At 67.1% G+C, this 57,671-nt stretch carries 51 protein-coding genes (1 of these 51 running past the window's edge); 13 read left to right on the forward strand and 38 right to left on the reverse strand.

The genetic code is table 11. The features are described 5' to 3' along the window. Window positions 1–167: 167 nt before the first annotated feature. The 18 genes from HPY83_08490 to HPY83_08575 form a co-directional block, all read right to left on the reverse strand. Window positions 168–1,109, reverse strand: a complete 942-nt coding sequence (locus HPY83_08490) for a hypothetical protein (protein NPV07985.1) — start codon at window positions 1,107–1,109, stop codon at window positions 168–170. A gap of 256 nt (window positions 1,110–1,365) precedes the next feature. Continuing rightward, window positions 1,366–4,497 carry a hypothetical protein gene (locus HPY83_08495; protein ID NPV07986.1) on the reverse strand — a complete coding sequence of 1,044 codons (3,132 nt, stop codon included), beginning with the start codon at window positions 4,495–4,497 and terminating at the stop codon, window positions 1,366–1,368. A 142-nt stretch (window positions 4,498–4,639) separates the two neighbouring features. Then, a complete protein-coding gene (locus tag HPY83_08500) occupies window positions 4,640–5,752 on the reverse strand; it encodes a hypothetical protein (GenBank protein NPV07987.1) in 1,113 nt (370 codons plus the stop codon). A gap of 95 nt (window positions 5,753–5,847) precedes the next feature. Next, window positions 5,848–6,240: a hypothetical protein gene (locus HPY83_08505; GenBank protein NPV07988.1), complete on the reverse strand. Its 393-nt coding sequence runs from the start codon at window positions 6,238–6,240 to the stop codon at window positions 5,848–5,850. A gap of 26 nt (window positions 6,241–6,266) precedes the next feature. Then, the gene (locus HPY83_08510) at window positions 6,267–7,169 is read right to left on the reverse strand and encodes a carbohydrate ABC transporter permease (GenBank protein ID NPV07989.1); all 903 of its coding nucleotides are present in this window, start codon (window positions 7,167–7,169) and stop codon (window positions 6,267–6,269) included. 4 nt (window positions 7,170–7,173) lie between these two features. Beyond that, complete coding sequence (locus tag HPY83_08515) at window positions 7,174–8,103, reverse strand: sugar ABC transporter permease (GenBank protein ID NPV07990.1); 930 nt, start codon at window positions 8,101–8,103, stop codon at window positions 7,174–7,176. A 140-nt stretch (window positions 8,104–8,243) separates the two neighbouring features. Continuing rightward, on the reverse strand, window positions 8,244–9,647 hold the full coding sequence (locus HPY83_08520) for a sugar ABC transporter substrate-binding protein (protein NPV07991.1): 1,404 nt from the start codon (window positions 9,645–9,647) through the stop codon (window positions 8,244–8,246). 145 nt (window positions 9,648–9,792) lie between these two features. Next, entirely contained in the window at window positions 9,793–10,992 is a 1,200-nt protein-coding gene (locus HPY83_08525) for a hypothetical protein (protein ID NPV07992.1), read from the reverse strand. A 431-nt stretch (window positions 10,993–11,423) separates the two neighbouring features. Further along, complete coding sequence (locus HPY83_08530) at window positions 11,424–14,339, reverse strand: hypothetical protein (protein NPV07993.1); 2,916 nt, start codon at window positions 14,337–14,339, stop codon at window positions 11,424–11,426. A 48-nt stretch (window positions 14,340–14,387) separates the two neighbouring features. Further along, complete coding sequence (locus HPY83_08535) at window positions 14,388–15,533, reverse strand: hypothetical protein (GenBank protein NPV07994.1); 1,146 nt, start codon at window positions 15,531–15,533, stop codon at window positions 14,388–14,390. Window positions 15,534–15,561: 28 nt separating this feature from the next. Beyond that, a complete protein-coding gene (locus HPY83_08540) occupies window positions 15,562–16,677 on the reverse strand; it encodes a hypothetical protein (GenBank protein NPV07995.1) in 1,116 nt (371 codons plus the stop codon). Then, window positions 16,678–18,111, reverse strand: coding sequence for a hypothetical protein (locus tag HPY83_08545; protein ID NPV07996.1), 1,434 nt, complete (start codon window positions 18,109–18,111; stop codon window positions 16,678–16,680). 71 nt (window positions 18,112–18,182) lie between these two features. Beyond that, a complete protein-coding gene (locus tag HPY83_08550) occupies window positions 18,183–19,136 on the reverse strand; it encodes a winged helix-turn-helix transcriptional regulator (protein NPV07997.1) in 954 nt (317 codons plus the stop codon). Between the two features lie 281 nt (window positions 19,137–19,417). Next, entirely contained in the window at window positions 19,418–20,782 is a 1,365-nt protein-coding gene (locus tag HPY83_08555) for a hypothetical protein (protein NPV07998.1), read from the reverse strand. A gap of 5 nt (window positions 20,783–20,787) precedes the next feature. Further along, a complete protein-coding gene (locus tag HPY83_08560; protein NPV07999.1) occupies window positions 20,788–22,275 on the reverse strand; it encodes a protein kinase in 1,488 nt (495 codons plus the stop codon). Between the two features lie 4 nt (window positions 22,276–22,279). After that, window positions 22,280–24,484, reverse strand: coding sequence for a serine/threonine-protein kinase (locus HPY83_08565; protein NPV08000.1), 2,205 nt, complete (start codon window positions 24,482–24,484; stop codon window positions 22,280–22,282). 23 nt (window positions 24,485–24,507) lie between these two features. Next, on the reverse strand, window positions 24,508–24,813 hold the full coding sequence (locus tag HPY83_08570; GenBank protein NPV08001.1) for a hypothetical protein: 306 nt from the start codon (window positions 24,811–24,813) through the stop codon (window positions 24,508–24,510). A gap of 9 nt (window positions 24,814–24,822) precedes the next feature. Next, window positions 24,823–26,409, reverse strand: coding sequence for an FHA domain-containing protein (locus tag HPY83_08575; GenBank protein ID NPV08002.1), 1,587 nt, complete (start codon window positions 26,407–26,409; stop codon window positions 24,823–24,825). Between the two features lie 178 nt (window positions 26,410–26,587). Between HPY83_08575 and HPY83_08580 the strand changes: the two genes are divergently transcribed. Beyond that, entirely contained in the window at window positions 26,588–27,208 is a 621-nt protein-coding gene (locus HPY83_08580; GenBank protein NPV08003.1) for a hypothetical protein, read from the forward strand. On the opposite strand, the gene HPY83_08585 is transcribed toward HPY83_08580, so the two are convergent. The 9 genes from HPY83_08585 to HPY83_08625 all read right to left on the reverse strand — a co-directional run bounded on the left by HPY83_08585 (window position 27,205) and on the right by HPY83_08625 (window position 37,045). Continuing rightward, window positions 27,205–27,849: an L-ribulose-5-phosphate 4-epimerase gene (locus tag HPY83_08585; protein NPV08004.1), complete on the reverse strand. Its 645-nt coding sequence runs from the start codon at window positions 27,847–27,849 to the stop codon at window positions 27,205–27,207. The two genes, HPY83_08580 and HPY83_08585, sit on opposite strands and share 4 nt — an antisense overlap. Window positions 27,850–27,972: 123 nt before the next feature. After that, a complete protein-coding gene (locus HPY83_08590) occupies window positions 27,973–29,034 on the reverse strand; it encodes a hypothetical protein (protein ID NPV08005.1) in 1,062 nt (353 codons plus the stop codon). Window positions 29,035–29,100: 66 nt separating this feature from the next. Continuing rightward, window positions 29,101–29,748: a SagB/ThcOx family dehydrogenase gene (locus HPY83_08595; GenBank protein ID NPV08006.1), complete on the reverse strand. Its 648-nt coding sequence runs from the start codon at window positions 29,746–29,748 to the stop codon at window positions 29,101–29,103. Between the two features lie 136 nt (window positions 29,749–29,884). Next, on the reverse strand, window positions 29,885–30,703 hold the full coding sequence (mutM, locus tag HPY83_08600; protein ID NPV08007.1) for a bifunctional DNA-formamidopyrimidine glycosylase/DNA-(apurinic or apyrimidinic site) lyase: 819 nt from the start codon (window positions 30,701–30,703) through the stop codon (window positions 29,885–29,887). Window positions 30,704–30,738: 35 nt separating this feature from the next. Beyond that, window positions 30,739–31,884: an exo-alpha-sialidase gene (locus tag HPY83_08605; protein ID NPV08008.1), complete on the reverse strand. Its 1,146-nt coding sequence runs from the start codon at window positions 31,882–31,884 to the stop codon at window positions 30,739–30,741. 347 nt (window positions 31,885–32,231) lie between these two features. Beyond that, entirely contained in the window at window positions 32,232–35,150 is a 2,919-nt protein-coding gene (gene priA / locus HPY83_08610) for a primosomal protein N' (GenBank protein ID NPV08009.1), read from the reverse strand. A gap of 7 nt (window positions 35,151–35,157) precedes the next feature. After that, window positions 35,158–35,991 (reverse strand): AmmeMemoRadiSam system protein B, encoded by an 834-nt coding sequence (gene amrB / locus HPY83_08615; GenBank protein NPV08010.1) that lies wholly within the window; start codon window positions 35,989–35,991, stop codon window positions 35,158–35,160. Window positions 35,992–36,117: 126 nt separating this feature from the next. Then, window positions 36,118–36,786: a guanylate kinase gene (gene gmk / locus HPY83_08620; protein ID NPV08011.1), complete on the reverse strand. Its 669-nt coding sequence runs from the start codon at window positions 36,784–36,786 to the stop codon at window positions 36,118–36,120. Further along, window positions 36,779–37,045, reverse strand: a complete 267-nt coding sequence (locus HPY83_08625; protein ID NPV08012.1) for a DUF370 domain-containing protein — start codon at window positions 37,043–37,045, stop codon at window positions 36,779–36,781. The genes gmk and HPY83_08625 overlap by 8 nt, the downstream gene beginning before the upstream one ends. A 185-nt stretch (window positions 37,046–37,230) precedes the next feature. Here HPY83_08625 and HPY83_08630 point away from each other — a divergent pair, with 185 nt between their 5' ends. Both HPY83_08630 and HPY83_08635 read left to right on the forward strand, forming a co-directional pair. Then, on the forward strand, window positions 37,231–37,845 hold the full coding sequence (locus HPY83_08630; GenBank protein NPV08013.1) for a hypothetical protein: 615 nt from the start codon (window positions 37,231–37,233) through the stop codon (window positions 37,843–37,845). Between the two features lie 141 nt (window positions 37,846–37,986). Continuing rightward, on the forward strand, window positions 37,987–38,424 hold the full coding sequence (locus HPY83_08635; GenBank protein NPV08014.1) for a zinc ribbon domain-containing protein: 438 nt from the start codon (window positions 37,987–37,989) through the stop codon (window positions 38,422–38,424). Window positions 38,425–38,497: 73 nt separating this feature from the next. Here the strand turns inward: HPY83_08635 and HPY83_08640 are convergent, their stop codons facing one another. From HPY83_08640 to HPY83_08655, 4 genes are read right to left on the reverse strand one after another with little or no spacing between them, the layout of a single operon-like run. Beyond that, a complete protein-coding gene (locus HPY83_08640; protein ID NPV08015.1) occupies window positions 38,498–38,827 on the reverse strand; it encodes a hypothetical protein in 330 nt (109 codons plus the stop codon). Continuing rightward, on the reverse strand, window positions 38,799–39,494 hold the full coding sequence (locus tag HPY83_08645) for a dTMP kinase (GenBank protein ID NPV08016.1): 696 nt from the start codon (window positions 39,492–39,494) through the stop codon (window positions 38,799–38,801). Before HPY83_08645 ends, HPY83_08640 begins: the two co-directional genes overlap by 29 nt. Window positions 39,495–39,498: 4 nt before the next feature. Then, entirely contained in the window at window positions 39,499–41,031 is a 1,533-nt protein-coding gene (locus tag HPY83_08650) for a hypothetical protein (protein ID NPV08017.1), read from the reverse strand. Beyond that, complete coding sequence (locus tag HPY83_08655; protein NPV08018.1) at window positions 41,031–42,164, reverse strand: hypothetical protein; 1,134 nt, start codon at window positions 42,162–42,164, stop codon at window positions 41,031–41,033. The genes HPY83_08650 and HPY83_08655 overlap by 1 nt, the downstream gene beginning before the upstream one ends. A 388-nt stretch (window positions 42,165–42,552) precedes the next feature. Here HPY83_08655 and HPY83_08660 point away from each other — a divergent pair, with 388 nt between their 5' ends. The 9 genes from HPY83_08660 to HPY83_08700 all read left to right on the forward strand — a co-directional run bounded on the left by HPY83_08660 (window position 42,553) and on the right by HPY83_08700 (window position 50,048). Continuing rightward, window positions 42,553–43,023 (forward strand): hypothetical protein, encoded by a 471-nt coding sequence (locus tag HPY83_08660; GenBank protein NPV08019.1) that lies wholly within the window; start codon window positions 42,553–42,555, stop codon window positions 43,021–43,023. Between the two features lie 447 nt (window positions 43,024–43,470). Continuing rightward, window positions 43,471–44,421, forward strand: coding sequence for a MoxR family ATPase (locus HPY83_08665; protein NPV08020.1), 951 nt, complete (start codon window positions 43,471–43,473; stop codon window positions 44,419–44,421). A 110-nt stretch (window positions 44,422–44,531) separates the two neighbouring features. Beyond that, complete coding sequence (locus HPY83_08670) at window positions 44,532–45,713, forward strand: DUF58 domain-containing protein (GenBank protein ID NPV08021.1); 1,182 nt, start codon at window positions 44,532–44,534, stop codon at window positions 45,711–45,713. Next, window positions 45,710–47,320, forward strand: a complete 1,611-nt coding sequence (locus HPY83_08675) for a DUF4129 domain-containing protein (protein NPV08022.1) — start codon at window positions 45,710–45,712, stop codon at window positions 47,318–47,320. The genes HPY83_08670 and HPY83_08675 overlap by 4 nt, the downstream gene beginning before the upstream one ends. 55 nt (window positions 47,321–47,375) lie before the next feature. Beyond that, the gene (locus HPY83_08680) at window positions 47,376–47,987 is read left to right on the forward strand and encodes a DNA-3-methyladenine glycosylase (protein ID NPV08023.1); all 612 of its coding nucleotides are present in this window, start codon (window positions 47,376–47,378) and stop codon (window positions 47,985–47,987) included. A 41-nt stretch (window positions 47,988–48,028) separates the two neighbouring features. After that, the gene (locus HPY83_08685; GenBank protein ID NPV08024.1) at window positions 48,029–48,247 is read left to right on the forward strand and encodes a CopG family transcriptional regulator; all 219 of its coding nucleotides are present in this window, start codon (window positions 48,029–48,031) and stop codon (window positions 48,245–48,247) included. Beyond that, window positions 48,247–48,654 carry a PIN domain-containing protein gene (locus HPY83_08690; protein ID NPV08025.1) on the forward strand — a complete coding sequence of 136 codons (408 nt, stop codon included), beginning with the start codon at window positions 48,247–48,249 and terminating at the stop codon, window positions 48,652–48,654. Before HPY83_08685 ends, HPY83_08690 begins: the two co-directional genes overlap by 1 nt. 1 nt (window position 48,655) lies before the next feature. Further along, window positions 48,656–49,606 carry a hypothetical protein gene (locus HPY83_08695; GenBank protein NPV08026.1) on the forward strand — a complete coding sequence of 317 codons (951 nt, stop codon included), beginning with the start codon at window positions 48,656–48,658 and terminating at the stop codon, window positions 49,604–49,606. After that, window positions 49,563–50,048, forward strand: a complete 486-nt coding sequence (locus tag HPY83_08700) for a hypothetical protein (protein NPV08027.1) — start codon at window positions 49,563–49,565, stop codon at window positions 50,046–50,048. Before HPY83_08695 ends, HPY83_08700 begins: the two co-directional genes overlap by 44 nt. A gap of 46 nt (window positions 50,049–50,094) precedes the next feature. Here the strand turns inward: HPY83_08700 and HPY83_08705 are convergent, their stop codons facing one another. The 3 genes from HPY83_08705 to HPY83_08715 form a co-directional block, all read right to left on the reverse strand. Further along, window positions 50,095–50,463 (reverse strand): hypothetical protein, encoded by a 369-nt coding sequence (locus HPY83_08705; GenBank protein ID NPV08028.1) that lies wholly within the window; start codon window positions 50,461–50,463, stop codon window positions 50,095–50,097. 305 nt (window positions 50,464–50,768) lie between these two features. Beyond that, entirely contained in the window at window positions 50,769–51,638 is an 870-nt protein-coding gene (locus HPY83_08710) for a carbon-nitrogen hydrolase family protein (protein ID NPV08029.1), read from the reverse strand. A 40-nt stretch (window positions 51,639–51,678) separates the two neighbouring features. Continuing rightward, complete coding sequence (locus HPY83_08715; GenBank protein NPV08030.1) at window positions 51,679–51,972, reverse strand: hypothetical protein; 294 nt, start codon at window positions 51,970–51,972, stop codon at window positions 51,679–51,681. Window positions 51,973–52,440: 468 nt separating this feature from the next. Here HPY83_08715 and HPY83_08720 point away from each other — a divergent pair, with 468 nt between their 5' ends. Next, complete coding sequence (locus HPY83_08720) at window positions 52,441–53,406, forward strand: hypothetical protein (protein NPV08031.1); 966 nt, start codon at window positions 52,441–52,443, stop codon at window positions 53,404–53,406. Between the two features lie 121 nt (window positions 53,407–53,527). Here the strand turns inward: HPY83_08720 and HPY83_08725 are convergent, their stop codons facing one another. The 4 genes from HPY83_08725 to HPY83_08740 all read right to left on the reverse strand — a co-directional run. After that, window positions 53,528–55,156 carry a VCBS repeat-containing protein gene (locus tag HPY83_08725; protein ID NPV08032.1) on the reverse strand — a complete coding sequence of 543 codons (1,629 nt, stop codon included), beginning with the start codon at window positions 55,154–55,156 and terminating at the stop codon, window positions 53,528–53,530. 111 nt (window positions 55,157–55,267) lie between these two features. Continuing rightward, window positions 55,268–56,269, reverse strand: a complete 1,002-nt coding sequence (locus HPY83_08730; GenBank protein ID NPV08033.1) for a Gfo/Idh/MocA family oxidoreductase — start codon at window positions 56,267–56,269, stop codon at window positions 55,268–55,270. 60 nt (window positions 56,270–56,329) lie between these two features. After that, on the reverse strand, window positions 56,330–57,319 hold the full coding sequence (locus HPY83_08735) for a Gfo/Idh/MocA family oxidoreductase (GenBank protein NPV08034.1): 990 nt from the start codon (window positions 57,317–57,319) through the stop codon (window positions 56,330–56,332). Between the two features lie 11 nt (window positions 57,320–57,330). After that, window positions 57,331–57,671, reverse strand: the final stretch of a protein-coding gene (locus tag HPY83_08740) for a Gfo/Idh/MocA family oxidoreductase (GenBank protein ID NPV08035.1). Its footprint extends 652 nt past the window's final position; only the last 341 of its 993 coding nucleotides appear in the window; its start codon lies off the right edge, out of view; its stop codon occupies window positions 57,331–57,333.

A 57,671-nucleotide genomic window follows, 5' to 3' on the forward strand; every position in this document is an offset into this window, starting at 1 on the left:
CCCCCAGGTTGCGGACGAACCCCGCCAAGCCCATGCCTCGCTACGCAATGCCCCCCCTGACTCCAGACTCACCAGCTGTCCATGATGAGGAGTGCGCGCGTCCCTAAGTCGCGCCTGGGGGCGCGAACTCCTCTGTTCTGGGTTCACCAACACTGGATTCCCGGTCCTCACCGGGCGCGCCGACCGGGGGCCCAACGGAAGAGGATCCAGCGCATCCACCAGGTGGCCTCGCCACCCGGGGCGAGCACGTTACGGCAGTCTGTCAGGCTCTCGTGCGGCTCGGAACAGGGTTCGACACCGACGTTGTGGTGCGGAGCCTCGGCGGGCCAGCCGCGCACGTTATACCACAGTCCGATGCCGGTGAGAGTCTCCTGCGGGAACTGGATGCTGACGCCCTCGCCCATCTCGGTGTAGTGGAGCACGACGCGGCCTTCGCCCAGCCCGCTGAGGAACACCTTCTCCGCTGCCAGCTCTCGCTCTGCCGGCAAGGCCAGGTCCACCTCGCCGGCGTAGGGCCAGCGATGAAGGCTGCCGGGCGCCCCCAGGGCATCGCCCAGCGACTCATACACGGTCATGGCCGGGCGGCCCGGAACGTGCACCACCAGCCCCGGGGTGAGGTTGAACAGGGGGTGGGCGCTCCACAGCCACCGTAGCGGCTCCTCGCTCAGGTTGGTCAGGCGGTAGCGCAGCAGGACCTCTTCGCCCTCCACCTGGATAGCCTTCGCCAGCCGATAGGGCAGGCCTCTGCCGGCCACCGCCAGGGTTAGGGCTCCCTCCACCACACGCCACTCCCAGGGCAGGGCCCAGACCTCGCCGTGGTCAGGGATGGGCACGCCCTTCCAGGGCTCGGCTGGGTATTCGCAGGCCAGGAGCGTCGGGAAGCACTCGTCGAAACCGGTGGCGAACTCGGGGCCGTACTGCGCTCCGTACTCCGGTACAGGATATACCCCGTCAGGTGGCTGCCAGAGGTACTCGAAGCCCGAGCCCCGGCTGCGGAACGACGCCATCTTGCCCCCAACCCCCGGCAGAATGGTGACCGAAAGGGCCTCGGTCTCGGCGGTGAGACCCTGGTGCTCCCCTATCGTCACTTCGCGCCATGCTGACGGCATCTCACTCCCTCAGGCGTGTTGGCAGCCGCATTTCTCGGCGCGAGGCCCGAGAACACTCGAGGAGTTCGCGCGCCCACGTCGGACCGGCTCGCCGGAGCGAATGCGTGCCCCTGGGTGGACCCGCACCTGGGGGCGCGGACTCCTCGGTGGGGGTGTCGATCTGCCAGATGCAACTCCGCGACGGACGAATCTGCGCCCAACCCCCGCCAGGATTCCTCGGTGGGGGTGCCTGTCTTCCAGATGCAGCCGCCCTCTCTCAGGCATAGTAAGCCCGCACGCGTAGCTGCTTCCGCTCCGCCGGCAGCTCGATGGTCTCGCTCACGGGATCGAATTCGGCCCACTCGGACCCGTCCAGCGCCACTCGCCGGATCTCAGTCATCTCCGGGTGGCGCAGCCGCAGCCGAGCCCGGGCCGGAGGATGGCGTTGAGGGAGGTGCACCTCGGCTTCGATGAGGCCCTCCCCGGCACGGGAGGCGATGGTGTAGCTCACCTCCCCGAAGTAGGTGAGCACGCGCTCCACCCGGACGCCCTTGCCGTGCTCCAGCCACTCCCTGGGAATGGCCTTGCCCAAGGTGAGGGTGTCTCCCCAGTCCTCCACTAGCATCAGACGCAGGTAGCGGATGACGTTGGCCTCATCCGAGGTCTTGAAGTGGTCTCCGCGCCAGTCTGCCAAAGTGGGGAGGTTGTGCTCGGCCAGCATGCTGACGTCCTCGAAGTAGGTGGAGTAGAACCCATTGAAGAAGGCGCGCAGGAAGGGCTTGACCTGATCCCGCCGCAGGTACAGCAACGGGTGCAGGAGCAGGTTGGACTGCATGGAAAACCCGCCCCAGTCGAACCAGTGTCCGTCGAAATCGGGCATGGTCCCCGGGTAGCCGTATTCCTCTGACAGGTAGAGGTTGTCCTCGTAGTCGTCGAGGATCCAGCGGGCCGCCGGGTCGCCCGTGGAGATCATCTCGCTCAAGAGGAGGCCCATGGAGCCCTCGAGCACCTCCCGCAGCCAGCCGAAGTCGCGGCCGCGCCTCTCCAGCCGGGCCGGCCAGTAGGGCACCCAGCGCCCGTCCGCGAGCTTGACTATGGGCGAGCGGGCCCGGGACTCGTTGAAGCCGACCATGAGATCGGCCCGGAAGGCAGCCGCCTCCGCCTGGAGTCTCTCGCCTTCGGGATGCCCGGCCTCTGCCAGCACGTCAGCGATGGCCTGGAAGCCCCAGCAGGCATAGGCGTTGCTCGACAGCCAATGCCAGTAGTCGGTCACGTCCTCGAGCGAGCCCGCGGGCAGGAAGCCGAACTCGATGGGGCGGCTGCCGTCAGGGGCCAACTCCATGGTCCGCCGGCGCTCGTGGGTGACCCAGTCGCAGGCCTTCACCATCGCGGGAGCCACCCGCTCCAGCCATTCTCGGTCCCGGGTGATGCGGTAGTGGTCGGCCAGGCCCCACATGGCCCAGCCCTGTCCCCGATTGTACCCGCCCATCTCGTAGCCGTTGGAGCCGTACAGGACTCCGAAGTGAGTCTCGAAGTCGCCCGGCAGCGGCACGGTGCCCTGGTAGTGCACCATGATCTCCAGGCAGCGCTCAGCCTCCCTGGCATAGCCACGCCGGTCCAGGTCGGCGGTGCACATGATGCCCTCGTCGGGGAAGTTGCCATAGTGGAAGCCGCCGCAACGGGGAGCCAACCGCTCCGACCCCGGCTCGCGGTCGTTGACGATGAGCATGTGGGTCAGGTGAGCCTTGTAGAACCGGTTCAGGTCCGGATTGGGGGTCTCGATCTGGGCTCCTTGAGCCACCCGCCGCTGCCAGAAGGCGACGGCCTTGCGGCGCTGCTCCTCGAACTGGAGAGCGTCGAGCGCCGTCAACTCCTCCTCCTCCTCGGAGAGGGTGATGAGGGGCACCTTCACTACCACGCAATGGTAGTCGCCGGGGGCCAACGCCACTTCGTACGTGGCGCCCGCCTCCCCGGCCTTGAGGGCGCCGCGGCCGCGGATATCGAACTGGGCTCGCAGCCGTCTCTCCCCGTCGCGCATGGCGTACACGAGGCCGTCGCTGACCGCCAGGCGCTCTCCCTCAGCCTTCTTGTCAGCCGTACTCAGTGCCAAACGGCCCACCGCCGGCTCCGTCCCGGCGTTCATCAGGGTGAAGCGCAGCAGAGCCACCACCGGATCGTCACCCGGCTTGTCACTGTCGTCGCCGATGTCGGCCAGCAGCCAGGTGGCGAAGGCGTCCTGCTCGTAGGTGATGGGGCGAGCCACCCAGTCGGCCCGGACCACGGGAAGGTACCCCTCGGCCAGGCTACGGCCGGTGAACTGCCCCGGCAGACCGAATGAGTACCGCAGCGTTGGCCCCTCCCAGAGGAGCCGGTCGGAGTCCCGGCCCCTCACCCGCCGGATGTAGTTCTCAAAGAGCTCCAGGTCGCCGTTCGGGTGCAGGCGGGCTTTCTGCCGGCCGCCCTCACAGCCAAGCACGAAGTAGATGGGGGGCTCCGTCCGGGGTTGCTCTCGCCGCACCCGGTCCCAGGTTTGCTCCGGAAGCTCCTCCACCCGCTCGGTGATGGAGCGGCCGCGGCCGGCCTCCCAGCGGGCCGCTATGGCCGCCAGGCCGGGGTAGCCCTCGGCCTGGCCTACAGCTACACCGAAATCGGGCAGGTATAGCGTCCCCTCTGCCAGCACGTGGCGCATGTCCACAGAGAAGGAGAGAACCTCCGACCGCAGGGTAACGATGGTGCGGTCGTACGAGTTGCGGTCCTCGTTGTGAGCGTAGCGCACCCGCGCCCTGACACCGGCCAGGTTGCCGTTGACCGAGGAGCGCCAACTCCCGTCCGCACCCACTTCTGCCCCGCGGCCCCACGGCTGCACCGACAGCACATACCCGTTGAACGCCTCCAGCCGGCCGTCCCAGCGCTGTGCCTGGCTCGTCATGCCGCCCCACTGGAAGCAGATCTCCGTCTCCCGCCACTCCGAGTCGCTGTAAGCGGCCACGGCCCGGATCGCCCCGGCGCTGTTCCCCGCCAGGCGCACCCTGAGGGTGCGACGGAAGCGGACCGGAAACTCGTCTGCCGAGGGCACGTCCTCCTGGTCGAGAGGCAGGAAAGTGTACGTCCAGGTCCCACCTTCACCCTCGACGGAGCAGGCTGCCCGGCGCCACTGGCCGGTGATCCAGTCGTCAATGGGGAGCCAGCCCTGTTCGCCTGAGCCGACTACGGCGTTCTTGGCCAGGCGGACTCTGGGCCAGGTGTGTTGCCAGTAGTACAGCTCAGGCAGCTCCTCGCGGCCCACCGGCTCAGAGAACCGGACCTCCACCCGCTCGATCACGCGCGGGTCTTCCCACCAGAGGGAGTACTCACCGGGCTGATCAGTCACTACCTTGGCGGCGAACGGAGCGACGTTGACGCTATCCATCATGCCTCCAGTCAGGTTACAGGGAACAGGTTATAGGTTACAGGGAATAGGTTATGGGACATAGAGAGATATGTGCCCGGTACGTTCGGCTCTCGACAGCGCATACCCTGGTCCCTACAACCTATAACCTGTTCCCTGTAACCTATTCCTTATGTGCCGCCTCGATCAGGGCGTCTACGTTCTCCGGTGGAGTGCCCGGAGCCAGAGGGCTGCCGTTGGCTACCACGAAGGGCCCCTCCTCTGCCGCCGCCAACTGATGGCGGACGGCTGCCCTGACCTGGTTCGGGCTGCCCCGGAGCATCAGGCCGGTGGTATCTACGTTCCCGAAGAGACAGACCTTGCCCTCGAGTTCGCGGGCGATCTTCACCACGTCCAGGCTGAAGGTCTTGCGGCTGTCCTCGACGAGGAGAGCCTTGACCCCTGACTCGCGGATCAGCGGCACCAGGGGGTTCACGTCGCCGCAGAAGTACACCATTGGCACCAGGCCCAGCTCCTCCACCTGGGCGAAGAACCAGCAATCGGCCGGATAGAGGATCTCCTCGTACATGCGAGGCGACATGGTATCGGCGGCGGCCATGTCTTCCGAGATCAGCCAGCCGTGCACGCCCACGGCGGCGAAGGCCTTGGCCCACTCCAGGGCCTCTCGGTATCGGATCTGGACCAGACGCTTCACCCCTTCCGGGTAGTCGTGCAAAGCCATGAGACTGCGCTCGTAGCTGCCCAGGGTCTGGATGCCGGGAGCACCGACGTTGACGCAGACGAACGCCTCATCCCCATACCGGCGCACGATCTCGGCAGCGTGGTCGGTGTAGCCGGCCTCGATCAGATCCTCAGCCGTGGGCGGATCCCGATTCTCAAGCAGGCGGTCTATGGCTTGCGGTATGGTGAGGCCATCGTCCCAGGGGCGACCGCGGTGCTCGGAGGCCAGGCTCTCATCGGCCAGGATCTCGTCGCGAGAGCCGTCGGGAGCCACCAGGTACAGGCGCTCTCCCTCTCGGATGCCCCGGTACTCCCGGCTGGGGTGCCCTTTCCGCCGGCGCGGATAACCGCCGCTCAGGTGGAACCAGTCCGGTCGGAAGCGTTCGTAGAAGCGGGTGTATACGGGCACCATGCTGGCGCCGTCTCCCCAGCGATCCAGCATGTAGTCCTTGCCGGCGACCTCGAACTTGTAGTTGCCCCACCAATGAGGAGCGGCGGGGACCACGTCGGGCCGGGAGCCGCTCAGCACGGCCAGCAGGCGCTGCTTCGGGTTCATACGCGGGCGCCCCTCACTACCGATGTCGAATGCCTCCGCTCGGCACACGCCGAGGCGCCCATGGCCGCCCCTACGATGGTCTGGGGACAGGATCGTCATGAGCAGCACCGCCCATCCTCCAACGCCTCCTCCAGCATGGCCTTCAGCGCCGCATAGCCCAGTGGACCGCAGGCGGGCCCGGCGAGCAATGACCCGTCGGCCGCCAGTACTACCGTGCCCGGCGTGCAGCGTATGCCGTATTGCTGCCGAAGCTGGCGGCCCTGAGCTTCCTCCGCCAGGACGATGCCGCCTCCAACCCGACCGCCATGCTCCTCCTGAAGCCGGAGGACGAGGGGCTTGATGTAGCGGCACTGGGCGCAAGATGCGGAGTACACGACCCAGAGGCTGGCGCAAGGCGTGGCCTCGGCCGTGGTGGACGGTGCTTCGACCGGGGAGCACCCCGCGAGCGCCAGTCCGATGAGCCCCAGGAACGCCAGTCTCCGAAGCATGGTCAATCATCTGCCGATCGGCCCGCCTACGCTTTCAGCCCGGTGGTGACTATGCCCTGGACGAAGTACTTCTGTGCCAGGAAGAACAGGATGATGCAGGGCGCCGAGAACATCAGGCTGGCGGCCATCTGCGGCGCCAGGTCCCCGCCGCCGCGGAAGGAGCGCAGGTAGTTGATGCCCAACGCCAGAGTGAACTTGCGGGCATCGCTAAGGTAGATCAGCGGACCCATGAAGTCGTTCCAGTTCCAGGTGAACGAGAAGATGGCCACCGTCGTCAACGCCGGCTTCGATAGGGGCATGAGGATCTGGAAGAGGATGCGTAGCTCATTGCAGCCGTCTACCTTGGCTGCGTCGTCGAGCTCTCGGTTCACCGTCATGAAGAACTGCCGCAGCAGGAATACGGCGAAGGGAGGGGCGAACCAGGCCGGGATGATCAGTGGCAGGTAGGTATCCACCCACTTCAGCTCGTTGAACAGCAGGAATTGCGGCACCATGGTCACGGGGAAGGGGATCATCATGGTGGCCAGAAGCACCACGAAGGCTAGCCCCCGCCCCGGGTAGCGTAGCCGCGCGAAGGAGTAGCCCACGATGGAGGCGGACAGCAGCTCGCCGGCTATCACCCCGCCGGACACGATGGCGCTGTTGCGCAGGTAAGTGAAGAAGGGGATGGTGTCGAACACGAGGGGGTAATTCGACCACACCCACGTATCTGGGATGAACTGGGGCGGAAAGCGGATACCGGAGCCAATGGGCTTGAACGACGAGCCCAGCATCCACAGGAACGGCATGATGATGAAGCCAGCCAGGGGCAGGAGGGCGGCGAAGACTAGCACCCTGACCGCCACATGCTTGAACACCAGCCATCCCTGCCGCTTCCGCTTCACTGCTGCTGCTCTAGCGGGTCTGGCTCTGCCGGCCACGGTGGCCATAGAGCTATCCTCCCTCATAGTGCACCCAAGACCGGGATACGCGCAGGCTCAACAGGGTACATAGCAGGATGATGGCAAACAGAACCCAGGCCAGAGCGGAGGCATACCCCATCTCGAACCAGGTGAAGGCATTGCGGTACAGGTAGAGCACGTAGAACAGGGTGGCGTAGGCAGGGCCCCCACCCGTCATGATAAAGGCCTGGGTAAAGGTCTGGAAGCTGCCGATGATGCTCATGATACCGACGAACAGTATCGCTGGTGAGATCATGGGCAAGGTGATGCGCCAGAACCGACGCCAGGAGTTCGCGCCGTCTATCTCGGCCGCTTCGTGCAGAGCCGCCGGTACGCCCTGCAGTCCCGCCAGCAGGATGATCATGTTGCCGCCGATGCCCCACAGGCTCATGAGCACGAAAGCCGGCAGGGCCCACTGCCGCCACCCCAGCCAGTCCGGCCCCCGGATCCCTACCAGACCGATGATGTAGTTGAGGATGCCGAAGCGGTGGTTGAAGATCCAGGCGAAGACGAGCGACACCGCCACTCCCGATATCACGGAGGGCAGGTAGAAGATGGTGCGCATCACCCTGGCGCCCCAGATGTCCTGGTTGAGCAACACGGCCACTATCAGCGCCATGAAGATGCCCAGGGGAACGCTCGTCAGGCTGTACATCACGGTCACGGACAATGACTTGTAGAAGAGCGGGTCGTCAAGCATTCGCTGGTAGTTCGCCAGACCGACCCAGTTGGGCGCCTGGATGATCTTGTACTCGCTGAAGCTGAGGTAGAGCGAGGCGACCATGGGCCCCAACGTGAAGACGAGGAAGCCGACCGCCCAGGGCGACAGCGTGAGCCATCCAATGAGCATCTCGCGGCGCTCCATGCCCATCCGGCGGGCTGGTCCGCCTGCGTTCGGCATCGTTCCGCTGTACGACTGCATACGTTCCTTCCTTCGGGTGGCTCTCGCCCCCTGCCCCTTCTCCCACACGTGTGCGAGAGGGGCCCGGAGGCGAGAACCGTCTCTGTCCTTCTCCCCTCTCCCATGGCGATGGGAGAGGGGAGAGGGACATGGGCTGGCTCCTACGCCCGCGCCAGCTCCTCGTCCACCAACGGGCAAGCGGAAGCCATGGCATCAGCGGCGGTCTTCTCGCCCGTCCACACCAGGTCAATCTCGGCTTGGAAGATGGTGCTAATCTTGTCCCACTTGGCCCCGGCACCCGGCCAGCGGATCTTCGCCGGGTCGCCGACGATGTCTACCAGCCCGGCCCAACCGAGCGCCTCGGTCTCCGGAGTGAGGAAGGTGTACAGCATCCTCTTGACGCTGGGCATGGCCTTCTGGAAGGTGTTGAAGGCGGTCATCATCTCTTCTTCGGTCACGAAGTCCCGGCAGTACTCCCAGGCCAGGTTCGGCTTCTGGGAGCCGGTCCAGATGCCCCAGCACCAGGTGTGCTGGTAGAAGGTGCGGTTGCCGTCATTCGCCTTGGGGGCCAGGCAGGCGCCCCAGTCCAGGCCCTGCTCGCCGGCGTTCTTGATGTCGCCCAAGTTCCAGGCGTTGCCCAGGTACATGGCTACCTGGCCGGTCTGGAACATGTTCGGGGCGCCTTGCATGGTTGACTGCATAGAGACGGACGGCGCGATGTAGTCCTTGATCACCATATCGGCCCAGTACTGCAGCGCCTCGGCGGTCCTCGGGTCGGTCGCGGTGCACCGCGTCTCGTCGGCATTGAAGACGTCGCCGCGGTTCGACCAGATCCAGTACAGCCAGGGCACGAACCACAGATCGTAGACGATGCCGTACTGAGACGGGGCGCCCGTCTCAGCGCCTATCGTGAGCGCCAGGGCAGCTTCGCGGATCTGATCCCAAGTGTAGTCGTTGTTCGGGTAAGCCACGCCCGCGGCGTCCAGTAGAGCCTTGTTGTAGTACATCGCCACCGGGCCAGGGATGATGGCGATCAGCAGCGAGTAGATGCTATTCTGGTAGGTGACACTGCCCAGCGCGCCTTCCCACAGGTCCTCCTTCTTGAGGATGGGGTCCACCTCCATGAAGGGATCCAAGTTGACGAGAGCCCCGTTCTCGGCATAGGGTTGAACGTAGCCCTCCCACATGTCGTAGATGTCCGGCGCGGTCCCGGCCGCGATGACCGTCTGCAGCCTCTCGAAGTAGTTCTGGCCCGCGGGCATGGGGGTCATCGTGACCGTCACGCCCTCGCGGGCTTGGGCAAAGCGCTGGTTGAACGCCTCCTTGGCCGCGATCTCGTCCGGGCCCGAGCAGCACAGCAGGATGGTCAGCTCCCCCTGCTCGTAGGTCGGAGCCGGTGCGGCGATCACCGTCTCCTTGACGATCTTCTCGACCTCCACAGTCTCCTTTACCACTTTCTCGACCACTTGCGGGGTGGCGGCACCGCAGGCGGCCAGGGCCAGCCCGCCCGCTGCCATTCCACCAAGACGGAGAAACTCCCTGCGGCTAGACCTTCTCGCGGTCACGTCTCTGCCTCCTATTGGCCTTCGGTCCCCTCGGCGGCAACTCCCGGGTGTGCCCCCCGACCCTCTCCCTGTGGATGGTGGCCAGTGGATGGCGGATAGAGGGCAAGCAGGCGTCCGCTACCCTCTGGCCACCATCCGCCAGTCACTATCCACCGATCCAGTCCATGCTGCGCGCGTATCGGTCCGCCACCTCCACCACCTCCCAGTAGGCACGGGCGATTTGCTCGTCCGTGAGGGCGGCGCCGTCGAAGCTCAGGGCGGGGATGACCACGACGTCCGGAGCGAAGAGGCTGGCGATTCGCCGTAGACGAGCCACCGCTGCCTCCAGATCCTCATCGTAGTCGCGCCCGATCCCCCCGATCCCGGTGTAGATCACCCCCCGCCCGGCGAAAGCCTCCTTCAGCCGGGGGAAGTCGTCCTTGCTGTATTCATACGCCAGGGTGACTCCCCTGATGGGCGGGGTATGATCCAGGTACAGATGTGCCGAGGGGTTGGGGCCGCAGTTGTGCAGCAGCCCGCCGCCGAATTGGGCGTAGATGCGGCTGTTGTAGGGCCGGGAGAACTCGGTGAACGTCGCCGGACTGATGGTGGCGCAGACGTCGTCGGAGACGTAGCCCTTGTAGTCTTCTGGGGCCCAGAGATCGTCGAAGTCGGTAGTGGACATGTTCTCCCGTCCCCCGGCTGCGGCAACGATGGCGGTGTAGCAGGAGATCATGTCGTCGGTGACCCGGTCTAGCAGGGCGTGTAGCTCCTCCGGGTACTCGTAGAAGGCAGCGTAGTACAGATTGGTCTCCACCAGGTCCTTGCCTGTGTTTAGAGGGCCGCCCAGGTCTATCCCGGAGATGTAGATGCGGCCTTGGCCGCGCTCCGCGAAGAGCGATACGCGGTGCAGGCACTCGGGCATCAGGCCCTGCGTTGTGGGATCGAACTGGGGCAGCTCCTGCACCTGCTTCATGTCGTAGATCAAGTTGTGGCGGATGCCAGGCATCTGGTTAGGGTCGTCGGACCAGTGCACCGGAATGCCGTACACGGTGGCCATGGTCATGTAGCCCACGTCGGGCCGCATGGTAGGGATGTAATCATCCGGAAGGACGCGCAGGGCTCGCTCGATCCCGGCCAGACTGACGGCCCACTGCTTCTCGGCGTCCTCCAACTGCTCCCGCATGGAGAAGCCCCAGGGGTTCTCGTGCACGTTGATCTTGAGGGGCACGTGATCCACCCGTCGGTAGTCCCAGGCGCGACGCACCCTCTGCTTGCGCCGCTCGATCTCGGCGTCGTCGTACAGGTCCCAGATGCGCTCCAGGGCCTCGCCCGACTGCCGCTTGAGGCCGGCCTCACCCGGCATCAATGCCTCCCCGGGGGAAGGCGATGGCACCCTCCATGCACACTGTCATGCTGAGCTCCATACGCTGCGGGGCGGCGTGCCCTGCCGCAATGATGCCCATTCCCGTAGGGGCGAACCGCCATGGCAGGAGAGGCGGCGCCGGTCGGCAACGTCACGCCCATTCCCGTGGGGCGAACCTCTGTGGAAGGAGGCGCGGCGCTGGTCACCAACGTCACGTCCATTCCCGTGGGGCGAACCAAGGTTCGCCCGTGGCCTGACGTCTCGGCGGTAGCCCGGGCGAACACAGGTTCGCCCCTACGACGCAGACGCTTCGAGCATCGCGCCCAAGCCCAGAAAGCTCCTGTATCGTGTCCAGTTGCCGGGCCTCACTGCACATAACGCCTACCTCAAGACATCTGCCTACGACGACGGCTGCCGCCACCTCGCCCCACCTACTGCAGCCCTAGACGGACGGTCTCGATGCCGAACGCGGCTATCGGCACCTCGATGGCGCCGTCCCGGAGCGACAGGGCCCCTAGGTCGCGCTCCACGATGTCGGTCCGCCGGGCCGAGACTATGCGGGCTGCGGGCAGCCGTACCCAGGCCGTTGTATCTCGGCCCTCCAGTTCCATCAGCCGGACGATCAGCCCTTCACCGCCCTCGGCCCGCTTGAGAGTGAAGGCCATCACGTTCCCCGGTTCCACCTCCAGGAGGCTGCCCGCGCCGTCCGCCCGGCTCCCCGCCTGGCCGGCCGGCAGCACGATGGCCTGCATGTCGGTGCAGTAGCCCCAGCCGAAGCGGGCCCTCTCAGTGTGGCCCCAGTCGGGCCCGTGCCCGACGAGGGAGAAGCGGAAGGCAAAGTCTCCTCCCTGGCGCTCCTTGAAGTTGGTGGTCCAGTAGTTGTTCATGGCGTAGGCGAAGAAGTGGCCGCCGGCCAAATCCAGGTGACTCTGCCACTTGCCCGTGTTGATGTCGCCGATGGATACCACCGGCACCTCGCGAGACGACCAGGTGACGCCGTAGTCAGGCCCGGAGGCGTCGAGCCAGTAATCGAGGTTGTGCCAGTCGTGGCAGCTATCGGGAAGCTGGTCCACCCCGGGCTGCATGGCCGCTGCTCCCGCTACCTCGAGGGTGAATCGGGCTTGCGGGACCAGGAGAGGGAAGGCGAAGTAGAGCCCCTCTTTCTCCAGGGTCTCTTCCTTGTACAGGCGATTGACCAGGTCTATCCGCTTCAGGTCCTGGTAGAGGATGACCTCCTGCCGCAGCCAGGGAATCACGTAGGGCGCCAACCTGCCCTTGCCCCAGTGAGGGTCGGAGAGCCGGACGTGCTTGCCCATGGCGCACTTGCCCAGCGAGGCAATGCTGCCCCAGACCGGACCGGACTGACCGGCGTAGACGCCGCTGCACTCGGGGACGAACCGGCCGTGGATGGGCGGCTCGCCGCTGTCGTACACCAGTTGGTTAAGCTGGAAGGGGCTGTCGCCGTCCACCAGCTCCCGGCCCAGTTCCTTGTCGTAGATGCTGGCGACGGCACCGGTGGCAGGGTCGAGGGTGACCCGGTAGTACCGGTTCTCGATGGCGTTGCCCTGGACGGATACCGATGCCTGCCCCACCCGAGGGGCTGTGCCCGAGTCAATGGTGTAGAGGGAATACCCGTAGGACGGGACGTCCTGGGCCAGGAAGCCGATGGTCAGGCCTCCTCCCTGGTGCGACTCCAGCACCTGGTAGGCCACCTCGCGGCCGGTGGGATCGAGCAGCCGGAAGATTTCCCCGGCCTCAATCACGCTATCCAGCCGGGCCGTCACCGGGGCGCTGCGTCTCCATGACAGGGGGTTGAATACGGCGATGGCCGGCGACGTGCCGGTGCGGAAGTGGCCAGCGAAGCGCTGCAGCCCCTGTCTCAGGAGACCGTGCGTCAACTCCACGGCGTTGGTGGCGAAGGCCGCCTTCGTCTGCCACTCGCTGGTGGTCGTCTCCAGGTAGGGGTCGGAGACGTTGTTCCACATGCCCCAGGTGTGCTCGTCGTAGAGCATTAACTGGTCGTAGGCTTCCTCGATCTGGTCCTCCGGATAGCCTTCCGAGCCCATCGCCGCCGACAGGGACAGCAGCTTCTCCGCCGAAGCCAGCTCCTCGTGGGCCACGCGGGTGATGCCGGTCTCGTACGCTGAGGAGGCAGGGCCGTCCATCCACCAGTCGGTCCAATCGCCGGCATAGTGAGGGAACTCAGCGCCATAGGTTTGTTCCATGTAGCGGAAGAACTGGGTGCTGGTGGCGATGATGAGCTTGGGGAAGGCGTAGCGCTCGTTCCACTCCCGGACGATGCGGGAGAGGTACACGCACGGAGGAGCGTTGTCCGCCGTCTTGCAGGTAGTACGCAGGCTGATGGCGTCATACGGGTAGCCGCCCGCTTCCAGCGACTGCAGGTAGCCCGGCAGATTCCGGTGCGCGGCATCGAAGGAAGTGGTCAGGCCGAGCTCTCGCCCCTCTACGTAGATGTGCTCTGGGTCGGTGTTCCAGACCAGCACCTCACTGCCGTCGGGACCGGCCCAGTAGAAGGGGCGGGAGATACGGGGCACCTTGGCTCGGTCCACGCCGTCTTGCGCCCATCTCCGATTGACGGCGGTGGAGAGGTAGCGAACGCCGCTCCTGGCCAGCACCTGAGCGAACCCCCAGGGGTTCCCGGGGATGTCGGTGGTCATGGCACTGGTGATCTCCAGGTTGTGCTCGCGGGCCAGCTCGAAGGCGTAGTAGATGGAGCGAATGAGCTCCTCGTGAGTGAGGAGGGCGGAGTTGAAGGCGGCGTACTGAGCCGTGATCTCGATCCGCCCGTCGCGGACGAAGTCAAGGAAATCGGCTCTGTCCCTATCGCTGGCGTCCTCCAGGAAGAACTTGACCGCCCAGGTGGTGTCCGCCGTCCAGCGGAAGCGGGCTTCCTCGGGGAAGTCGTCCGTCTGGCGGCAGTAGTCAATGATGCGCCGGAAGTAGTCCCTGTGCTGCTGGATGCACACCTCGGGGAGATCGGTGTAGCCCAAGTCGTGGTGAGAGAAGGGCACGAGGTACACCTTCCAGTGGCGGACCGGCAGGAGCAAGGTCTGGTGAGTGGCCTCAACCCCGCCAACGCGCAGAACGAAGGCCGCCTGGGTGGCCGAGCTGACTTCGGGCACGGTGATCTCGTAGTGGCCCAGCCCGCGCTCGATAATTCCCAGTTCCACTGTCTCGACTTGCCCCGCCACATCCACCGACAGGACGCCTTCCGCCGGGGCGCTGCTGTTATCCACCTGCACCTTGACAACCTGGCGCAGGCCCCGGTCGGTCTGCGTCACGAAGCCCGTCCTGATGATGGCGAAGCTGGTCAAGTGCCCCGACATGTGGCTCTCTCCTTGGCGACGATGCGCCCGGCTAAGGCCGATCGCGACTCAGGCGGAGTAGCTTCCGTACTTGTGGCCCGCCTCCACGAAGGCGGCAATGTTCTCCAAAGGCGTCCCCACCACAGTGGAATCGGCGGTGCCGAGCACGAAGCCACCTCCAGGGGCAGCGTCTCGGATGCAGTCGGCCACCGCGCGTTCGACCTGCTCCGGCGTGCCCTGGAGGAGCACCTCCACCGGGTCCACGTTGCCTTTCAGCGCGATGCGCCCGGCGGCAGCCCGCTTGAGCTCCCCCAGATCCTCCACGTCTCCCTGCGGGGGTGGCAGCAAAGGGCAAACTATGCTCACCCCGGCCTGGACCAGGTCCTCCAGCAGCACCCGGACGTGTCCGTGCTGGTGCAAGTGCAAGGGCACGTCGAACTCCCGGCACACCTGGCTCACGGCCGCCAGCACCGGCCGGTCCCACTCCCGATACAGCCGGGGGCTGACGATGGGTGGGCCGCTATAGCCGCTGTTGACGAAGATGGCCTGGGTGGCGGTGTTCTGCAGGACGTGCCGGGTGACCTCAGCGATGTGCTCCAGGTAGCGCCGGTGCAGATGCCGGCAGTAGTCCGGGTGGTCCTGGAGGTCATAGAGGGTGGCCACCATGCCGCCCTCGCGGGCGCTGCCCAAGAAGCTGGTGAACAGCTCGCCGACACCCGGCGTCACCAGCCCGGCCTCTCCCACCCCGGCCAGGGCCTCGCAGATGCCGCTCAGGTCGGACGCTCGAGGATCGTCGAAGTAGTAGGCCTCGTAGGCGGGCATGTCTCGGACGAAGTCCTTCACCGGGTGCTCGATCAGCCAGCCAGCGTACACGGGAGTGGTGCGGGCTACGGCGTGAAGCCTGCCCTTCGGCGTCCGATACTCGATCTCCGTTTCGATTTCCTCGGGATCGAGGAATCGCGATCGCTCGGTCACCATCTCTGCCTGTCTCGGCGAGGCACCGATCCCGGGCACGATCCAGGCATCGGCGCCGAAGTACTGGAAGGCCGCCAGATGCGTCTGCCACCAGGGCGTCTCGGCGAACGGCCCCACCAACTCGTGGAACGGCCGCCCGCTCACCGCCAGGGCGGTGGCGTCCCAGATCTCGGGCGAGACGGGCACGCGATCGGGAACCTGATTGCGATAGGCGGCCAGCATCCGCTCTCTGGAGGTCACGCCAGCAACCTCGGGGCCAGCCCCGGCATCATGGTACCGGCCCCCGGGCGGCCCGCATGAAGGTGTGGACGTTCTCCACCGGCGTGTCCACGGTCAGGGGGCTGCCCGTGCTCATGATGAAGCCCCCATTCTTGGCTGCCGGCAGCTGGGCCCTCACGGCCTGCTCCACGTCGGCCGGCCGGCCCCGGAGCATGACCTCGACGCTGTCCACGTTGCCTACCAGGCAGAGGCTGTCCCCCACCTGGCGCTTGATCTCGACCACATCCACATTGAAGCCCTTCTTGGGCTCCTCCACCATCAGGGCCTTGATGTTGACATCCTTCAGGTAGGGCACGAGCGGGCCGATGTTGCCCATGAAGTAGATGAAGGGGATGATCCCGAAGTCGGCCACCCGGCGGTTGAAGTCCTTGTAGATGGGGTAGATGAGAGAGCCGAACATGTCCGGGGATACCGTGTCCGCAGCCACGTAGGCCTCGGAGCTCATCAAAGCGTGGCAGCCGATGGCAGCCAGGGCCTTGGCCTGCTCCAGGTAGCCCTCGTAGCTGCGGCCGATGAGGTACTCCATCAGGGCGGGCTTCTCCACCAGGGCGATCAGGGCCTCGGTGTAGCCCAGGGGACCGTCGGGGTCGAAGGTGGTGCAGACGGGAGAGCCCAGATTCATGGCCACGAAGGCCTCGTCGCCGAAGCGGCGCAGGATCTCCACCACGTGGTCGTAAGTGCCTGACTCGAGGATTTGGTCTTTGGTCGGGTAGTGGCCGGCCACATAGTCGTCTACCTCCGCCTTGGAGGTCAACCCGATCCTTCTGGCCTTGCGACGGCCCCAGTCCACCGTCCAGTTGGGCAACAGGCGGTTGCGCTCGCCGGTGTCCGGGTTCAACAGGTAGAGATCCTGGCCCTCCTGCACCACCGGCCGGTCCCGGACGTCGCGAGAAGCGCCCCCGCCCAGGTGGATGATGTCGGGCTTGAAGGTCTGGTAGAAGTTGGCGTCTATCTCGGCTAGCCGAGGTCCGCCCAGGGTGGGGAAGAGCCGAGGATCGAGGCCGAGGATGTCCAGCTTGTACACCCCCCACCAGTGGGGGAAAGCGGGCACCACATCGGTCTTCTCGCCGGCCAGCGCCTTCAGGACTCTCTCTTTGCCGGTCACCTACCGCACCTCCAGTTGCACGAATTCGATGCCGCTCAACTGGCACCACTTCTCCAGCACGCTAGCGACGCGGCCTGGCGCTATGGCGAAGTGCTGGGTGAGCCCCAGAGAGAGGAGCTCCGGGAGGAGCAGGCTGACGTCGCGGTCGGGCCTGACTAGGGCATGGGCAAAGCCCTGCAGGCGCTTGGGGCCGCCGAGGGACTCGCCTTCGAAGGCGGTCAGACGATACCCGGCGCGGGTGTCGTAGAGGCTAAGGCAGGTCACCGGGCCCGGTCTGAGGACGAACTCCTGCCAGGCGCCCTCGAGGGCGTCGGCGTGGCGGTACTCGTAGTCGGGAACGATGGTCACGCCTTCGTCAGAGGCTAGACGGGGATCGTGGAGGCCGGCGTGACCCATCAGGAGGAGGTTGTCGCTCGGGTCGAAGGTGAAGAGCTCGGTGTACATGCAGGGAGACCCAGTGCACTCCATGGCCGCCAGCAGTCCGAGCGTGGCGTTGACGTCGCTTTCCATCCCGAACGCGACCCCGAGGGAAGCAGCTTCCGGAGGATAGAGACAGGGCCTGACCCCTGACAGTCGGTGAAGGTCCTCATCCAGGTCCTGGATGGCCACCAGGCCCAGGCCGTGCTGGGCTATCAGGTCGTCAAGCGCCAGCGTATTGCGGCAAGCTACGAACAGGCTCTCCTGCGAGACGCCAACTACCGGATATCGCCTTCTGATCTCGTCGGCGAAAGCCTGGGCCCGCTCGTCCTCGACTGAGGCACAGGCCTGGGCGTACTGCGAGGCACTGATCTCCTGGAGCCGCACGCCGAAGCACTGCGCGAGGGCCCGCTCGTCCACGCGAGTCCCGGTCATGATCTCGCAGGTGCCGGCGATGCGGCCGGCGGTCAGGCCCCGCAGGCGGCGTCGCAGGCGCAGAGCGATGTCGTACTGGCGGAGTTGACCGACCAGGTCCGGATCCTCAGGGAAGCCCGAGACGATCGGCACCCGCAGCCCCCGCTCTTGAAGCACGGCGCTCCCCTGGAGGGCTCCCACAGTGCCACTGAAGCGGAACAGGTCATCGGTGGTTAGATAGGATGGCAGGGATCCGGTAGGGTGGCGGTTCCAGAGCAGAAGGGGCAGACCGGCGATCGATTCGAGAAGGGCGATGAGGGGCTGGTCCTCACTCCAGACCAGATGGACCAGCACGACAGCATCCACTCCGGCCTGGCGGAATGCCGCACCCGCCTGCTCGGCCTGGCCTATGGTGCTGATGAGCCCCGGGTCAACCACCTTGCCGAAGCAGGTCCGCAGCAAAGAGGCGGTGCGTTGGTGATCTTGGGCCAGCATCGCCGCCAGACGCCCATCCTCTTCCTGCTGCAGTCCGACTTCACTGAACCACTGGGCACACAGAGAGGCCAGGCCGATCCCGGCGCTGCCTGTGAAGCTGGCACTCACTGTAGCCTCCCCGGCGCGCAGTGGGTAGTGGCTAGTGGATGGTGAAAGGACTGCTCCCTGTCTACTGGCCACTAGCCACTACCCACCACCTCGCTGACGTGTCTGCGAACGTACTCCGCTACCCGACCGCGCAGGAAGTCGGTGGAAGTGGGGTCTATGGTGAACGACAAGGTGATGATGGGAGCGGAACAACCGGCGGCCACGACTGCCTGGTGGGAGGTGTGGGTGTCCACCACAAGGTCAGCCGATCGCAGGTCCCGCTCCAGAGCCTGAGGATCTCCCACCAGATGAGTGCTGAGCTGGAGAGAGGGATTGTGGGCTCGCACCTGGTGGACGATAGTATTCAGGGTGGTCTTCTCGGTGCACACCGCCAGAACCCGGCTGCCCTGCGGTGCCCGTGAGATTCTCAGCAGAGCGTCGGTCTCCGGAGGAGCATGCACGCCCACTACTTCGGTTCCGACCCCGGCCTCGGCTACGGCCTCCCGCACCACTGCCAAGTGGTAGAAGGTAGTGACCGCCAGGTCTGCCCCACTGCAGAGGCTCTCCGTGTCAGCCACGAAGTCGCTCAGGAGCACCAGCTTCATGGGGGCACCCAGGCCCTGCTCCAGCTTCGCGCCCAGGGTCCGGGCGTCGTAATCGTTGCACTCGATGAACAGAACCTCAACCTGGTCGCTGGCGTAGACGGTGCCCATGAGTCGGTGGAATAGGGAGGCGACCTCCTCCATGCGGAGGCCCAGCAACCTGGCCTGACGCAGGGTCGAAGCCAGGTCCTCGCCCAGGGTCTCGCGAGCTGCCTCCAGCCCGGGCCCATCCAAGGGTATGCCGGCCACGAAGGCACCGACGCCAGCCTCGATCCTGAGGTAACCCTTTCCCGCCAGAGACCGGAAAGCACGACTGACGGTGTTCTTGTTGGCGCCGAACTCCTCTGCCAGCTCCCGCACCGAGGGCAGCCTGGAACCAGGCGGATACCGGCCGGAGGTGATTCGAGCCAGCAGAATGCGTTCGATGTCGGCGGTGACCGCCACAGGGCCTCCCCAGACGAGGTGTCCCTAGTCATAGGACAGTAGGACAGCACCAGTCTACAACATGGGAGAAGCCCATGTCAATAGTGTCTTTCTCTTTGGGCTGGGCGCGAGTGGGGAGACAGGCCAATGGGCGACTGAGGCACGCCCTTCGGAAGTCACCGGAGCGTGCACAGGCATAGCCGCCATGGTCCCGGGCGCCGATGTCCACCACCGGGAGCGTTCTGGTCCTGCCCCGTCCCTCGCGCGCGGCGAGTCCAGGAGGGCAGGAACGATAGGGTGCCCTACGGGTCGGGCGACGCCGTTTCGCCGGGGCCGACGAGAGCGGCCAAGGCCAGCAGGGCCAGCAGGAAGCCGGCGTAGTTCTCGTTGAAGAAGCGGGAGGTGAAGGAGTAGACCCCGAAGAGCGCCGCCGTCCCGTACAGCACGTTCGCCAGCGTCTGTCGGTGCCACTGCCGGCGCAGCAGCAGGACGAGCAAGGGGAGGCACAGCGCTAGCTGCAACACCCAGAAGGGGAAGTAAGCCTGGTCGTCCGGAACCAGGGCCAGCGCCAGGACCAGGTTGCTCAGGCCCCAGCCCCTGATCTGGTAGGGAGTGGAGGACGTCCCCGCGCTCCACGCCCACACGTCGTCGTAGAAGGCGCCGGGATGCCAGAGGACGAAGGGGAGCACCAACAGACCGAACACCAAGAGAGTCGGCCATCCCCGAGAGAAGATGCGGCGGAGTGCGGGGCCCGCTCCGGCCGATCCCCGTGCTAGGTAGACGAGGTAGAAGGGTGCCAGGAACCACGCGGTGGGCTTGCTGGCCAGGGTCAGCCCCAGCACGGCGGAGGCAAAGCGATACTTCCCCCGCGCCAGCAGCCACAGAGAAAGCACCATCCAGGCCAGCACGAAGGAATCGTTCATGCCGAAGATGACGTCGCTGCCCATGATGGGGTTCAGCCCAACCACCATGACCAGGAGCAGCGCCGCCGACCGGTCGCGGGCCAGGCCAGGGAGCAGGGCGAGCGCAGCCACGAACAAGGCCAGGTAGAGGAAGCGCTGGTCGTACCAGCCGATCATGCCTTCGAAGGCCAGCTTGATCGGTGCGCTGGCGATAAGGGTCCAGGGCAGGTAGGGGTAGTGATACAGCGCAGTCCGCTTCTCCAGGCCCCACTCGGCCAGCGGCGTGTCCAGGTAGTCCTCGACGTAAGGATTGCGGCCCTGAAGCAGCATGTCCACCGCGGCTTCGGTTTGGATGACGCCGCCGTCGTGAGTGAAGGAGGCCGGTCCGGTAGCGCGGCGCAAGGCGATGAGGTAGAGGCTCTGGGCCACTACGGTAGTCCCTACCAGCGCCAGCACCAGCCCCAGCTTGGCCCGGTAGACCAGCGTGGGAGACAGACGCTCGCGCACCGCGTCGGCGACCAGGTATAGCCCCAGCAGCAGGAAGGTCGCGGTCACCAGGAGGAGCGAGAGGGGATCGGTCAGCCACTGGCGCATGAGGTCCCAGGCCCGGTCGGAGAGCAGGCCTCCCACAAGGGGCAGGCTACGGATAGTCTCCTCCGGTCGGGGAGCCACTAGGTCGGCCAGAGTGTCTATGCGGACGCGGGCCACCACGAGCACGGTGAGCAAGAGGGCATCCATGGAAAGCGGCTGAGACCGCTCGGACAAGAGGATCAGTCCCAGAAGAGGCGGCGAGTGGCGCTGCGCCTGCTGGTCTCGATGACCTTGCCGGTCGTCGGGTCGTCGCGCACCACCACCACCTGCCAGGAGTACTCGCCGGGGCCGTCGGGGGCTCCTCGCTGCCGGTAACGGGTCTCGGTGGTGCGGGCGATGCCCCAGGCCGGTGCTCCCTGGCGCCACACCCTCAGGTCGAACGTCTCGCCGGCCTGCAACTGGCCGCCATACTGCCACACGAACTCGACGGTGGCGTCTCCGGGGAAGTGGGTGACGTCAGCCGGCTCGACCAAGACGGGCGCGGCGTGCAACGACCCAGGCGCGGATGCCGGCACCGCCGTCGGGGTGGGGGGCTGCTCCTCTGGAGTGGATGTCGGCGAGACGGCGGTGGTGGGCGTGGCGGTGGGGTGCGACGCCGGCGTGGCTGTGGGAAGCCGGCTCGGGTCCTGGGTGGACACGGGCCGGGCGGTCCATACGCTCACCGGCGTCAGGAGGGCGGCCTCGAAGCGGGCAGTAGCGGTTCTGGGGTCCTCAGGCGGGGCATCCTCGCGCGGCAGGCCGGCCAGGACTATGCCTCCGGCGGCCGCGGACGCCACCAGCACTAGGAAGACGATCTTGAGGGCCCGAGGCACGCGGGTGGTGACCCAGCCCAAAGCGTGGCCCAGATCTGATAGGCGGTGCTGAAGAGCCATCGAGGTGGGCTCGCGTTCGCGCAGGGCCTCTATGAAAGCCGAGGCGGAATGAAACCGATCTGCTGGCTCCTTGGCCAGCGCCCTCAACAGGGCCCGGCTGGCATCGCGGCCCAAGCTGCGCCTGAGGGAGCGGGGCAGGCTGGGAGTGAGGACGGCATGGTCGCGGCGCAGCTGCTCGTCCGAGCTCCGGGGGAAGGGCAGCCTGCCAGCGAGCATCTCGTAGGCGATGACCCCCAGGGAGTAGATGTCAGACCAAGGGCCGGTGGGCTGGGCGGTATTGCGCTCGGGCGCGGTGTAGCGGGCATCGCCAGGGGCCGGGTGTTGCCCTCGGCGGCGCGCCTGCGCTGCTCCCGCCAGCAGGACGCGGCCGTCTTCCGTCAGAAGGATGTGGTCAGGAGTGAGGTTACAGTGGATGTACTGGCGGGCATGCATCTCATCCAGCGTCTCGGCTACGGGGGTCAGAATCTTGAGGACAGCGCTGCGAGAGAAGCGACGGCGACGGTTCATCTCGTCGCGCAGAGTGCGCTCGGCCCAGTCCATCACTGAATAGATGTGACCGTCGGCGCTCTGGCCTACGTGCCGGACGGCGCGCAAGCCGGGCAGGTAGAGGTGGCGCACCACTTCCCGCTCCCGGCGGAGGTGGGCCAGGTCTCGGGCTGAACGGTTCAACGCCGCCTTCACAGTTACGCTGGCGCCGTCGCGGTCGGTCGCCTGGTAGACGGTGAAGGCCTTGCTGCCTCCTACCGGCCTGACGATGGTGTACTCATCTATCTCTTGGGGGCTTCGGAGAATCACGATCTCATGGTCCCCAGCTCATTCTCTCATCGGTCCACTGCGGCCCTGGGGTGCCGTTGAGGTCGAACAGCTTGTGCTGCTGGCTGCCGTCGGGCCGCATCGCCCAGACGGCCCACTGACCGTCGCGGTCGGACAGGAAAGCTACGGCCTTACCATCGGGCGACCACGTGGGAAGCCCGCTGTTTCCGCTACCCTGAGTGAGCCGGGTAAGGTCGGAGCCGTCCAGACGAATGCGGTAGACGTCCCAGGCGCCGTTCATGGTGGACATGAACACCAGGTTGCCCCCATGCTCGTCTGCAGCGCGGTCGCTGGCGTCGCCGGTCAGGCGTCGCGGAAGGCCTCCCTGACTGCTCACCACCCAAAGGCCGCAGTTCCCGCCCGAGCCGAAGCCGTAGTCGCATCCATTGTACGCGATCTCGCCATTGCTCAGCCAGACCGGTGAGCGACCCAGGATGCCACTGGAGCCCAGGGGCAGGAAGGGTGGCCCCTCCGGAATCTCGCCCAGCACGGAGTGGGCGTAGAGTCGCCACTGGCCGTCTCCTTGCTGCGAGGAGGAGTAGACAACGGAGCTCCCATCGGGCGACCAGGTGGGGTGGCTATCCTCCGGGTGCCGGCTAATCTCCCGCCGTTCGCTGCCGTCGGCGCTCATGAGCCAGAGGCTGTCGGTGCCGCAGCCCTCGCCGTTCATCGCCAGTACCCCGTCGCCGCGGAAGTCGGGCTGTCGCATGCAGGGCGCCAGCTGGTAGCGGTGCGAACCATCGGCCTGGGCCACCCAGACATCCGTTCGGCCTGTATGCGGGTCGTACAGGGGATAGGCGATGCGCCCGCTGAACCCCGCCGGCAGCGGCGGCTCGGTAGCAGTCGCTTCCGCGGTGGGGGTATCGGTCGGGGCCGGAGTCGCCGTGAAGGTGGGAGTGGGCGTGTCCACGACGGCGGTAGGCGTGTCGGATGGTGCGGCCGTTACGGTCTCGGCGGGAGTGGCTGTGACGGCCGACTTCACCTCGCCGCCGAACCCTCCACCGGCGGGCCGGGGGGTGGGCGTGGCCGTGGGCATGGGGCTGGGCGTCACGGTGTGCGTGGGGGTAGGGCTGGAGGTCGCCGTGGGCAGCGCCGTGGGCGGTGCAGTAGGCGTAGGGGGAGCCGGGGTAGAGGTGGGAACAGCGGTGGCGGTATCGGCCGCCGCGACAGCTACAGCCGTCGCCGGCACTGGTGTCTCGTCCCCGCGCCCGCCCAGGAGCTGCCCGGCCACCAGGACCAGCACCGCCACGGCGGCGAACAACCCGACCGCGCCCAGCGCGGCCACGGCCACCCAGGGGGTTCGGGATGCCGGCCGGGCCGCAGGGGCGAAGCCGGTGCGGGGCCGGGAGGGAGCCGGCTTCGGGAAGGTAGGCTCCGGCGGTGCCGCGGTCTGCGCAGCGGCATGACGGAGCGCCCGGGCCATGTCCATCCCCGAGGGGAAACGGTGCCTCGGGGACTTGGCCAGCGCCGTGTCCACCAACTCCTGCACCGCCGGAGGCTGGACGCCGAAGGATGTCAGCCTGGGCGGGGGCTCGTTCACCTGCTGATAGAGTACGCTCAGAGGTGTGTCCCCTCGGAAAGGGGGTCTGCCAGTTATGGCCTCGAACAGGATCAGCCCCAGGGCGTACAGGTCGGTGTGGGGGCCCGTCTCCAGCCCCTGGGCCTGCTCTGGAGTCATGTACTCAGGAAGGATGGTCTGCGACCCCGGCCGAGCCAAGGCTCTATCCAAGCCGAAGTCGGCCACCAAGGGATGGCCGGCATCGTCGAGGAGCACGTCGTTGGGGTCGAGAGCCGCGTGGGTGACGCCGTGGGCGTGGGCGTAGGCCAGGGCGTCGGCCACTGCTGCGGCCAGCTCGAGCGCCTCCGGCAGAGGCAGTGGCCCCTGAGCGAGGCGGCTCCGGAGGCTGCCACCGGGGGCCAGGTCCATCACCACGTAGTGCACCTCGCCGTCGTGACGCAGGTCATAGAGGCGCAGGATGTTGGGGTGGATGAGCCGAGCGGAAGCGAGCACGGCCTCGCGGTACCGCTCCAGGAAGCCGGGGTCGGCTGCCAGGGCTGGATCGAGCACCCGAACGGCGACGAAACGGTCCAGAGAGAGCTGCCGTGCCCGGTACACCGCTCCCGCGGCGCCCTGGCCCAGGAGCTCGACGATCTCATAGTCCCCCAGCCGCCGGCCGACCAGATCGCCCACGTATCACCTCCGAGAAGCGGGGCTCAGCCCCGACCGAGAGCGTACTCCAGGTGCGCGGCGCTGAGGAGCGCCAGCACTCCCTTCACCAGCCAGGGGACCCAGATGGCGTACATGTCTCCCACCAAGCGGGGGGTGAAGTCCAACGGCACGATGAGCAGTAGGCTGGCGATGAGGAAGATGCGAGCTTCCTTGAACCGGCCGGCGAGCAGCCGACCGATGCCGTAGATGCCGAGCAAGCCTACCAGGAACTCCACCGCCACGGTGAAGCGAAGTCGTCGCTTCGTGCCCTGCCGCCGCCTCTTCACCGTCTTGCCCTTTGTTGCCGCCAAGTCACCTCCTCAGGGTAGCCACGAGAGACGCTCGACCAGCTCATCCCCGGCCTGTATGGGGGCATCGAGGAGCCGCAGCAGTGGGCCGCCACTCGATGGCACCACCCAGAGGCCCCAGTCGCCGCCCCGGTCGCTGCGGAATGCCAGATAGCGCCCGTCGGGAGACCATTGGGGCACGCAGTCCGTGGCCTGGGCATCGGTGAGTTGCACTAGCCCGGTGCCATCACTGCCCATGACGTAGAGGTTCCAGTTGTCGTCTCGATAAGAGTGAAAGGCGATGTACCGGCCATCGGGTGACCACGCCGGGGCTCCATCGGTGGCATCGGTGGTGAGGAACTCCTGCCCGCTGCCATCGGGATAGGCGAGCATGATCCCGCAGGAGCCACCGATGCAGCTCTTCACCGCCAACCTGTCGCCCTTGGGGGACCAGTCGGCATATTCCCCGTAGGCGATGCCGGTGGCGGTGCCACCGTGCGCCGGGACAGTGTAAATCCTGCTCATGCCGTCTCCAAAACGGAGGCTGGCAAAGGCCAGGAGCGATCCATCGGGAGACCAGGCAGGCCAGCCGTCTTCGGGGTGAGCGTCGCTGGTGAGTAGCCAGCGCTGGGATCCGTCCCCGGTGGCAGCAAAGAGGCCGAGAGCGTTAGGCTGCCAGGAATGATAGGCGAGCATGCGGCCATCGGGGCTGAAGGCTGGCTGGCTAGCCTGGGGCAGCAAGATGGTCTCGGCACCGGTGGCCAGGTCTAGCAGGATCACGTCGTAGCGGTTGGAGTCGCTGGAGTAGCGCCCGAAAGCAATGCGTCCCTGCGGGGGGACGGGGGTGGGCGTCCCCAGGACTGAATCCAGCCAGCGGTCGAGCTCCGGAGCCACCTGCAGCTCCGCGAGGACTCGCCTCTGCTCGGCAGGGGGCAATTGAGCCACTGCCGTCATGGCGGCCACCGCCCGCTCCAGTGGCGCGGCAGCCAGGCCGGCCTCCAGCGTGGCGCGAAGAGGATCCCGGGTCGGAGCGGCGGTTCGAGTAGGGCGGACCGTGGCCGTGGGCGTCAGGGTGGGATCGGGGGTGGCCGTGTCTGTTGGTGCTGCAGTTGGCGACTGGATCGGAGTAGGGACGGCGGTGGAAGTAACAGAGCTGACCGCGGTGCTGCTGGGCGCAAGGGCATGCTCCACGGCCTGAAGGGGCTGCAGGGGCACCAGCTGGGCCTGCAGAGCCGCCACCGACGCCACGAGGGCGAGAAGCAGGCCAGCCGAGGCTAGCAGCCAGGTGCGGGGGTTGGCATCCGGACGCCGCCGTGGTCGGCCGGCCTCGCGAGTCTCCGGCAAGACGGCCAGCAACGCCGGGCCGAACGATATCGCGTCGCCCGGTCGTAGGGCATGACGCCCAATCACCCGGATTCCGTTCAGGTAGACCGGGCGCCTGGCATCGAGGGGTTCGAGCATCCACTGCGCCCCGTGTCGAGCCAGACGCAGGTGATGTCGGGCCACCGCCGGATGCTCCACCTGTATGCTGTTGCTGGAGGCGGCGCCCGCCGTCACGGGTCCCTGCTCCAGGGGCAGATCCACCCCGGATACCGCCTCCGACCTTCCAACCAGACGCAAACCCTACCTCTTCTTGGGCGGGGGACAGAGCAGCACTACGAGCGGCGCCTCACCGCTAACCGTGGGCCTGGCCACAGGATCGGGGGCCGGGAAACGATTTCGATCGCCTCGAGGGCACAGGTCGGCCCGTGGCCCTGATGCTGGACTTCCCCCCGATTGTGCCCGAGTATAGCACATCATGAAGGGCCTAACAGCTATCGTGCTTGCCATAGCGGAATGGGGTCGCCGCCTGGCCCGGAGATGGGGCTGGTCCCGGGGCGGCGCGACGAGAGAAGGGGGACAGGACTGGACGGGGCGGTTTCTGAGCCAGGTGCTGGCGCAGTATCACTTCACAAGCGAAGCGTCCGATTGGCTGCGGAGGGAGATCACGGTACGAGTGGACGACCCCCACAGCACTCGCGGTGGCGGCTATTGGATCCCGGAGGAGCGTCGCGTCCGACTCTTGACGGCGCAGCATGAAGCGGCCGTACACGAGCTTGCTCACGCCTGGTGGCACGATCGGCGGCGCGGTCAGGAACGAGCGCTCATGGAGGCGGTGACGCGGGCGGCGCACGAGCCGGACCCTCGCTACCAGCAGGTGCGGAGGCTGGCTGAGGGCTACGTGTACGGCACCGCCCACGACGGCTGGCCCGGCCTGCTGGTGGACAGCAACGACTGGGAGATGTTCGCTGGCCTTGCTAGCGGCACCATGGGGGACCTCCGGCTCATGCCCGCCTACCTACGAGCCTTCTACCGCGGGCTGTTTCAGGAACCGGAGGAGACACCCGACGGCTCCGATCGGCCAGTGCTACCGTCCTAGCGCTGACCGTAGCCCTCGGTGTAGGCCCGGTGGAGGCGGTCCACCTCCTCCGGAGGGAGGGACTGAGGGTCGCCTATCTGCATGGCGATCCACAGGGTCCGGGCGGCGTCCTCGACCATCACGGCCGCCTTGACGGCCGCTTCAGGGTCCGGCCCGAGGGCAAAGACGCCATGGTGACGCATGAGGATGGCGGGGGCGGGACCTATGGAGCGTACGATCTCTCGCCCGATCTCCTCCCCGCCGATGGGAGCGTAGGCGCCCAGCGGGATGGTGCAGCCGAACTCGTCGGCCAGGGCGGTTAGGCAGGGCTCGATCGGCCTGCCCACGGCGGCGAAGGCCGTAGCGTAGGGCGAGTGGGTGTGAACCACACCGCCTACGTCCGGCCGGTGGCGATAGACGTAGAGGTGGGTGGCGGTATCCACCGAGGGCCGCAGATGGCCGGCCACCTGTCTGCCGTCTAGGTCCACCAGCACGATGTCATCGGCGGTGAGTCGTTCGTAGCGGACGCCCGAGGGCTTGATGGCCACCAGGCCGGTCTGCGGGTCGCGCCCGCTGACGTTGCCGCTGGTCCAGGTCACCAGGCCGGACCGAGGCAAGAGCAGGTTCATCTCGTACACCAGTTGCTTCAGTTCTTCCAGCACCGTGATTCTCTCTCCTAAGGCGACCTCCGCCGTCGCTCGATAGCCGGCGGTCCAGCCCGAAGGGCGCAGAGAACGCCGGTGGCCCGGCCTCGGCCCGGAGCGTTCTCCCCGCCGACTTGCTCCTCACCTAGCGATGGGCAGCCGCCCCTCGCGGTTCACCACGCGCAAGATGGCGGCGAAGTTGCCCTGCCAGCGGTCCTCGGGGACGTCCTCGGTGATGCCGATGAGGAACCGGTCGCCCGGGGCGGCCTGGCGTAGGATGAGCCGGGTCATGTCCTCGATCTCCTGAATGGTTCCCAGGTGGGTGGAAGAGGGGAAGTTGATCCAGAGCACCTTGTCGGGCCAGGCCTCTCTAGCTTCGGCCACGGTCATGTCGCAGGTAGGGGCAGGGGTGAAGGCCTCGACGTAGTCCATCTTGGAGCGGGCGATGCCGGGGGCCAAAGCGCGGGTGTTGGCATCGAAGTGCACGCCCAGCAGCTTGCCGTGAGCGTGCAGTATCTCGGCTGCCTCATCGTAGTGAGGGAGGATCATCTTCTCGAAACGGTCTCGCCCCACGACCTCGGGGCTGACGTTACCTCCGTAGTTGGCCGCCAGGGCCGGCGAGGCAGCCACGAGCGGGTAGATCTTCCGACGGTCCTCCGTCAAGGCACGGTAGAGGCGCATCACGCGTTCTCGGTTCTCTGCCCACTGGATGGAGAACTGCTCCAGCCCCATCAGGCTGTAGATGATCTCCTGCAGGGGCGAGTAGCCTATGCCGACGCGGACAAACCCGTCCTCGCCCATGAGGCCCTGCAGGCGGGTCACCTGGTCGTAGGTGGGAACGTACTGGCGATCGGCAATCATGGCCTCCAGGGGCTCGTAGTCGTCGGGGCCCTTGAAGAGCCGCTGTTCGTGCCACGAGGTGAAGCCGACCGGGCGGTCCAAGGCGGTCAGCGTGCCTGCTGGCGTGTGCACGACGGTGCGCACGTAGGAGACTCCGTCGGTGCCGGTGAAGTGCACCTGCTCCTGGGTGACCTCAGAGTAGACAGGACGGAAGGCAGACGTCCGCACGAGTATGGCTAGCCCGTCGTTGCGCAGACGGCGCTCAGCTTCGCTGACAGGAAGCTTGTTCTCGTAGACAGTGAAGGGGACAACGTCTGGGCTCTCGCCCAGCAAGGCAGCCTCTATTCTCTGCTTCGGGGTCACGGCTACTCCATCGTCATCAACGAATGGCTCGATTCTATTGCGGCCCAGGCGGGAGCGAAAGGAAGCTCAGGCCGGTTGGCCCACGGGCACCAGGTAGAGCGGCGTCTCCCCGGATGGAAGCCCCAGGAGACGGGCCACGCGCTCGTCCTCGAAGGCACCCACGGGCACACCACCTAACCCCAGGGCCTCAGCCTGAAGCAGCAAGTTCTGGCAGGCGTGCCCTGCTTCTAGGTGCACGTACCGCTCCGCTCGGGCCCCATATCGGGGCGAAGTGCGCCCGTAGACCGCGGCCACGACGAAGACGGCAGGCGCATCTCGGATGCAGGTCTGGTTCAGGCCAGCAGCCGCCAGGTCGCCCCTGAGGTCCCGCTCCTGGAGGCGGGCCAACTGGTGCCCCGCGGGCCGGTAGTGAAAGAGGCCGCGCCGGGTGGCCAGGTAGAGCTCGAGGGGATAGGTGGCACCGGCGGACGGTGCCGTGCGGAAGCCGCGATCGTCGGTGATCCCCTGAGCTGCCCAGAGCAGCTGCCCCACTTCCTCGTCGGTAAGCTCGCGGGCGCTGTATTGCCGCAGCGACCGCCTCCGGGCCAGGGTCTGGGTCAGCGGCAGGCCGGAAGCGGTGTCGGGTGGGGGCAAAGGGGTGGGCTCGGCCTCGGCTGCGGTATGCGGGCGCAAGGGTGACTGATCCCGCAGGGGGCCGGGCGCGCAGGAGAACATCAGAGGTAGCAGACATTGCAGCCATGCCAATAGCGAACGCCGGTTGCGTCTCACCGTCGCACCTCCAGGCTGTAGGTGGCGGGGCGATACCAGATGCCCTCCACCAGGAGCTAACGCATGGGAGCGGCGAGTGGCATCAGAGGCGTTGGTGTCCAGGGCAGTAGTAAGTGGGCCGGCCGGCGATCCTCTCCTTCACGATAGCGCTCCCGCAGCGGCTGCAGGCCTGGCCCTCCCGCTCCTTGACCCGAAAGACGTCCTGGTAGTGGCCTTTGCTCCCGTCGAGGTGAACGAAGGCCATCTCGGAGGCGCCGCCGTGTTCGATGGCTTCCCGCATCACCTGGACCACCGCCGCGTGAAGGGCAATCGCCTCCTCCCGGGTCAGGTCGGAGGCGGGGCGGCGCGGGTGAATGCCGGCCAGGTAGAGGGCCTCATCGGCGTAGGTGTTGCCGATGCCGCCAATGAGGCCCTGCTCCAACAGGACCGCTTTGATGCCTGCGTTCCTCTGTGCCAGGGCACTAGCCAGTCCATCGGCGGTGAAGCCGGGGGACAAGGCGTCGGGCCCCAGTGCCTGGATCTCTTCCTGCTGGGTCACCTCGTCAGTGGGGAGGAGCCGTTGGTACCGCAGGGCGACACCATGGAGGTAGAGGCGGGTGCCATCGGAGAACTCGATGGTCAGCTTAGGGTCTGGCGGCACATCGTGGGCGAGGGGGGAGAAGCGCCACTGGCCCACCATCATGAGGTGGGTGAGCAGGGAGAGCCCGCCGGAGAAGTCCAGAGCTAGGCGTTTGCCGAAGCGTCGCACGTCCATCAATCGCTGGTCGCTAAGCTCGGGCAGCTGCTCGTGGCCAACTTCCAGCCTCTGATCGGGCGTGGTGGTTACGCACGCCACCGTTCTTCCCACGGCATATCGGCGTAGCTCTCGGGCCAGTATCTCCACCTCGGGCAGCTCAGGCATGCGCAACTCCCATCGTTCGGGGCCATCCACGCGGGTCACGACTCGCGCTGAGGCTCCAGTTGCTCGCGTCCGTCTAGCCGCACTCGACCCAGCGGGCTGCCGATGGACTCGGCGGGGTAATCGGGGAGGCGGCCGAGCCCCTGAAGGACGAACTTGTCCTGTATGCGGTAGAACCACTCCACCGGTAGGGCCCGGAACACCAGGGAAAGCCGGCCCGGCCGTTCTCGTTCGTAGTAAGTGAGCAGCACTTCGTCATCGACGAAGGTGAGGCTGGGATAGGAGTAAGCGCGGGAGGGGTCCCCCTCGATGGTGCGGTACCGGTACCACTTCTGGCCGCCATCGCGGGAGATGGCGGAGCGCAGCGGCGACCGGATGCCTCCGTGGTCCACGCCCGGGTCGTAGTTGTCGTTCCAGACCAGCAGCAGGTCCTCGGACTGGGGCAATCGGGCGATAGCCGAAGGGGCCTCGGGGGCCACTAGAGCGCTCATCTCGGGCGGGGCCCAGGCCTCTCCGCCATCGCTGGACCGAGAGAAGTAAAGACGCCCCAGCTGGCTGCGCAACACCATGAGCAGGGAGCCATCCGCCAGCTCCACCACCCCGGGCTCCATCGCTCCTCGCCGCGGCAAGTCCACCGCGTTGCCGTGGCAGTGCCAGGAGAGGCCGTCGTCGTTGGACACGAAGCACAGGACGACGTGATGGCCGGCGCCCTCGATCGGGCCGCGAGCATCCTGACAGTGAGAGACGGGTGCAAGCAGGCGGCCGCTCGAGAGCCGAACGGCGCGGGCGTTGCACATCACGTAGTAGCCCTGGCCGTCGGTCACACGAGTGGGCTCGCCCCAAGTCTGACCCTGATCGGCGGAACGTTTCACGTACACCTGCAGGTCGGTCGGGGAGTTCTTGCGCAGGTAGAACAGCAACAGCTCTCCCTCAGGCAGCTGGAGGAGGGAAGGCGACATGCAGTTAACGTCGGCGTCGTTGGGTTGGAGGACCAAGTCCTCCGACCAGGTCCGCCCTCTGTCAGAGGAGTAGCGTCCCACCACCTCCGCCCGATCGAAGTCGGAGGATCCGCCTTCGAACCGGGTGTATGCCAGGAGCAACCGGCCGTCGGGCAGGACGGCGATGTCTGCCTCGGTGTTGCGTGGATGGCGTTCGGTGGCTGGCGCAATGACCGATCGGTACAAGGCGACACCTCCTTCGCTGGGGTAGACAGACGCCCAAGGCGGTGCAGGGGACGGGGGTCCATCGCGGCGGCAGGCGCGCCGTCGGCTGGGCAGGACCGTCCCCGAGCCTGTGAGTGCCCTGGCGATGCCCCATGATACCCGAAGTGAGGCGCGCGGTCGAGGCAGCCGCTGGGGGCCGCATTTCGCTCTCGGAGCAGGGCGTACGCCGGCACTCAGGCCGACGCCATGGCGCCCAGGCCGCGCACGAAGAGCCCACGTCGCCAGACGCGGAGCCAACCCAGGGGGGTGAGCCACGTCTCGAGGCTTCGTGCGTGCCGCGCTTGCCCGCAGATGCGCCCCCGCGGGGTTCAGAGGAAGTCGAGCGGGTCCACGTCCACCCGCCAGCCGGGTGGCGGGGGCTCGTGGCGGAGCAGGTCCTGCGCTCCCTCGCCCCTGAGAAGGACGTGCCAGCGGTAGCGGCCACGCAGGCGGGAATAGAAGCAGGGGGCGGGGCCGATGACTTCCAGGTTGGGCAGGCCCTCCCGCCGTATCCGCCTAGTGAGGCGCCGGGCCAGGATGAAAGCGGCTTGCTCCGCCTTGCTGGCGCTGCTGCCAGTGTACAAGAGCCGCACCATGTGCCCGAAGGGGGGGTAGCCTAGGCGCCGCCGCATGGCGATCTCCCGGGCGTAGAATCCCTCGTAGTCGTGCTGGGCGGCGGCCCGAATGGCGTAGTGGTCCGGGTGGTAGGTCTGGATGATGGCATGGCCTCCCCGCTCCCGGCGGCCGGCGCGCCCGGCCACCTGGGTCAGCAACTGGAAGGCGCGCTCCCCGGCCCGGAAATCGGGGAAGAAGAGGGAAACGTCGGCGGAGACCACGCCCACCAGAGTCACCAGGGGCAGGTCCAGCCCCTTGGCCACCATCTGGGTGCCGACCAGGATGTCAGCCTGGTGGCGGAGGAAGGCGTCCAGTATCTGCTCGTGTCCCCCTCGCTCTCGCGTTGTGTCCCAATCCCAGCGCACCACCCGGGCCCCAGGGAAGGCGGCGCGAGCGTAGGCTGCCACTCGCTCCGTCCCGGCGCCGAAGTGGCGGATGCGAACGCTGGCGCATTCGGGGCAGGTGCTGGGAGGGACGTCGCGGCGGCCGCAGTGATGGCAGATGAGGGAGGGCGACGGCGAGTCGGCGGCGCCGGTATGGTAGGTGAAGGGGAGGTCACAGCGGGGGCAGCGGGCGACGTACCCGCAGTCTCGACACATGACGAAGGTGGAGGTGCCGCGGCGGTTGAGAAACAAGATGGCCTGCTCGCCCTGGGCCAGGACCGATCGCAGGGCGGATTCCAGACGCCGGCTGAGGATGCCGGTGTGACCGGCGCGCAGCTCGGCGCGCATGTCCACCACCTCCACCGCCGGAAGGGCGGGGGGCTCGTCTGGCCCATAGCGACGGGGAAGTGAGAGGAGCTGCAAGGCCCCTCGAGCGGCAGCCCGGTAGGTGCACACGTCCGGGGTAGCGCTGCCCAGCACCACCACTGCCCCGGACTCCTGGGCTAGGCGGAGGGCGGTGTCGCGGGCGTGGTAGCAGGGGCGGTTGGCCTGCTTGTAGGATGGATCGTGCTCCTCGTCCAGGATGATCAGTCCGCAGCGGGGTAGGGGCATGAAGAGGGCCGATCGAGGCCCCACCACCACGTCAGCCAGGCCATCGCGCACGTTGGTCCACTGGTCGTAACGCTCGCCCGGAGTGAGCTGGCTGTGCTGTACCGCCACCCGGCCTGGGAAGTAGCGACCGTACCGGCTGAGGGCCTGGGGAGTCAGCGATATCTCCGGCACCAGCGCCATCGCTTGCTTTCCCTGAGACAGGGCGTGCTCGATGGCGTGGAGGTAGACTTCGGTCTTGCCGCTGCCAGTGACTCCCTGAAGGAGCAGAGCGCGAGGCCGGCCGCCGTCCAGTGCCTGCACTATGGGAGCCAGGGCCAGGGCCTGGTCCTCGGTCAGGGTGGGGAGAGGGGAAGGCTCTCCGGAACGGTGGAGGAACCGGTCCCGGTAGTAACGGCGCTGCTCGATGGCGACGATGCCGGCCTCGGCCAGCCGCTCCACCGAGGCTCGGCCGCAGCGAGCGGCGCGAGCGAGATCTGCCAGCCACATGGGGCTCCGCCTCTGAACCAGCTCCTCCAGAGCACGGCGAGCGGCCCGGAGGTTGGCGGCGGCTATGACCCTCTCTCGGGCTTCCTCTGGCGGAACCCGAAGGGCAACCACGCCCAGGTCTTTGTGCTCCTCCACGAGGCCGAGGGAGACCAGACGCGAGAGCTCCTCCACCTCGAAGCCCAGCTTCTCCAATTCGGGCATGGTCCGGGGGCCTGCCGAGCGCAGGCGCTCCAGTGTCTCCCGGTAGGGCTGGGTGTCGTCGGCTTGTCTGCCCGGGGCGCTAAGCAAGGTGGCCTCGGGCAGCAGCGCCACAAGGTCCTCGGCGGCAAGCTGCCTGACTTCGGCGAGGGAAGCGCCGGACCGCTCCAGCACCTCGTCCAGGGGCACCAGGGGGCTGCCTGCCTCGTCGGCCTCTACCAGCAGAAGGAGAGCCAACCACCGCGGCCCTCGGGCCGCCGAGCGAGCGAGGTAGTGCAGCGCTTCTCGAGGCTGGGCCAGAAGACGCACCGCCGGCTTCCAACTGGGGCCAACTCTGGGCGGCGCCAGGCGAGACACCCGTTGGACCGCGCCCCGCTGTACCAGCGACTCCAGAGCACGGCTCACCGCGGGTGCGGCTCGAGTGCCCCGAAGGAGAGACTCTCGCGCCGCCAGCGAGGCCACCTGCTCTTCTGTCAGATCTCCGTGACGTTCGAGGAGATCCAGCACCCGCAGCTGCAGAGGAGTGAACCGATCCCGGCGCCGCCCGACGTCCTGCTGCTCCCTGGTCCCGGCCCGGTAGACGCTCTCGACCCGAGGGGCAGAGCCCGGCGGGAGGAAGAGACTTAGGCATTCGTAGATGGGAGCCAGGTAGTAGCGGCTCATCCACCGAGCCAGGGCCAGTTGTTCCTGAGTGAGGACGGGACGGTCGTCCACGATGTCAGCGATCTGGCGCAGCTTGACGTCCGGCGGGTTCGTGTCCAGAGCCATTACCACGCCAGCGACGTGCTGGGTGCGAAAGGGTACCCAGACCCACTGGCCGACCCGGATCCGCCCCGCCAGCACGTCGGGTACAAGGTAAGTGAAGACGCCGGTCTCCGTCTCGCTGCGGGTGGTGTCCGGGCGCGCGGCGCCTGGTTGCGCCGGCACCTGCACCGCCACGTCAGCGCAGCGCATGGCTGGGTTACTCAGGGGGCAGGAGAACGGCGGAGACGTAGCCTACCACGCGGCTGCGATCCATCCAAACATCGCCCGAGTTGGCGTATTGGAGGACGCGGACCCGAGTTGCCCCCAGGGCGCGGCACAGAAGCATGGCGGTGTATATAGGTCCGCCGCCACAGGCCTCGGCCTCGCCCCGCTCCAGCATGCGGGCTAGCCCGTCGGGATCATAGGCTTCCAGCCGTTCGATCAGCCCTCGATCCAGCTCTACGGCGGTGTCGTAGTCGTGGAAGTGACTGAGGTCGCTGCTGGCCACGACCAGCGGCTGCCGCTCCCGCAAGAGGGGGGCAAGGGCGGAGGCCAGGGCCTGCCCGGAAGACGGGCTCTGATCGCCCATCATGATGGGCAGGAGATCGAATTGGCCCAGCGTGTGCTGCAAGAAGGGCAGCTGAATCTCCAGCGAGTGCTCCTCGTCCACGCTGACCCGAGTCACGGGCAAGACCGATCCCAGCGCAGTCACCAGATCCTCATCCACGGGCACCAGCCCTAGAGGGCTGGAGTAGTAGCGGTAGGAGGTGACGGCATAGGGGCCGAGGGGCCGACGATGCAGAGGAGAGAGAATGACGACGGGATCGTAGATCTGGCCCTCGATCTGGCGGTAGGCCTGAGCGGCCACCCCTCCGGAGAAGCGAATCCCGGCGTGGGGGACGACGAGGCCCAAGGGACGGCCCAGGTCCATGAAAGGTGCTTCGGCCAAGAGCGACTCGATCTGTCGTCGCAGTCGGGCGGCAGAGGACGGGTACCACTGGTCGTCGGCGAACTGCGCCGGTCGTATCTCTGAGGGTTGAGCCACTGACATTACTGACCTCCGTAACCTTGCGGCCTTCAGGCATCCAGGCGGAGGCACCACGAGGGCGCGGCCCAGGCGGGATACTGCCTCCCCGAGGGACGAGCCCGGCACTGCCGCTGCCCGCGGCCCTTGCGATCAGGCCGGCTGCCGACGCCCCCGGTGGAGGCAGAGCTTCTCCGCCGTCATGATGCTGGCGATCTGGGCGGCGGCCTGCTTCAGGGCGTCGCGGCGGTTGATCACTACGTAATCGAAGTCGGCCAGTGCTTGCAGTTCGTGCTCGAGCTGAGCCAGGCGATCGGCCAGAGTGCGGCCGTCCTCACTACCCCGGCCATGCAGCCGACGAAGGTGTTCCTCCTCGCTCTCGGCCATCAGAAAAATGAAGACCGCCTCGGGGAGCAGGCCACGGAGCGTCCGCGCTCCCTGGACGTCCACCCGAAGCACGACGTCCTGCCCGCACTCGAGCGCCCGGGTAAGCTCCCAGCGAGGGACTCCCTTGTAGTCGCCATAGACGATGGCATGCTCCAAGAACTCTCCTCGTTCCAGACGGCGCTCGAATTCCTCCCGGGTGAGGAAGTGATAGTCGCGCCCGTCCACCTCGTCGACCCTGGGCGGGCGGGAGGTAGCGGTGACGACGAAGTGGATGGAGCCGTCAAGGGAGCGAAGCTCCCTTATGACAGCGTCCTTGCCGGCGCCGGACGGGCCGGAGACGACCACCACGATGGGGCCTGGTTCCCAGCAGAAGCTCCCGCCCTCCTTTCGGAGATAAGGGATACCCGGCACTGGGCGCTGGGCGGAGTTACTCATCCGCAACCTCGGGGACCGAGCGGCTCTCCAGGCGCCCGGCCACCGTTTCCGGTTGGAGAGCGGCAAGCATCAGGTGACCGGAGTCGAGGAGGATGATGGCTTTGGTCTTGCGACCGTGAGTCACGTCCACCAGCAAGGACTTGCGCTCCGCCTGTTCCATGAGTCGGCGCACGGGCGCGGAGCCGGGCCGGATCACGGCCAGAATCCGGTTAGCGGCGACGTAGTCTCCGAAGCCTACGTGGATCAGCTGGGTCGTCATCTCTCACTGGCCTCTTGTTAACGTAGACGTGAACCATTATAATCGCCGGTCTGAGGGCGGAACAACCCTCCCCGGGGCCGCCGGCAGGTCGGCCTGTCTGCCGGGCATCATGACATCGTGTGGAATTGGCTGGTACGACCGCGTTGGTAAGCCCTCGCCGAGCGAGAGGGCGAAAGGACAGCGTTGTGGCTCGGAGCAGGCGTCCCGACAGAACCTGGTACTTGATAGCCGGATTCGTGGTGGTGTTGGCCCTGGCGGCGCTACTGGTTTCGCGGCAGCCGTTCGCCGGCCCTCTGGACTTCGCGGTGCGGGTGCCGGCGTTGGTGGGGTACCTGGCGGTGTTCACCGCCTCGCTAAGCTCCGCCTACTTGCGGGAGATGCTGCGCCTTTTCGGCCGTCCCTTTCTCGCCGTGCACCACTACGTAGCGGTGACCGGGTTGGCCCTGCTGACGGTGCATCCCATTTCGGTGGCGGTGCGCATGTCATCTCTGGACGTCTTCGTGCCAGTGGTAAGCTCGGTGAGGGGCTTTCTCCAGTGGGGTGGGAGGCCAGCCTGGTACCTGCTGGCGATCGCCAGCGCCGCGGCGCTATGGCGGCGCCCGGTGGGCGATGCCTGGCGGCCTCTGCACATGCTCACTTACATTGCCTTCTGGCTGGCGACGGCGCACGCGATCATGATGGGGCCAAACGTGCAGGGGCCGATCATGCGCGGCCTGGCGGTGGCTATGGCGCTGGTGATGGTGGGGGTGCTGGCGCGCAAACGGATGCAGGAGACCGCGCGGAGGCGGCGCCGGGGATAGCGTCCTGTTGGGCAAGGACCGCCAGCTGCCATGCAGCGGTGGCGCGTGCGCCTGCCCTAAGGAAACCGACCATGGGCGCGGCCTTCGGGGGCCGGTGTGCCGGCCGATGCAGGCGGCCGGCGGGTGTGCTGAAGTGAAGCCATGTTGACGCTGAGTGAGGTAGGCGACGCTATGCCTGTGTACGAGTACCGCTGCGCTGGATGCGGCAGAAGGGTGACCATCTGGTGGCGATCAGTGGCGCAGATGGAGCGAAGCCGGCCCACTTGCTCCCGCTGCGGTAGCGAGGAGCTCCATCGCCTAGTCTCCCGTGTGGCTGTGGTGCGATCGGAGGAGAGCCGGCTGGAGAGCCTGGCGGATGGTGGGCTGGAGGGTCTGGACGAGGAAGACCCGCGGGCCCTGGGGCGCTTGATGCGTCAGCTGAGCCAGGAAACGGGCGAGGACATGGGCGAGGAGTTCGACGAGATCGTGGGCCGCCTAGAGGCGGGAGAGGACCCGGAAGAGATCGAGAAGTCCATGCCCGAACTGGCGGGCGACGACGTCGGCTACGAGAGCGGAGACTCGTTCGACCCCGACTTCTAGTCAATGGTGGATGGCGAACAGGGACGGGCGCCCGGGCGGGCCCAGGGGCCACTATTCACTATCCACTGATCACTCAATAGCGCTCGAAACGCTCCACGTTGAGCACGAACACGGTGGCACCGCCGATCTGGACCTCGATGGGATTGGGGGTGTAGAGCTCCCCGGGCTCCATGATGGGCGGTAGGGGGCTGACGTACTGAGTGCGGGTATGGCTGCTCTGGCGGATGATGCGCAACACCTCGTCCACCTTCTCGTCCTCGGTGCCCACGAACATGGTGGTATTGCCCTCCCGCAGGAAGCCGCCGGTGGTGCTGATCACAGTAGCGCGAAACCCCCTGGTCACCAGCTGATCCAGCAGCCCGCGGGCGTCGTCGCTATTCACGATGCTTATGATCAGTTTCATGTCCTAGTGCCTCCTCCAGGATTGCGTCTACATGTTGGCGAGCGGCCATGGCGACCGCATGCGGGGCCTGGGTAGCATCAATGATGCGCCATCGCTGCGGCTGGCGAGCGGCCAGCTCCAGAAACCCGCGCCGCACTCTCTCGTGGAAAGCCAGGCCCTCGGCTTCCATGCGGTTAGTCTCGTTGGCGGCGGCTTTGCGTCGCAGCCCCACTTCGACGGGCACGTCCAAGCACAGGGTAAGGTCCGGTTCCAGCCCTCCGGTAGCGAACCGATTCACTGCGGCCAGCTCCGACACCGGCAGCCCGCGGCCATAGCCCTGGTAGGCCAGGGTCGAGTCCGTATAGCGGTCGCAGAGGACGACGCGGCCGGCGCGAAGAGCGGGCCATATCCGGCTTGCCACCAGCTCGGCTCGGGCGGCGCAGAAGAGAAGGGCCTCGGTGCGGGCGGACAGCTCCCCCAGCTCCCGATCCAGCAGGAGGTCCCGGATGCGCTCGCTGATGATGGTAGCACCGGGCTCCCGCAAACACAATGCCTCCACCCCGCGCGACGCGAGGTAGCGACGGAGCAGCTCCAGCTGGGTGGTCTTGCCTCCCCCCTCGGGGCCCTCGAAGGTGATGAACTTCCCCCGGCGGGCGGCTCGTTCGGTCGTGAGCTCGGCGGGGACCAAGGTGCTACCGGGGTCGGCTGATGCGAACCCGGCGATAGGGTTCGCTGCCTAGGCTGTAGGACACCAGGCTGGCCTCGCGGGCCAGCAGGTGCTGCTGGCGGCGGATCTCGCTACTCTGGGGACTCAGCTCCACCGAAGGAGTCCCCTGCAGGACCCGGCGGATGGCGGCCTGAGTTTCCTCCAGCGGGCCCCGCTGCATCTCCGCCTGCTCGTAGGGGAGGTTGAACATGGTGGCCAGGGAGCCACGGATCTGCTCTCCCGTGTTGGAGCGCAGGACGTAGACGGGCACGTTGCGCCGCTCAGCCTCGGTGATTGCCTGAGGGTGGCGGCGATAGTGATTCCGGAGGGTCATGACGGCGTCCGCCTCCTCCAGGCCTCTAGCGATTCGGGCGGGAAGGTTGAGGTCCTGGACTGCGTCCCGGAAGCGATTGTGGCTCACCCCGTAGAGGAAGACAGCCAGCTGCTCCTCGGGGCGGAAGGTCTCGCGATGAGGGGTGGGCACGGTAGGGCGGGGCTCCTCGGCGGCGGGCGCGCCAAGGCGGGCCTCCTCGATGTGCACGCGACCCTCCTGGTCCCGGTAGCGGACCTCCGGAGGGAGAGGTCGGGCGCGCAGAAGGGCGTCCACTGCCGAGGCCACATCATGGTGGACCACCAGACGGTCCCGGTTTACGATCTCGATGACCACGTCGAAGGTGGGCGGGGCCTTGCGCTCCAATATGGATTTCTGAGTGCCGCGACGCCGGGCCTCTTCGTCGGACAGGGTCACGCTCTGGATGCCGCCCACCAGGTCCATGAGGGTGGGGTTGAGCATGAGGTTGTCCAGGCTGTTGCCGTGCGCCGTGCCCACCAGCTGGACCCCGCGCTCGGCGATGGTGCGAGCGGCAGCGGCCTCCAGCTCGGTGCCGATCTCGTCAATCACGATGACCTCGGGCATGTGATTCTCCACCGCCTCGATCATCACGGCGTGCTGCAGGGTAGGCTTGGGCACCTGCATACGGCGCGCTCGGCCCACAGCCGGGTGGGGTATGTCCCCGTCCCCGCCGATCTCGTTAGAGGTGTCCACGATGACTACGCGGTTCTCCTCTGCCAGAACGCGGGCCGCCTCTCGCAGCATGGTAGTCTTTCCCACACCGGGACGGCCCAGTAGAAGGATGCTCTTCCCGCTGGTGACTATGTCCTTGATGATGTCTATGGTGCCGTAGACGGCGCGGCCCACGCGGGCGGTTATGCCGACGATGCGGCCGTGCCGGTTGCGCATGGCGGAGATGCGGTGCAGCGTGCGCTCGATGCCGGCTCGGTTCTCGTCGGTGAAGGTGCCAATGCGAGAGACCACGTACTCCAGGTCGGCTTCGGTGACCTCACGCTCGTCAAGTATGGCCTCGCGATCGAAATAGCGAGCTTCGGGGACGCGTCCGAGGTCGAGCACGACCTCGATGAGATCGTCCCTGCCGTCTATGCGGCGAATGGCTGCCTCCACGTGGGGTGGAAGGACGGCCAGAAGGGCATCCAAATCGTCTGTTATCCTGACTTCGCTCATCATACCACTCGGCTGCCGATGCGATTCCCAACGCCTGTGGGGCAACACGCATCGGCTTTACTGCTAGTCTCGTTGACGGCCGGGTTCAGCCCGGTATCCACGGCTCCCTGCAAACGAAGGACAGCTTCTTCCAGAGCCGGGCGCACGCAGACCACGGTGGGCCGCACGGTCAGGGCCCGGTCCATGGCGGCAGCGAACCCGCGCTCAACCAGCGCCGGCGCCAGGCGCTCCTGGTAGTGGCGCACGCTGCAGAACAGGGGCCGGTCGGGCCAGCGCGAGATACGGGCGAGGGCTTCGTCCACCAGCTCGGCCGCCAGGCCGGTCGAATCTGGCCGCAGGCTCACGCGCATCCAGTGGGCCTCGCTCCCCCGACGGAGGCTAAGCTCGGCCCGAAGCCCAGTGTGATCTTCGACCACCAGGGTTCGTGTCCACCCCTTCCCGCTCCACTCGTCGGGGGGCACCTGCCACCCCGCGTGGAGCAGCCCTTCGGCCTGCTGGACGCGGATGGGGGTGATGGCGGCATAGAGGCGCTGCATGGGCCAGAGATCGCGCTTCTGCAAGGGGCGCAACCGCTGGCTGGAGTTTCCCGCCCCGCCCGGCACGGCGTCCAATCGGTAGATCGTCTCCAGGGCGTAGCGCGTGTAGCCGTTGCGACGAAACGCAGCTTCGGCCGGCCCATCGGCAGGCATAGCGGCGAAGACGCGCGCTATCCCCTGGGCTGAGGCCCAGGACGCTACCTGGGCCAAGAGCCGATCCCACACCAGCGGAGCCTCGTCCCCTGACGGAGCGGGAGCGATGTAGAGCAGCTCCGCTGCCGGGCGCCCATGGAGGAGCCGCAGTTGCACGAAGCCTCTCCTGGCATCCGGGTCCTCGGGCTCGGTGGCCACGTGGGTGATGACGGAGGCGCCATCCAGCGACAGGGCCGAAGCCACCGCTTCCCACAGAGGAGACCTCTCTGGCCCGAGGCTCGCCTCCGGGCAAAGCGATAGCCCGTGATGCTGAAGGCTGTGCAGCGCCAGGAGGTCAAGCAGACCCATGTGCGACACCGACCTTGCTAGAGATAGCTGTCCTAAGTGCAGGCAAAACGTCTGTACCTGAACCGACTCGACCAGCTCTATTCTACCTTTGACCACCGGCGTCTGCAACCGACTCGGCAAGGGGTCAGGACCGGGGGTCAGGTCCCCGAGGGCAAGACCGGGCGGACCGTTCGGGGCACTGAGGAGAGCTCCAGAGCTACACGCTGCCAGACAGCCAAGGCCCCATGAGGAGTCCGCGCCCCCGAGACGCGGTGGCGGCCCTGATGTGGGGCCTGGCGGCCGGGGCCCATCCGCGCGAGGGCGCGCGCACTCCTTGAGGGTGGGCGAACACCAACCAGCCGAGGAGGCGAAGCTGGCCCTTCGGCCCGCTCTCACAAGAGGGTGCATTCTAACCTTTTTCTTATGATTGCGGGCGTCGGTCCTAATCTATCTCTGCTAGCATAGCCCGGATCGAGCTGGTGAGTGACCGGCGGAGGTGCACATCTTGCTCAGGCGAACTCCAATTGTTGTAGCAGTCGGGCTGATCCTCGCCCTCGTGGCCTCCCCCATCCAGGCTCAGGAGCCGGAGCCGGTGGGGACGGAGTCATGGACGGGGGGCAACGGCTGGTGCCTGGAGGGACTGTGCTTCCGCGCCTGGGCGCTCCCGCGGGGTGTGGAGGTGCGGTGGCTGGTTGAGCCCGAGAGTGCCACGCCGCTGGTGGTGATGCGCACCCAATTGCAGCCGGCTATGGGCGCCCACCCGGCGCCGGTGGCCCAGAGCGATCACTCTGGCGAGTTCACCTACCTTGACGATCAGGTGGTTCCCGGCGCCATCTATCGCTATGAACTGGTGCGGCCGGGAGACTCGATCCAACTAGGTCCCCCTCTCGAAGCAGGGCTGGCGGCCCAGGCGGTAGATCCAGGCGGGAACAGCGGCTGCCGGGTGTACTTGCCCCTCACGCTGAGCCACCGCTAGGCCGGGCCGCCTCGGCAGCGGCGTCTCGCCCGGGCCTCCGGAGTGCGCTAGTCCTGGCCCAGGAGCCAGGCCCCCACGTTGCCCACCAATAGCCCGATGAGCACCGCCAGGACCAGGTCCCACTGGCCCAGGCCGGCCAGGACCAGGACCGCCATCAAGATCAGCATGCTGAGCCAGAAGCGTGGCCTGGCGGCGCCTCTAGTGCTGCCTTTCGGTCTGCGCCTGGTCAGAGGCCATCCCTCCCCGATCGTGGTCGCGCCAGTATAGAACGCGGACAGCGCTGGGACAACACCGACGTTCGCTGGTGTTCCTTCTTGGCGCGTCTGCCATTGGCGGAGAGCGACGGATCATGAGGGTCATGAGCGTTCCGCCCCCCCCAAGTTGACAGGCGATCGAGCGGGCTTCTAGCATACTCCTGCTACGCGCTCGAGCTGTAGAAGGAGAAGCATGGAGGAGATCAGCCGCTTCGCTCAGGCGGTGTCGGCCAATGCGGGCCGGGTTATCGTGGGCAAGGAGAAGGCGACCGAGCTGGTGCTGGTGGCCATGCTTTGCGAGGGCCACGTGCTCATCGAGGACGTCCCCGGGGTCGGTAAGACGATGCTGGCGCGGGCTGTGGCGGCGTCGCTGGGCCTCAGCTTCAAGCGCCTGCAGTGCACCCCGGATCTACTGCCCAACGACATCACCGGCGTGTCGGTGTACAACCAGGGTTCGGGGCAGTTCGAGTTCCGTCCTGGGCCGGTGTTCGTCAACGTGCTGCTGGCCGACGAGATCAACCGAGCCACACCCCGGACTCAGTCGGCCCTTCTGGAAGCGATGGGCGAGCGGCAGGTGACGGTGGATGGGATAACCTACCCTTTGGAGCCTCCCTTCCTGGTGCTGGCCACCGAGAACCCGGTGGAGTACGAGGGCACCTTTCCCCTCCCCGAGGCGCAGCTGGACCGGTTCTTCCTCCGGCTGAGGCTGGGCTATCCCAAGGGGCAGGAAGAGACACGCATGCTCCGCAACCTGCAGCGAAGGCACCCCATCACTAGCATCGGACAGGTGGTGGAGGGCAAGGAGCTGCCCCGGCTGGCAGAGCTGGTGTGGGAAGTCTACGTGGACGACACCGTGGTGGACTATGTGGTGCGCCTGGTCCAGGCCACCCGCGAGCACCCAGACCTGACTTTGGGGGCTAGCCCCCGGGGCAGCCTGGCCCTGTTCAAGGGAGCCCAGGCTCTGGCGGCCATAAGAGGGCGAGACTTCGTCAAGCCTGACGACGTGAAGGAGCTGGTGGAGCCGACGCTGGGGCATCGGCTGATCCTGAAGCCGGAAAGCACGCTTCGGGGCCGCACAGTGGAGCGCGTACTGGCCGAGGTGCTGGAAGCCACCAGGGTGGACATCGGGGAGGGGGGTGGGTAGTGGTGAGTGGTGAGTAGTGAGTAGTGAGTGGTGAGTGGTGAGCGGTAGGTGACGCGATCGCCTTGCTGTCAACTGCTCACTATCCATTAGCCCAGGAGTGACGCGGTCTCGTGGACATGGGGCTTTTCATAGTCGTCCTGTTCCTAGTGGCCGCCCTCATGCGCGTGGATTTCTTCTTTTACGTCCTCTACGTCTTCTTCGGGGTGTATCTCCTCTCCCGGGTGTGGGTGCGGCGGGGGTTGGCTCAGGTGCGGGTGGAGCGCCGGACCGAGGAACGCTCCTTCTGGGGCGAGCGCCACCGGGTGGAGATCCGGGTGGTGAACGACGGGTGGCTACCGGTGCCCTGGCTTCACCTGCAGGAGCGTCTACCCCAGCCGTTGGGGTTCCCGCCGGTGCGCAACCACGCCGTGAGCCTGATGCCTCACGAGAGCACCTCTTTCAGTTACGAGCTCGACTGTCGCAAGCGTGGTTACTACGAGATCGGGCCCCTTCGTCTGAGCAGTGGGGATCTGCTGGCCGCTGGTGCCGAGGCCACTGCCGAGGCGGGAGTCACCACACTGACGGTATACCCCCGATTGGTGGCGCTGGAGGACCTGGGCATGCCTTCGCGCTCGCCCTTCGGCACTGTGCGCCAGAAGGCTGCCATCCACCGCGACCCCACCAGGGTGGGCGGGGTACGGGACTACCGGCCGGGGGATAGCCTGCGGCACATCAACTGGAAGGCGAGCGCAGCCGTGGGTCGCCTGCAGACCAAGCTGTTCGACCCGGTGATCAGCCTGGATACGGCCATTCTGCTCGACCTGGAGCGGGCGCACTACCAACCCGGCTACGCCGTCACCACCACCGAGCTGGCGGTGAGCGCCGCCGCCTCCATCGCCAGCCGCCTGACCGTACAGGGCCAGGCCTTCAGCTTGGCCAGCAACGGACAGGACCCTCTGGCGCTGGACGGGGGCAGGGGTCCTTCGCTGCCCCTGCGCTCGGGCCAGGCGCACTTGATGGCAGCCCTGGAGGTGCTCGGCCGGGTGGAGACGCGCGAGGCGGAGCCCTTCGAGAGCTTCTTCCAGAGGCAGGTCCTGAGCCTATCCTGGGGATGCTCGGTGCTGGTGGTGAGTGGCACAGGAGAGGGCTTGCTGGGCGGCGTGCTCCAGTTGCGTCGTTCCGGGTTCCGGGTGGTGGCCGTCCTGGCGGACTACCACGCTGACCTGGAGGCATCGAGCCGTCGGCTGGAGCAGGCCGGAGCCACGGTGTGGCGGGTGCGGCAGAGCCAGGCGTTGGCGCGGATGGCTCTGTGAACGAGAAGGGTAGGCGGCAGGAGATACGGTTGTCGCTGGGAGTGTGGTGGCGGCTGCTGCTGACCTCGGGGATGATGTACCTTGCCTTTCTCACCCTCCTGGATGCAGTGCGCGCCCTGGGGCTGCCCTGGCGAGGTGGGTATCTGGGGCTGGCCACGCTGCTGGTGCCCCTGGAGTCGTACCTGTCCCACCGCGCCATCCAGCGAAGGGAGCTCAGGGGCAGCGACCTGACCCGCTACCGGGCGGCGGAGGCCATGACCCTGACCTTGGCCCTGTTGCTGCTGCGATTCGCCTGGCAGGGCCTGCCCCGCCTCGGCGGTCGGGTGGAGCGGCTTCTGGACCTGGAGTTCTTCTTCGGCACCGGGGTGCTGTTGGGGTTCTGGGGCTTGGCCAGCGCCCTGGTGCGCTGGTTCGAGGAGATCGAGTTTCACCCGGCGGAGAAGCCACCGCCGATCACCTCGCCGGAATACGACTTGTGGCTGAGCAGCCCGGCACGACGGGTGCAGCACACAGCTGCCTTTCAGCGGGTGGTGGGCACCTTCCTGGCCGGGGGCATCCTCATTCTGATGCTGGCCGGCATGGCCCGGGTGGACCCGGCCGCCATCATTGACTTCCGCCGGGGCACCATCCGGGCTCTGATCCTGCACGTGCTGGTGTACTTCGTTCTGGGCCTGGCCCTCATCGCCGAGGCCAGGCTGACGCTGCTGCGCACCCGGTGGCAGCACGAGGAGGCCGAGGTCTCCCCGGCGGTAGCCCGCCGGTGGCCGGCGCTGGTGACCGGGCTGCTACTGGTAGCTCTGGTGGTGGCGCTCGTGCTGCCCGTGGACTACTCGGTGGGCCTGCTGGAGGCGCTGTCCTACGCCCTGAACCTGGTAGCTTCGGTGCTGGTGACCGTCGCCTACATCGTCCTCTACCTGCTGGGGTTGCTGCTCTATCCCTTGCGCTGGCTGGTGGCTCAAGGGAGCGGAGATGGAGCCCCTCCGCCGCCGCCTCCCATGCAGATGCCGCAGGCCGAGCCGACGGGCGCGGGAGGACCGCCGCTGCTGGAGATCCTAAAGACGGTGGCGCTGTGGGCCATCGCGGTGGCTATGGTGGCCTACGCCCTACGGAACTTCCTCCGGGAGCACGGAGCCAGCCTCCGCGGGGTAGGACTACTGCGACCTCTCCTGGACGCCTTAGCCCTGGTGCTCAGGGCCATGCGGTCGCTGCTGGGCGGGGCGGCGCGGGTGGGAGCCACTCTGCGTGGGACGGTGGAGCGGCGGCTGAAGGCGGCTCGCCGGGTGGCGCCGCCACGGTGGCGGCCCCCGCGGGGGATGGGCCCGCGGGAGCTGGTGCGGTACTACTACCTCTCGACCGTCAGGCGAGGGAGCGACGTGGGGGTTCCTCGCCGGCGCCACCAGACGCCGGAGGAATACAGCCGGCGCCTGCGGGAGCGGGTGCCGGAGGCGGACGAGGACCTGGAGGCTCTGACCGTGGCCTTCGTGGAGGCCCGTTACAGCGACCATCCCCTGGACCAGGCCTACGCCCGGGGCGTCCGACCCCACTGGGAGAGCGTGAAGCGGGCCCTGCGCCGGCTTCGCGGCACGTCGCCGCCGGAAGGCTCCTGACGGGCGGCGACGCCTTGCCCGTAACGCTCTACAGTTCTGCAGCCCGGAGATAGGCATGAGCGCGGTCCTGCCTCGCTCGTTCTATGCCCGCGACACAGTGAGAGTGGCCAGGGAACTCCTAGGGATGGTGCTGGTGCGCGACCTGGGTGGCCTGCGCGTGAGCGGCGTCATCGTAGAAACGGAGGCCTACTGCGGCGAGCGAGACGAGGGCAGTCACGCCTATCGCGGGCTGACCCCTCGCACCCGAGTGATGTTCGGCCCGCCGGGACAGGCGTACGTGTACCTCATCTATGGCATGCATTACTGCCTGAACACCGTCACCGAGAGCGAGGGGGCGGCGGGCGCGGTGCTGGTCAGGGCGATCCACCCACTAGAGGGCCTAGATGAGATGCGGCGGCGCCGGGGGCGACCGGACCCAGAGCTGACCAATGGTCCGGCCAAGCTGTGTCAGGCACTGGGCATTGACGGGGCCCTGAATGGGGCCGATCTGTGTATCGGACGGGAGCTGTGGTTGGAGAGGGGCGCGCCGGTGGCCGACTCCCAGGTGGCCGTGGGGCCGCGGGTGGGCCTGAACGTCTCCGAGGAGGCGCGCGCTCTACCCTGGCGCTTCGCCGTTGCCCACGATCCCTGGGTCAGCCGGCCCCGGCCACCTGTGATGGGGGCTTGAAAGGCATATATGCATATGCTATCATGGCAGCGGAGGCATCCATGAGACGAACCACGGTGCTGCTGTCGGAGGAGGATTGGCTGGGGCTCAAGAAGCTGGCCCAGCGACAGGGGCGCAGCCCCTCTGAGATGATCCGGGAGGCGGTGGCCGCCTACGTCACCGGCCGGGCGGGCGAGGAAGAGGCCTCTTTCGTCGGGCTAGGATGCAGCGGCTGTGCTGACGTGTCCCGGCGGCCGGACGAACACCTGGGGCGGGGCTGATGGCAGCCCTGGCCAGCACCGGGGGCCTCTACGCTCTGGCTGACCGGTCGGACGCGGGCCACGTTGAGGCGGTCCGGGCCCTCGAGGCCACGGGAGGGGCCTTGGTGGTCTTGGCCCCGGTGCTGACCGAGACGGTGAGGCTGGCCACCAGATTGCTGGGACGGGAGGCAGGTATACGCCTGCTGGACGCGGCGCTAGCAGGGGAACTGGTGTTCCAGCCCCTGGACCGGCGGGACCTGCTCCTGGCCCGCGACCTTCTGGAGGAGCACCAGGGCCTGTCCCTCACTGGTGCCCTAGTGGTGGCCTCGGCCAAGCGACTGGGGCTGGAGAGCGTGCTGTGTCTGGAACCCGACCTCAGGAGGGCGGCGAAGGAGCGCGGTTTGTGTCCCATTCCGCCGGAGGGCTAAGGTGCTGCGGTTGGGGACGGGGCCTCGGCTGCTAAGCAGGCCGCGCCTGCTCACTCACGACACTCGCGTACCCGTGGAGCGGCGTCATCTGAGCCTGAGCCTAGTGTGCCTGTGGGATCTGCTCCGCCAGGCGGCTGCCCTCGACATCGGGGTGTACCGGGTGTCGTCTCACCTGGTGCCTGTAATCGGCCCGGAGGATGGGTCTCATTTCGCCCGCCAGCTAGAGGAGTGCCGCGACATGCTCGCGTGGCTGGGCCGGCGGGTAGAGGAACTGGGGGTGCGGCTGACGGCCCACCCCATGCTCCAGATTCAGCTGGGAAGCGAGGACGACCGGGTGGTGGGGATGGGGCTGGCGGCTGCCGAGGCCTGGGCGGCGCTGCTGCAGGGGCTACGCCTGCCGAGGGAGTCGGTGCTGGTGGTGCACGTGGGAGGTGGGGGGACGGACCCCCGCCGGGCTGCGGAAAGGTTCATCGGCAATGCCCTGCGGCTGTCCCAGGAGGCGCGGGGGCGGCTGGCGGTGGAGAACGATGATGGCTGCTGCTCGCTGGAGGAGGCGTTGTGGGTTGGCGGCGAACTGGGGATTCCGGTGGTCTTCGACTACCTTCACTGGCGCTGCCACAACCCCTCCGGCAGGGGCGGGCGCGAGGCGGTCAGCGCGGCGCTGGCCACCTGGCCGGAGGGTGTGCGCCCCAAGCTGCACTTCTCCTCTCCCGAGACGGGCAGCTCTCGGCGCCCTCCCAGCCTTCGACAGCACGGGGAGTACCTGGACCCCTTCGCATTCCTGGATTTCGTGGGCTTGCTGCCTCCGGGCTCCGGCTGCGACATCATGCTGGAGGCGGGGGCGAAAGACCTGGCTCTGCTGAAACTACGCCGGGACCTGGCGGGGCTAGCCCGCCGGGAGGGAAGAGGTGACGCCCGATCGGAGTGGGCGGGAGGGCAAGCTGCCGGCTGATGGCGATGCCCCTGTGCTGGTGGCGGTGCTCAACAACCGGGAGGACATGCGCCGAGTGCGGGAGGAGGGCTGGTACCGCATACCTCTGGGGCGCGCCCCTACCCCTTTGGCGGCCCACTACCTGGCCCTCTACCTGACGGCAGCCTTCGGGCCCGAGCGCTGGTCGGTGCGCTACCTGGCCGAGATCGAGAGCTGCGAAGTGCGCTCCAGGCGGGAGCTCATCCCCGCCGAAGCCAATCATCCTCGGGCTCAGGACCTATACCTCTGCCTGCGCCTCGGTCCTCTGCAGGAGCTGCAGCGGCCGGTTCCCGCCCGAGCCCTGCGCCGAGTCGCCTTCATCCCTACCACCCTGCAGCGGCTGCTCCAGGCCGAGGACGTGCGCGACCTCTGGGGAACGGCTCACGAGGGGGCAAGGCGCCGCCCGGGGGTAGTTCAGCGCTGATGGGCTAAGGACTTGACCGCGGCGGCCGGCCCCTCGGCACCTGCAGTTACCCCGCCTTGCGGGAAGCCTTCAGGAGGTCGGACACGTCAATGACTAGCATGCCGTCTTCCTGCTGTGCCACCCGCCGGTAGGCGGTCGTGGGCAGGAGCCCCACCCGACGCAGCGCACCCCGGGCGGAGGCGATCCAGGTGTTCTGGGGACCGAGCTTGCGCACGCGAAAACCACTTTCCCCGCTTACCGCCTTCCTCACAGCGAGCAGCCCCTGCTGGTGATCTATGAGAATCTCCACTTGGTCCGGTTCTTCCAGCGCTCGATGCGCTGCCAGATTCCACGTCACCCCGCCGGATTTCTGAATGGAGATAGTGGGCTGATCCGTGCCGCGATATACGCCCGGCTGAAGCGGTTCCCAGCTCATGGCTTACCTCCTTCCACAATAGCACTAATGGAAATATGTACCACATTCGTACCAGGATTATATGGTACATCCAAGACCCTGGCGTGGCAAGGACTTCGAGGGGATTCACCGCCGAGATCACAGAGGTCACTAACAAGAAGAACACGGCGGAGAATGGGGAAGAAAGCACGAAAAGTGGGAAAAGGGGGATGGCTAGCTTAGGCCTTACTCAAAGACCTTCCATATCCATCTGTAGCACTACAGTCTCTCTCCTGCATCATTGCCCCTTCCTCCGCTTCCCGCGTTTTCAGCGTTCGCCTCCCCGCTCAGGGGCCGACGTATCCCCGATCGCGGAGGACGGCCGCTAGATCGGTGCCCCACGCCAGCGGTGGCCTGACCTGGGCGCGGAAGACTACCAGGGCCTCGGCCGTGTCGCCGTACGGCCCCTGGGCCAACACAGTTCCGCCGGGCCCAACCGCCAAGGAGCAGCCGATGCATTGCCTCCCCGCCCAGACGCCGGCCTCGATCGGGCCGACGTTGCTGACTCCGACCACGGTGAGGTCGTACAGGCGAGCCAGCTCGGTGTAGGCTTCCAGCCAGAGGGCACCGTAGGGCTTTGCCTGATGATCGTAGTCGGCCTGCACCGCCCAGGCGGAGGGGGAAAGGAGCAACCTTGCCCCCATGCGGGCTAAGGCGTGGCCGAGGGCCAGCGAAGAGGGGAAGTTATCGGCACAGATAGACAGGGCCATGGTGCCGATGGGGGTGTGTGCCACGCCCAGGCGGTCCCCGATGGAGTAGAGGTCATGGGCGATGGCCAGCTCGTTTATCTTGCGGTGCTTGAGGAGGATGTCGCCCTGGGGAGAGAGCAGGACGGCGGCGTTGTACACCTGCTCTCCCTCCCGTTCGGTGAGTCCGGCGGCCACGTATACGCCCGATTGGCGGGCAGCGTGGCCGAGAAGGGCGCTGCGCTCTCCGGGTATGGGCTGGGCCAGCTCCCGGGCGGCGGGATGGGTCCAGCCGACGTCCAGGCACTCAGGAAGGACCACCAGATCGCAACCCTCGCCGGCCGCGCGCTGGATGACGTCCACGGCCCGAGCGAGGTTCTCGGCCGGGCGGCCGCCCCGGACTAGCATCTGGCCCATGCCGACGGTGACCTCGGCTCCCGGCCAGGGAGCCGAGGTCGCAGTGGTTCTCATGGTGTCGCGCCCTTGGCTTACCAGGGGTCGCCGTCTGCCGTCAATCTCTCTCCAGGCCGAATCGCCGGGCGAACCGCTCCATGGACTCACGCAGGTCGGTGAGAGCTTCCTCCAGCCGTTCGCGAGCGGACTCATCCTCGGGCTCGGAGAACTTGCAGGTGTTGAGGGCGATCTCGGCGGCGCCGCACTTGGACTCCAGCCCTTGGATCTCCTCGTAGTAGCGGCGCTTCAGGGTCTCGTCTTCTCCCTCGAGCCCGCGCTTGGTCCACCGGTTGATGCGGTCCCGCTGGGCGGTGAGGTCCGACTCTGCCTTCAGGTAATACTCCGATAACATAGCCTCCTCCTTGGTCGGTCAGGTAACGTCTGTAGGTATGGGGCTGTCCCTTCCGCTGGCGCCTCCGGCTTCGGCCGGCGCTTGCGGAGGCAGCACAGGTCGGATTATAGATGGGCCTCCAGCTTTCCACCAGAGAGAGGGTGCCGGGCGACTGGGTAGGCGCCTACTGGTCAGGAGCGCCGCCGTCCTCGTCCCGCGCGGGCTAAGGGCTGCCGCGAGCCTCTCGGGTCACCCGCCCACGGCGTGCGCCAGCAGACCGGCGAAGGTGGGCGCCTGCTCCGTGTGTGGTCGGTTCGGCGGCGGAGCAGGTGACGGGTAGGACTGCGGCCGTCAGTCCCGCCGTCGAGGTGACCGTGGTCTCCCTCGCGGTGGGGGTCGGGCGGTCTGGCAGAAGGTGAGGGTCCAGATGAGGCGAGGTGGGCATCGTGACCTCGCGGTGCTGGGACCGGTTGGAGGGAGCGAGGACACGTGAGAATTGGGTTGTCGCTATCGGTGTACGAGCATGCCGCCGCACTGATCGGCCGTAGTCCCTGGGAAGTCAGTCGCAGCGTCGAGCTTATGTGGGAGGCTCATCGGGCGGCCTACTGCCTGTACCAGCACCGCCCGGTGACGGTGGGGATAGACATCTACAACCTGGAGGCGGAAGCCTACGGTTGCCGCGTCAGGCGGCCCACAGGGCACGGCATCCCGGCCATCACCGAGCCACTGGTCTCCAGTTTGGACCAGGCCCTGGCCCTGGAACCCTTCGATCCCCGGCGTGCTGGGCGGCTGCCGCTAGTGACGGAGGTGGCGACACGGCTGGCGGCCGAGTTCCCGGAGGCGGACGTGCGGGTACCGGTCAGTGGTCCCTTCTCCATCGCCCAGAACCTCCTGGGGCTGGAGAACCTGCTGGCCTCGGTGGCGCTGGAGCCGGAGCGAACCGCCCTGCTGCTGGAGAGGCTGGTGGAGGGACAGGTGGCCTTCAGCCGGGCAGTGGCCCAGGCCGGCGTGGGCGTGGCCTTCTTCGAGTCGGCGGCGGCCCCTCCTCTGTTGTCGCCGGGCACCTTCCGGCGGGTGGAGCTTCCGGCTCTGCGCCGCGCCATCGCCGCCGTGAGCGAGGAGACCGGCAACCCGGTGCCCTGCATAATCGGCGGCGACACGGTTCACATCCTGCCGGAGATGCTGGAGACGGGCACCGGGTTCCTGATCTGCCCGGCGGAGACGAACGCTCCGCTCTTTCTGGAGCGGATGAAAGATCACCCGGAGGTCACGGTGAGGGTGAACCTGGACCCGGCCGTATACACTCGGGGCACGAAGAGGGAGATCGCGGCGGCAGTGGACCGGGTGGTAGAGATGGCCGAGGGCCGGCCTAACGTCCTCCTGGGCACGGGGGCCATCCCTTACGAGACGCCGGTGGACAACCTTCTCTTCCTGCGGGAGTACGCCGCTTCCTGAGCCGGTCTCAGCTCCCGACGGAGGCGGCCGCACCCAACCGGCCTGCGGGCGCGGAGCGCGAAGAAGGGGGCGGCCGGCTGGCCGCCCCCTAGAGGCTAGGAGTCTGTCGGTGAAGAGCCGGTCAGTGGGCCGTGAACGCCAGGGGCAGGTACCGCCGGTGGATCTGGTCCACCACCACCACGTTCACGGTGATGTTCTGGTCGCCGTTGATGACCGAGACTCCGGACGCGCTGGCCAGCACGCGGACGGTGGTCGAGGCGCTGCTCGCCGGCGGGGAAGCCGGGTCTATGGAGAAGGTGAGCAGGGCGTCGGAGGTGCCGGTGTTGGCGGAAAGGCGCAGCCAGGGCGCTGCTGCTCCCACTATGCTCGCCGTCCAGGTGAAGGAGCCCGTGCTGATATTCGCTACCCTGATCGTCTCCTGCGTCCCGGTGCTGGTACTGGTCTCATAGAAGAGGGTCACCGTGCTGGGGACTCGCATGGTGGGGTTGATGGAGATGCCCGTGCCATCTAGGTTGGCAGAGGTGAAATTGTCCCAGTAGGGGTAATGGGTGGTGTCGTCGGCGTAACCCCCCTGCTCGTGGAAGTTGAGGATACGGAGGAAGTAGTTGGGGAAGTTCGGCACGACGCCGGTGTGGATCATCATGAGCTCCGACCTACCGTCGCCGTTCGGATCCCCGACCTCCAGGTTCGGCCCCCACTCTCGGTCGCCGATCCACATCTCCACTTCAGTGTTGTTCCGCTCGGTATTGTTCATGCGGGGGTTCAGGATGTAGATGCGGGCTAGGTCGCCGGTGTTCATGGCCGCGATCTCGAGCCGGCCGTCGCCATTCCAATCCAGTAGCTGGATGTCCTCGGGCGGATCGCCGAAGCCCCAGCCGAAAATGTCGTTCCAGGTGTTGAACCCGGTGGGGTGGATGGCGTACACGGCTGAGGGGTAGTTGCCGCTCTGGGCCTGGATCCGGCGCAGGAGGATCAGGTCGCGGGAGTTGTCGCCGGTGACGTCGCCGATGAGGATTTTGTCCCACTCGCCGATGCCGCCGATCTGGGCGCTGAAGTGCTCGAAGGCGGGGTTCTCACCGTCCAGGACCAGGACGTAGCGGAAGTCCCGGGTGAAGAGGACGTCGGCCTTACCGTTGCCGTTGAAGTCGCCCAGGGTCATGCTGCGGAAGGCGCCGCCGGTGGGCAGGCTCCACTTCTCCCGCCAGGCGCCGCCCTCGAGCTCGTAGCACTGAACCCGGGCGAGGATGTTGCCGGGCTCGTTGGCGGTCCTGACGGCCACGATCTCGTCCCGGCCGTCGCCGTCCACGTCGCCGGTCCCCAGCAGTATCCAATCGTAGGGGTTGACGTTAACGCTGGGGTTAGGGACGGCGGTGGAGCCGCTGGGCACCAAGGGGTCGAAGACGTTGAGGACCGGCCCGGGAACGGTCACGCCGCGGCCGCCGGTGGCCACTATCTCTTTGGTGCCGTCGCCGTTGAAGTCGCCGGCGGCTACCTGATGGTAGGGACCGCCCCACTGGTCATACTTGCCGCCCAGGTCTCGCATGCCCGGCCCCACGGCGTAGTCGCGGATGACGAGGCGGCCGTCGTTGCGGTTGATGAGGATCACTTCGTCGTCCCGGACGTAGGCGTCCGGAACCAGTTGTGCCTCGGTGGCGCCCTCCTGGGCCCAGGCTGCCGCCGGCACCGCGGCCAGCGCCAGAATCAGGAGACAGTACAGCACCAGGGCTCGCCCTCTGATCGGGCCTTCCATGGGAACCCTCCTTGGCTCTCAAGTGCGATGTCGCTCGTCGGTGGTGTGGTGAATGGCGATTATACTTCGGCCCGGTGCGCCGGCCAAACGCCCCTAGGGGCTTCTACGCGGTCAGGCCAGAGTGACCCGGGCTGCCATCCGGTGCGAGTCGTAGGCGGCCAGGGCGGCCCGCACCGAAGTGAGGCCGTCGTGGCCATCGGGGCTGACGGCCCGCCCGGCAACCAGGGCATCCACGAAGTAATGGACCTCGGCCGGCCACCCCCCTCCGAGGGGGAAGTCGGTGATCTCCTGCCAGTCCTCCCCCTCCGTCCACAGGCGCAGAGGGGTGCGATAGTCCACGATTATGGTGCCTCGGGCGCCGTAGATCTCCAGCCCCAGGGGGCCCGGGTGGGAGTGCCAGCCCGTCTCGATGTAACCGAGCGTGCCGTCGGCGAACTCCAGCGAGATCACCGCCGTATCCTCGGCCTTGATGTCGTGGTTGAGGGTGGCGAGGTTGGCGGAGACGGTCCGTATCTCCTGACCGAGCACGAAGCGGGCGATGTCCAGGGCGTGGATGCCCATGTCGAGCACTGCGCCTCCACCGGCCCTCTCCGGGTCGAAGAACCAGTCGCTCTTGGCGCTCCAGGAGGTATAGGGGCCGCGGTGGGCGAAGCGCACCCGCACGGTGTACGGCTTGCCGATCGCGCCCTCGGCGATGAGATCGCGTGCCTTCTGGTTGAAGGGGTAGAAGCGATGGGTGAACCCTACCATGAGCTGGACGCCGGCCTTGTCGGCGGCGGCGATCATCTCGTCGGCCTCTTCCAGAGTGACTGCCATGGGCTTCTCGCACAGCACGTGCTTGCCGGCGGCAGCTGCCGCAATGGTCTGCTCGGCGTGCAGATAGTTGGGAGTGCATACGCTCACGGCTTGGATGTCGTCTCGTGCCAGAAGCTCGGCGTAGTCGCTGTAGACGTGGGGCACCCCGAAACGGACGGCGACCTCCTGGGCCCGGTCCGGGTCAACGTCGGCTACGGCCACCAGCCGGGCTTGAGGGTGGCTGGCGTAGTTGGGCAGGTGTGCCTCCTGGGCGATGGCTCCACATCCGATGACGCCTATTCCGATGGTTCCCTCCATACGTACCTCCTAGTGCACGTGCGCGCCGCCCCCCTGACGGACGCCGTCAGGGGCCGACGGCTACTCCAGCGGCAGGTCCACAGCGGCTCCCGTCTCGCCGGCGCGGTAGGCGGCCAGGGCCACCTCTAGCGCCCGCAGCCCGTCTTCTCCCGTTACGCAGGGGGATCGGTCGGCGGCGACGGTGTCCGCGAAATCGCGGATGAGGGCCAGGTTGGTGTCGCTGCCCCACGGTACCCAGGAGACGCCGTCGAGGGCGTCGCTGTAGAGGCAGACCTCCTGGGCAGTCATGTGGAGCTGGAGCCATCCGCGCTCGCCCACGATCTCCATGGTGACGTCGCCCCAGGTGGGATAGACCTCGGGCCGGGACCAGCTGGCATCCAGAGTGCCGAAGATGCCGTTCTCGAGCCGGAAGCTGATCAGCCCCGAGTCGTCTACGCCTTCGTCCCAGAGCAGATCGTGGCCGATCTCGGCGTAGACGCGTCTCACCGGCGAGCCCCAGAACCAGTTCACCAGGTCCATGACGTGAACGGTGTGGTCTATCACCGCCCCGCCTCCGGCCAGCTCGCGGTCGGTGAACCAGCCGCCGGGCATCTGCCCCCGGTTGGTGCTCTTGAGCCCGTAGATGTCGCCCAGCTGCCGCTGGTCCAGGGCCCGCTTGACGGCCTGCACCGCGGGGGAGTAGCGGCAGGGGAAGGCGATCATGAGCTTGACGCCGGCCTCATGGCACAGGCGGATCATCTCGCGCCCATCGGCCATGGTGGTGGCGATGGGCTTCTCGCAGAGAACGTGCACCCCGGCCTGGGCGGCCAGGCGGGCGAGAGGCAAGTGCTTGACGTTCTCGGAAGTGATGATGGCGCCGTCCAGGCCGGCCGCCAGCAGAGGCTCATATTCGGGGTAGAACTCCACACCGTACTGAGAGGCGGCCTCTCGTCCACGCTCGGCGTCCTCATCGGCGATGCCGGCGAGCTCGACCTCAGGCAGCCGGCGCAGGCAGTCGGCGTAGGCGGGAGCGTGCACGTGGGCGAAGCTCAGTATCCCTATGCGGGTCATCTCTGCACTCCCTATATGGATAACGGCTGGAGAGCCACCGGGGTTCCGGTCAGAGCCGACTGGCGGGCCGCATTGGCCACCTGCACGGCGGCCATGGCATCCAGGGGCGTGACCAGGAACTCGTCGCCCGTCTGCAGGCAGCGGTAGAAGTGCTGGACCTCCCGGGCGTAAGGGCTGTCCTCGGGGAAGAGGGGGCTGGAGGGCACCACCACCCCCGCGGGACCGGACTCCTGCTCCTTCAGCTGGAGCTGGAGGGGCGCCGTCCGGGCGCTATCGAAGGTGAGCAGGCCGGCGTCCCCGGCGATGTCGTAGGCGGTGCGGAACCCGGCCGGGTAGGCCCAGCTACCCTCGA

This window comes from Anaerolineae bacterium (genome assembly GCA_013178015.1).
Taxonomy (GTDB): domain Bacteria; phylum Chloroflexota; class Anaerolineae; order DRVO01; family DRVO01; genus Ch71.

Coding starts and splice junctions, on each gene's coding strand:
- HPY83_08490 (NPV07985.1), bottom strand. CDS start 1,109: ATGCCGTCAGCATGGCGCGAAGTGACGATAGGGGAGCACCAGGGTCTC.
- HPY83_08495 (NPV07986.1), bottom strand. CDS start 4,497: ATGGATAGCGTCAACGTCGCTCCGTTCGCCGCCAAGGTAGTGACTGAT.
- HPY83_08500 (NPV07987.1), bottom strand. CDS start 5,752: ATGAACCCGAAGCAGCGCCTGCTGGCCGTGCTGAGCGGCTCCCGGCCC.
- HPY83_08505 (NPV07988.1), bottom strand. CDS start 6,240: ATGCTTCGGAGACTGGCGTTCCTGGGGCTCATCGGACTGGCGCTCGCG.
- HPY83_08510 (NPV07989.1), bottom strand. CDS start 7,169: ATGGCCACCGTGGCCGGCAGAGCCAGACCCGCTAGAGCAGCAGCAGTG.
- HPY83_08515 (NPV07990.1), bottom strand. CDS start 8,103: ATGCAGTCGTACAGCGGAACGATGCCGAACGCAGGCGGACCAGCCCGC.
- HPY83_08525 (NPV07992.1), bottom strand. CDS start 10,992: ATGCCGGGTGAGGCCGGCCTCAAGCGGCAGTCGGGCGAGGCCCTGGAG.
- HPY83_08530 (NPV07993.1), bottom strand. CDS start 14,339: ATGTCGGGGCACTTGACCAGCTTCGCCATCATCAGGACGGGCTTCGTG.
- HPY83_08580 (NPV08003.1), top strand. CDS start 26,588: ATGAAGGGCCTAACAGCTATCGTGCTTGCCATAGCGGAATGGGGTCGC.
- HPY83_08595 (NPV08006.1), bottom strand. CDS start 29,748: ATGTTCTCCTGCGCGCCCGGCCCCCTGCGGGATCAGTCACCCTTGCGC.
- mutM (NPV08007.1), bottom strand. CDS start 30,703: ATGCCTGAGCTGCCCGAGGTGGAGATACTGGCCCGAGAGCTACGCCGA.
- priA (NPV08009.1), bottom strand. CDS start 35,150: ATGCGCTGCGCTGACGTGGCGGTGCAGGTGCCGGCGCAACCAGGCGCC.
- amrB (NPV08010.1), bottom strand. CDS start 35,991: ATGTCAGTGGCTCAACCCTCAGAGATACGACCGGCGCAGTTCGCCGAC.
- gmk (NPV08011.1), bottom strand. CDS start 36,786: ATGAGTAACTCCGCCCAGCGCCCAGTGCCGGGTATCCCTTATCTCCGA.
- HPY83_08625 (NPV08012.1), bottom strand. CDS start 37,045: ATGACGACCCAGCTGATCCACGTAGGCTTCGGAGACTACGTCGCCGCT.
- HPY83_08635 (NPV08014.1), top strand. CDS start 37,987: ATGTTGACGCTGAGTGAGGTAGGCGACGCTATGCCTGTGTACGAGTAC.
- HPY83_08640 (NPV08015.1), bottom strand. CDS start 38,827: ATGAAACTGATCATAAGCATCGTGAATAGCGACGACGCCCGCGGGCTG.
- HPY83_08650 (NPV08017.1), bottom strand. CDS start 41,031: ATGAGCGAAGTCAGGATAACAGACGATTTGGATGCCCTTCTGGCCGTC.
- HPY83_08665 (NPV08020.1), top strand. CDS start 43,471: ATGGAGGAGATCAGCCGCTTCGCTCAGGCGGTGTCGGCCAATGCGGGC.
- HPY83_08680 (NPV08023.1), top strand. CDS start 47,376: ATGAGCGCGGTCCTGCCTCGCTCGTTCTATGCCCGCGACACAGTGAGA.
- HPY83_08685 (NPV08024.1), top strand. CDS start 48,029: ATGAGACGAACCACGGTGCTGCTGTCGGAGGAGGATTGGCTGGGGCTC.
- HPY83_08690 (NPV08025.1), top strand. CDS start 48,247: ATGGCAGCCCTGGCCAGCACCGGGGGCCTCTACGCTCTGGCTGACCGG.
- HPY83_08705 (NPV08028.1), bottom strand. CDS start 50,463: ATGAGCTGGGAACCGCTTCAGCCGGGCGTATATCGCGGCACGGATCAG.
- HPY83_08710 (NPV08029.1), bottom strand. CDS start 51,638: ATGAGAACCACTGCGACCTCGGCTCCCTGGCCGGGAGCCGAGGTCACC.
- HPY83_08715 (NPV08030.1), bottom strand. CDS start 51,972: ATGTTATCGGAGTATTACCTGAAGGCAGAGTCGGACCTCACCGCCCAG.
- HPY83_08725 (NPV08032.1), bottom strand. CDS start 55,156: ATGGAAGGCCCGATCAGAGGGCGAGCCCTGGTGCTGTACTGTCTCCTG.
- HPY83_08730 (NPV08033.1), bottom strand. CDS start 56,269: ATGGAGGGAACCATCGGAATAGGCGTCATCGGATGTGGAGCCATCGCC.
- HPY83_08735 (NPV08034.1), bottom strand. CDS start 57,319: ATGACCCGCATAGGGATACTGAGCTTCGCCCACGTGCACGCTCCCGCC.